Source organism: Rhizobiaceae bacterium, assembly GCA_023953835.1.
Classification (GTDB): Bacteria; Pseudomonadota; Alphaproteobacteria; order Rhizobiales; family Rhizobiaceae; genus Mesorhizobium_G.
Genome location: JAMLJB010000001.1, coordinates 2325027 through 2382697, shown reverse-complemented (window position 1 = coordinate 2382697; position 57671 = coordinate 2325027). Strand labels below are relative to the sequence as shown.

Annotated in this window: 56 protein-coding genes and 2 pseudogenes (2 of these 58 cut by a window edge); 33 read left to right on the top strand and 25 right to left on the bottom strand. The window is 60.4% G+C overall.

Annotated features, from left to right (window positions below):
* Nucleotides 1-125, bottom strand: a pseudogene (locus tag M9924_11300) (hypothetical protein) (it extends 292 nt beyond the left edge of the window).
* A gap of 426 nt (nt 126-551) precedes the next feature.
* Here M9924_11300 and M9924_11295 point away from each other — a divergent pair.
* The 9 genes and pseudogenes from M9924_11295 to M9924_11255 all read left to right on the top strand — a co-directional run bounded on the left by M9924_11295 (nt 552) and on the right by M9924_11255 (nt 8267).
* Nucleotides 552-1157 (top strand): annotated as a pseudogene (locus tag M9924_11295) (response regulator).
* Between the two features lie 210 nt (nt 1158-1367).
* Complete coding sequence (locus M9924_11290) at nt 1368-1760, top strand: response regulator (GenBank protein MCO5064983.1); 393 nt, start codon at nt 1368-1370, stop codon at nt 1758-1760.
* A gap of 137 nt (nt 1761-1897) precedes the next feature.
* Nucleotides 1898-2149 (top strand): hypothetical protein, encoded by a 252-nt coding sequence (locus M9924_11285; protein MCO5064982.1) that lies wholly within the window; start codon nt 1898-1900, stop codon nt 2147-2149.
* Between the two features lie 74 nt (nt 2150-2223).
* Nucleotides 2224-2718, top strand: a complete 495-nt coding sequence (locus M9924_11280) for a hypothetical protein (GenBank protein ID MCO5064981.1) — start codon at nt 2224-2226, stop codon at nt 2716-2718.
* Nucleotides 2719-2761: 43 nt separating this feature from the next.
* Nucleotides 2762-3997: an HlyD family secretion protein gene (locus tag M9924_11275; protein ID MCO5064980.1), complete on the top strand. Its 1236-nt coding sequence runs from the start codon at nt 2762-2764 to the stop codon at nt 3995-3997.
* 454 nt (nt 3998-4451) lie between these two features.
* On the top strand, nt 4452-5339 hold the full coding sequence (locus tag M9924_11270) for a sugar phosphate isomerase/epimerase (GenBank protein MCO5064979.1): 888 nt from the start codon (nt 4452-4454) through the stop codon (nt 5337-5339).
* Between the two features lie 63 nt (nt 5340-5402).
* On the top strand, nt 5403-6572 hold the full coding sequence (locus M9924_11265) for a mandelate racemase/muconate lactonizing enzyme family protein (protein MCO5064978.1): 1170 nt from the start codon (nt 5403-5405) through the stop codon (nt 6570-6572).
* A complete protein-coding gene (locus tag M9924_11260) occupies nt 6569-7288 on the top strand; it encodes a FadR family transcriptional regulator (GenBank protein MCO5064977.1) in 720 nt (239 codons plus the stop codon). The genes M9924_11265 and M9924_11260 overlap by 4 nt, the downstream gene beginning before the upstream one ends.
* Nucleotides 7289-7292: 4 nt before the next feature.
* Entirely contained in the window at nt 7293-8267 is a 975-nt protein-coding gene (locus M9924_11255) for a dehydrogenase (GenBank protein ID MCO5064976.1), read from the top strand.
* Here M9924_11255 and M9924_11250 read toward each other — a convergent pair whose 3' ends face one another.
* The 7 genes from M9924_11250 to M9924_11220 all read right to left on the bottom strand — a co-directional run bounded on the left by M9924_11250 (nt 8268) and on the right by M9924_11220 (nt 14847).
* Nucleotides 8268-9347 carry an ABC transporter ATP-binding protein gene (locus M9924_11250; GenBank protein MCO5064975.1) on the bottom strand — a complete coding sequence of 360 codons (1080 nt, stop codon included), beginning with the start codon at nt 9345-9347 and terminating at the stop codon, nt 8268-8270.
* Nucleotides 9348-9392: 45 nt separating this feature from the next.
* Nucleotides 9393-10502: an ABC transporter ATP-binding protein gene (locus M9924_11245; GenBank protein ID MCO5064974.1), complete on the bottom strand. Its 1110-nt coding sequence runs from the start codon at nt 10500-10502 to the stop codon at nt 9393-9395.
* Complete coding sequence (locus M9924_11240) at nt 10499-10723, bottom strand: hypothetical protein (GenBank protein MCO5064973.1); 225 nt, start codon at nt 10721-10723, stop codon at nt 10499-10501. The genes M9924_11245 and M9924_11240 overlap by 4 nt, the downstream gene beginning before the upstream one ends.
* A complete protein-coding gene (locus M9924_11235; protein ID MCO5064972.1) occupies nt 10720-11679 on the bottom strand; it encodes a carbohydrate ABC transporter permease in 960 nt (319 codons plus the stop codon). The genes M9924_11240 and M9924_11235 overlap by 4 nt, the downstream gene beginning before the upstream one ends.
* 4 nt (nt 11680-11683) lie before the next feature.
* A complete protein-coding gene (locus tag M9924_11230; GenBank protein MCO5064971.1) occupies nt 11684-12589 on the bottom strand; it encodes a sugar ABC transporter permease in 906 nt (301 codons plus the stop codon).
* Between the two features lie 70 nt (nt 12590-12659).
* Nucleotides 12660-13970 (bottom strand): ABC transporter substrate-binding protein, encoded by a 1311-nt coding sequence (locus M9924_11225; GenBank protein ID MCO5064970.1) that lies wholly within the window; start codon nt 13968-13970, stop codon nt 12660-12662.
* Nucleotides 13971-14211: 241 nt separating this feature from the next.
* Nucleotides 14212-14847: a TetR/AcrR family transcriptional regulator gene (locus M9924_11220; protein MCO5064969.1), complete on the bottom strand. Its 636-nt coding sequence runs from the start codon at nt 14845-14847 to the stop codon at nt 14212-14214.
* Between the two features lie 92 nt (nt 14848-14939).
* Here M9924_11220 and M9924_11215 point away from each other — a divergent pair, with 92 nt between their 5' ends.
* The 3 genes from M9924_11215 to M9924_11205 are packed head-to-tail and all read left to right on the top strand — an operon-like array spanning nt 14940 to nt 17406.
* The gene (locus tag M9924_11215) at nt 14940-16136 is read left to right on the top strand and encodes a Tm-1-like ATP-binding domain-containing protein (protein ID MCO5064968.1); all 1197 of its coding nucleotides are present in this window, start codon (nt 14940-14942) and stop codon (nt 16134-16136) included.
* A gap of 8 nt (nt 16137-16144) precedes the next feature.
* Nucleotides 16145-16975: a phosphoenolpyruvate hydrolase family protein gene (locus tag M9924_11210; GenBank protein MCO5064967.1), complete on the top strand. Its 831-nt coding sequence runs from the start codon at nt 16145-16147 to the stop codon at nt 16973-16975.
* 14 nt (nt 16976-16989) lie between these two features.
* Nucleotides 16990-17406 carry a cupin domain-containing protein gene (locus tag M9924_11205; GenBank protein MCO5064966.1) on the top strand — a complete coding sequence of 139 codons (417 nt, stop codon included), beginning with the start codon at nt 16990-16992 and terminating at the stop codon, nt 17404-17406.
* Between the two features lie 26 nt (nt 17407-17432).
* On the opposite strand, the gene M9924_11200 is transcribed toward M9924_11205, so the two are convergent.
* Complete coding sequence (locus M9924_11200) at nt 17433-18548, bottom strand: Xaa-Pro peptidase family protein (protein MCO5064965.1); 1116 nt, start codon at nt 18546-18548, stop codon at nt 17433-17435.
* Between the two features lie 125 nt (nt 18549-18673).
* Complete coding sequence (locus tag M9924_11195; protein ID MCO5064964.1) at nt 18674-18976, bottom strand: hypothetical protein; 303 nt, start codon at nt 18974-18976, stop codon at nt 18674-18676.
* Between the two features lie 181 nt (nt 18977-19157).
* Between M9924_11195 and M9924_11190 the strand changes: the two genes are divergently transcribed.
* The 4 genes from M9924_11190 (at nt 19158) to M9924_11175 (ending at nt 22511) form a co-directional block, all read left to right on the top strand.
* Nucleotides 19158-19385: an aa3-type cytochrome c oxidase subunit IV gene (locus M9924_11190; protein ID MCO5064963.1), complete on the top strand. Its 228-nt coding sequence runs from the start codon at nt 19158-19160 to the stop codon at nt 19383-19385.
* Between the two features lie 78 nt (nt 19386-19463).
* Nucleotides 19464-20690, top strand: a complete 1227-nt coding sequence (locus M9924_11185; GenBank protein MCO5064962.1) for a Re/Si-specific NAD(P)(+) transhydrogenase subunit alpha — start codon at nt 19464-19466, stop codon at nt 20688-20690.
* The gene (locus tag M9924_11180) at nt 20687-21112 is read left to right on the top strand and encodes a proton-translocating transhydrogenase family protein (protein MCO5064961.1); all 426 of its coding nucleotides are present in this window, start codon (nt 20687-20689) and stop codon (nt 21110-21112) included. The genes M9924_11185 and M9924_11180 overlap by 4 nt, the downstream gene beginning before the upstream one ends.
* A 1-nt stretch (nt 21113) precedes the next feature.
* Nucleotides 21114-22511 (top strand): NAD(P)(+) transhydrogenase (Re/Si-specific) subunit beta, encoded by a 1398-nt coding sequence (locus M9924_11175; protein ID MCO5064960.1) that lies wholly within the window; start codon nt 21114-21116, stop codon nt 22509-22511.
* 69 nt (nt 22512-22580) lie between these two features.
* Here M9924_11175 and M9924_11170 read toward each other — a convergent pair whose 3' ends face one another.
* The 5 genes from M9924_11170 to M9924_11150 all read right to left on the bottom strand — a co-directional run bounded on the left by M9924_11170 (nt 22581) and on the right by M9924_11150 (nt 27784).
* Nucleotides 22581-23072 carry a DUF992 domain-containing protein gene (locus M9924_11170; protein MCO5064959.1) on the bottom strand — a complete coding sequence of 164 codons (492 nt, stop codon included), beginning with the start codon at nt 23070-23072 and terminating at the stop codon, nt 22581-22583.
* Nucleotides 23073-23197: 125 nt separating this feature from the next.
* Nucleotides 23198-24049 carry a tetratricopeptide repeat protein gene (locus M9924_11165; GenBank protein MCO5064958.1) on the bottom strand — a complete coding sequence of 284 codons (852 nt, stop codon included), beginning with the start codon at nt 24047-24049 and terminating at the stop codon, nt 23198-23200.
* Nucleotides 24050-24187: 138 nt separating this feature from the next.
* Complete coding sequence (gene rpsU / locus M9924_11160) at nt 24188-24445, bottom strand: 30S ribosomal protein S21 (protein MCO5064957.1); 258 nt, start codon at nt 24443-24445, stop codon at nt 24188-24190.
* A gap of 150 nt (nt 24446-24595) precedes the next feature.
* The gene (locus M9924_11155; protein ID MCO5064956.1) at nt 24596-26092 is read right to left on the bottom strand and encodes an ATP-binding protein; all 1497 of its coding nucleotides are present in this window, start codon (nt 26090-26092) and stop codon (nt 24596-24598) included.
* A gap of 66 nt (nt 26093-26158) precedes the next feature.
* Entirely contained in the window at nt 26159-27784 is a 1626-nt protein-coding gene (locus M9924_11150; protein MCO5064955.1) for a phosphoethanolamine--lipid A transferase, read from the bottom strand.
* Between the two features lie 169 nt (nt 27785-27953).
* On the opposite strand from M9924_11150, the gene M9924_11145 reads away from it, so the two are divergent.
* From M9924_11145 to M9924_11120, 6 genes are all read left to right on the top strand, one after another.
* A complete protein-coding gene (locus M9924_11145) occupies nt 27954-29165 on the top strand; it encodes an MFS transporter (protein MCO5064954.1) in 1212 nt (403 codons plus the stop codon).
* A 79-nt stretch (nt 29166-29244) separates the two neighbouring features.
* Nucleotides 29245-30498: a sarcosine oxidase subunit beta gene (locus M9924_11140; GenBank protein MCO5064953.1), complete on the top strand. Its 1254-nt coding sequence runs from the start codon at nt 29245-29247 to the stop codon at nt 30496-30498.
* An 11-nt stretch (nt 30499-30509) separates the two neighbouring features.
* Nucleotides 30510-30806, top strand: a complete 297-nt coding sequence (locus tag M9924_11135; GenBank protein MCO5064952.1) for a sarcosine oxidase subunit delta — start codon at nt 30510-30512, stop codon at nt 30804-30806.
* Nucleotides 30807-30852: 46 nt separating this feature from the next.
* Complete coding sequence (locus M9924_11130; GenBank protein ID MCO5064951.1) at nt 30853-33834, top strand: sarcosine oxidase subunit alpha; 2982 nt, start codon at nt 30853-30855, stop codon at nt 33832-33834.
* Entirely contained in the window at nt 33827-34399 is a 573-nt protein-coding gene (locus M9924_11125) for a sarcosine oxidase subunit gamma (protein MCO5064950.1), read from the top strand. The genes M9924_11130 and M9924_11125 overlap by 8 nt, the downstream gene beginning before the upstream one ends.
* A 60-nt stretch (nt 34400-34459) precedes the next feature.
* Nucleotides 34460-34672, top strand: a complete 213-nt coding sequence (locus M9924_11120; GenBank protein MCO5064949.1) for a hypothetical protein — start codon at nt 34460-34462, stop codon at nt 34670-34672.
* 34 nt (nt 34673-34706) lie between these two features.
* Here the strand turns inward: M9924_11120 and M9924_11115 are convergent, their stop codons facing one another.
* The 6 genes from M9924_11115 to M9924_11090 form a co-directional block, all read right to left on the bottom strand.
* Nucleotides 34707-35072: an antibiotic biosynthesis monooxygenase gene (locus tag M9924_11115; protein MCO5064948.1), complete on the bottom strand. Its 366-nt coding sequence runs from the start codon at nt 35070-35072 to the stop codon at nt 34707-34709.
* A 50-nt stretch (nt 35073-35122) separates the two neighbouring features.
* The gene (locus tag M9924_11110; protein MCO5064947.1) at nt 35123-35902 is read right to left on the bottom strand and encodes an SDR family oxidoreductase; all 780 of its coding nucleotides are present in this window, start codon (nt 35900-35902) and stop codon (nt 35123-35125) included.
* 62 nt (nt 35903-35964) lie between these two features.
* The gene (locus tag M9924_11105) at nt 35965-36456 is read right to left on the bottom strand and encodes a MaoC family dehydratase (GenBank protein MCO5064946.1); all 492 of its coding nucleotides are present in this window, start codon (nt 36454-36456) and stop codon (nt 35965-35967) included.
* A 71-nt stretch (nt 36457-36527) separates the two neighbouring features.
* A complete protein-coding gene (locus tag M9924_11100) occupies nt 36528-39656 on the bottom strand; it encodes an efflux RND transporter permease subunit (protein MCO5064945.1) in 3129 nt (1042 codons plus the stop codon).
* 5 nt (nt 39657-39661) lie between these two features.
* Nucleotides 39662-40819, bottom strand: coding sequence for an efflux RND transporter periplasmic adaptor subunit (locus M9924_11095; GenBank protein ID MCO5064944.1), 1158 nt, complete (start codon nt 40817-40819; stop codon nt 39662-39664).
* Nucleotides 40820-40986: 167 nt separating this feature from the next.
* Complete coding sequence (locus M9924_11090; protein MCO5064943.1) at nt 40987-41814, bottom strand: MurR/RpiR family transcriptional regulator; 828 nt, start codon at nt 41812-41814, stop codon at nt 40987-40989.
* A 147-nt stretch (nt 41815-41961) separates the two neighbouring features.
* Here M9924_11090 and M9924_11085 point away from each other — a divergent pair, with 147 nt between their 5' ends.
* The 11 genes from M9924_11085 (at nt 41962) to M9924_11035 (ending at nt 54028) form a co-directional block, all read left to right on the top strand.
* A complete protein-coding gene (locus M9924_11085) occupies nt 41962-42786 on the top strand; it encodes an N-formylglutamate amidohydrolase (GenBank protein MCO5064942.1) in 825 nt (274 codons plus the stop codon).
* Nucleotides 42787-42796: 10 nt separating this feature from the next.
* Nucleotides 42797-43309, top strand: a complete 513-nt coding sequence (locus tag M9924_11080) for a TRAP transporter small permease subunit (GenBank protein ID MCO5064941.1) — start codon at nt 42797-42799, stop codon at nt 43307-43309.
* Complete coding sequence (locus M9924_11075; GenBank protein ID MCO5064940.1) at nt 43306-44631, top strand: TRAP transporter large permease subunit; 1326 nt, start codon at nt 43306-43308, stop codon at nt 44629-44631. Before M9924_11080 ends, M9924_11075 begins: the two co-directional genes overlap by 4 nt.
* Nucleotides 44632-44708: 77 nt before the next feature.
* Nucleotides 44709-45773 carry a TRAP transporter substrate-binding protein gene (locus M9924_11070; protein ID MCO5064939.1) on the top strand — a complete coding sequence of 355 codons (1065 nt, stop codon included), beginning with the start codon at nt 44709-44711 and terminating at the stop codon, nt 45771-45773.
* Between the two features lie 75 nt (nt 45774-45848).
* Nucleotides 45849-47219 (top strand): glutamine synthetase family protein, encoded by a 1371-nt coding sequence (locus M9924_11065; protein MCO5064938.1) that lies wholly within the window; start codon nt 45849-45851, stop codon nt 47217-47219.
* 38 nt (nt 47220-47257) lie between these two features.
* Nucleotides 47258-48646: an aldehyde dehydrogenase family protein gene (locus tag M9924_11060; GenBank protein ID MCO5064937.1), complete on the top strand. Its 1389-nt coding sequence runs from the start codon at nt 47258-47260 to the stop codon at nt 48644-48646.
* Between the two features lie 2 nt (nt 48647-48648).
* Nucleotides 48649-49818, top strand: a complete 1170-nt coding sequence (locus tag M9924_11055) for an iron-containing alcohol dehydrogenase (protein ID MCO5064936.1) — start codon at nt 48649-48651, stop codon at nt 49816-49818.
* Nucleotides 49819-50070: 252 nt separating this feature from the next.
* Nucleotides 50071-51174, top strand: a complete 1104-nt coding sequence (locus M9924_11050) for an ABC transporter substrate-binding protein (GenBank protein ID MCO5064935.1) — start codon at nt 50071-50073, stop codon at nt 51172-51174.
* Between the two features lie 64 nt (nt 51175-51238).
* A complete protein-coding gene (locus tag M9924_11045; GenBank protein MCO5064934.1) occupies nt 51239-52138 on the top strand; it encodes an ABC transporter permease subunit in 900 nt (299 codons plus the stop codon).
* Nucleotides 52135-52953: an ABC transporter permease gene (locus M9924_11040; protein MCO5064933.1), complete on the top strand. Its 819-nt coding sequence runs from the start codon at nt 52135-52137 to the stop codon at nt 52951-52953. The genes M9924_11045 and M9924_11040 overlap by 4 nt, the downstream gene beginning before the upstream one ends.
* A 10-nt stretch (nt 52954-52963) precedes the next feature.
* Entirely contained in the window at nt 52964-54028 is a 1065-nt protein-coding gene (locus M9924_11035) for an ABC transporter ATP-binding protein (GenBank protein MCO5064932.1), read from the top strand.
* 105 nt (nt 54029-54133) lie between these two features.
* Here M9924_11035 and M9924_11030 read toward each other — a convergent pair whose 3' ends face one another.
* From M9924_11030 to M9924_11015, 4 genes are all read right to left on the bottom strand, one after another.
* A complete protein-coding gene (locus tag M9924_11030; protein ID MCO5064931.1) occupies nt 54134-54967 on the bottom strand; it encodes an ABC transporter ATP-binding protein in 834 nt (277 codons plus the stop codon).
* Between the two features lie 63 nt (nt 54968-55030).
* Nucleotides 55031-56350 carry an ABC transporter substrate-binding protein gene (locus tag M9924_11025; protein MCO5064930.1) on the bottom strand — a complete coding sequence of 440 codons (1320 nt, stop codon included), beginning with the start codon at nt 56348-56350 and terminating at the stop codon, nt 55031-55033.
* Nucleotides 56351-56431: 81 nt separating this feature from the next.
* Nucleotides 56432-57508: a branched-chain amino acid ABC transporter permease gene (locus M9924_11020; GenBank protein MCO5064929.1), complete on the bottom strand. Its 1077-nt coding sequence runs from the start codon at nt 57506-57508 to the stop codon at nt 56432-56434.
* Between the two features lie 6 nt (nt 57509-57514).
* Nucleotides 57515-57671, bottom strand: partial view of a branched-chain amino acid ABC transporter permease gene (locus M9924_11015; GenBank protein ID MCO5064928.1) — the 3' end only. The gene runs 803 nt beyond the window's last position; the window shows 157 of its 960 coding nt (coding positions 804-960); the start codon falls outside the window, past its right edge — the gene reads right to left on this strand; the stop codon is at nt 57515-57517.

The following is a 57671-nucleotide window of genomic DNA, read 5'->3' as shown; positions in this document are numbered from 1 at the left end:
AAATGGGAAGAGTTCAAAACCCGATCCAGTTCGGCCCGAACTCGATCATGATGAGAGTCGGTCGGCCGGACGTCTCCGCCGGGACTCCCAACCGAAGCGACAAGGCTTATCTTAGAAGTGTCCATCATGCCGTCCCTCGGCAGCGTGATCGAACCCTGTTTGTCCGGATGGTGCCGTTGACAAATTCAGGAACTGGGTAAAGCATAACCTTATGAGGGCCTTGTTCAATTGACCAAAGGTGAGTTGTCCTTAGAGGCATTGTCCCGAGGAACACATATGCTTCCCGGCCGATTGGCGGAGCGAGGTACAGGGGTCCATCGGAAAAGCATTGCTGCCGATGGCTATTCATAACTACGGTGCCTTGGCTTGTCGGCGCTCCCGGCTACAAGACGGTTCCGAACGATCATATTCTTGCTTGGAGCGACGGTTCTCCATCGCGCCGGGCTGGTTCGACCAAGCGAGCTGATTCCTGGCCGCGCGCGATTAGATAAAGCTGAGTTCGGGCGATTTCTCCCGGCTCCGGAGTTCTGCCATGGCGGATGGTTGGGGACATGGGTGATCTGATTTACATTGTAGACGACGATGACGAGTTCCGCTCGGCGATCGCCAAATTGCTCGGACTTCACGGCTACGAGGTCGCCCAATACGGATCCGCGAACCTCTTCCTCAAAGGGTTGCAATCAGGAGCAGCGCCGGCCTGTATCCTTCTCGATTTCAAGCTTCCCGGTCTCAGCGGACCCGAACTTCAGCAACGCCTGCTGGAACTTGGCGCAACTTTTCCAGTCATTTTCCTCACCGGCTACGGCGATGTGCCGACAGTCGTAAAGACCATAAAGGCCGGGGCGGAGGACGTACTCACAAAGCCCGTCTCAGAACAAACCCTGGTTGAAGCGATAGATCGCGCCGTGGCGAATTCGCAAAAACTGCGCGCGAAGCACGAATGGCGGCAGGAGGCTCAAACACTCCTGAACAGTTTGACGCCGCGCGAGCGCGAGGTCTTTGAGCGCGTTGTTCGCGGCAAGGCAAACAAGCAGACCGCACGGGATCTCAGCATCAGCGAACGCACCGTCAAAGCCCACCGTCACCGTATATTCGAGAAGATGCAAGCCAGAACGCTCGCCGATCTGGTCTCTCTGGCCGAAAGGCTCGATATATTGTCGGAACAGGAGAACGAAACGCCGCCAACAGGCAACGTTCAGACCGCGCGGCACACAACTCGGGAAGCAATGCGCCGCGCCGACGCCGATGCCCGCAAGCGCGACTGTACGCCGGGACAGGGTCGACCTTCAAACAGGACCTGCTAGGTTGCCATGAGTGCGGGGCCACTGTCCGCGCGATGCGCTGCAAATCAAGAATGGCGGGAGCGTGTGCCGGGTGCAGTATACATAGTTGATGATGACCCTGATTTCCTGAGGGGCATTGAACGTCTGCTTCGAGCACATGGCCTGAACGTTATTGCCTTTTCATCGGTAGAGGATTTCCAGGAATACGCAAATCCGGACCGTGCCGCGTGCGTGATACTCGATGTTCACATGGGGCACGTCTCGGGGATCGATCTGATGGGAATGCTCTTCAGCTCCGGGTGCAAAGCTCCCGTCATTCTCGTCACCGCCAATGATAGCGAACATGTGCGGCATGCGGCCTTGAGCGGCGGCGCGAGCGCCTTCCTCCAAAAGCCGATCCCGGCAAAAGAGCTCTTGGGCGCACTCCGGAGTATCGCCGGCAGCGCATTGCGCGGCATCGATGACAAGCAGACATAGGCGCCGAGCCATCAATACTTTTGCCGTTTACAGTAACTTACTTGCCTCGAGTGCCATGGTGCGTTCATGACTTTGTGCTGATATCATCCATGGTCAAACAGAGCGTTGGATCAATGAGGACGCCGAAGGATCGGTCCATGCTGCTCACAACCGCAATGGCCCGGTTCGTCGATGTATCAGACCTGATAAAATCCCGCGCGCAGGTGGACGATTTTCTGCGGGATCTATGTGAGGACTACCAACTGGCGCGGCAGTTGCTGCTTCGCGAAAAGAAACAAAGACCGCGGCAGGCCAAGAAGATCGCCGAATACACTTCTCTTGTGGACGAGCTGGAAGACGAGATAATGCGATATCTGATTGGCGCGGAGCAAAAGCCTCCCCGAGAGTAAACAGTTTAAGCGGGACATGGGACGTCCTTGCCCACGTACCGCGCGAATAGATGAAGCATTTGGGAGCGTTGGCAATGACAGCCGCAATGAACCCGGCCGCGCCGCACTATCTGCCCGTGTTCATAACTTCTCCAAGCGAATCCGATCTGTTCCTTAACGGCGCAGCAATTTTCCTCGTGGCGATGGTTCTGGGCCTTGGCAGCGTTTACTTCCGCCTTCATGCCCTGCCTGAACATCTCGCGCACAAGAACGCCAACAAGGTACAATTCGAGATCGTCGCAGTCCTCGCTTTGCTCGGCCTATTCACGCACAACAATTTGTTCTGGGTTGCCGCGCTGATCCTCGCGCTTGTCCCCATACCCGATTTCCATGGGCCACTAGCCAATATGGCCGCTTCCCTTGCAAGGATGGCAGGATACAGCGGGCCCCCGCGCGAGATCGATTCATCGGCTGAAGCACCGGCCGCAGTTGCGACGCCTTCGCACCCGGTCGAAGCGATGGCGACCCCCTCGACCGCTGACACACCCGCAGTTCCAGAGCAAACGGATCGGATCAGTCCCAAGGAATAGGTTGGGCGCGCATCCTGTAGAGGCAAGCATAAGGGCTTGAACCATGATCGAACTGCTTCTTTGCTCGCTGGTCACGATCCTGCCGGACTACCTTTATCGGCGCTATGTCCAGGGGAAAAGACTCGGCCAGGAGATCACGCTCTACTCGGTTTGGTTCGAACTCCGTTATGGAATCACGGCATGCCTCGGCTTGACGATTTCGCTCATTACCCTCATTCTGTACTTCCACCCTTCAACGTCGAATGCCGTCTCGATTTTCCGTGCCGTACCGATTCTCCCTGAAGGATCGGGCCGCGTCGAAGAGGTTTATGTCGGCGTCAGGGATACGGTCAAAATGGACCAACCCATCTTCAGGCTCGACAGCGCTGAACAGGAAGCGGCATTGGAGACGGCCAATCGGCGCCTGTCGGAAATCGACGCCGCAATCGTATCGGCCACATCGGACCTGGCGGCAGCAGATGCGCGCATACAAGAAGCTGAGGCTGCTCATCAGCAAGCCTTGCAGGAGCTAGAAACAAAGACAGAGTTGCGCGAACGTCACGACGCTTCGGTGGCCCCCCGCGAGATCGAGAGGCTTCAGTTGCTTGTCGCCGGAAGGGAAGCTGCAGTCGCAACGGCGACGGCGAACAGAGGGACCGTAGAGGCACAGATTTCGTCGGTTCTGCCTGCTCAGAAAGCCAGTGCGCAGGCTCAGCTTGCTGAGGCCCAGGTCGAACTCGACAAGACTGTGGTCCGCGCTGGTGTAGACGGGACTCTGGAACAGTTCACCTTGAGAAAGGGCGACATAGTCAATCCGCTCATGCGACCTGCGGGCGTGCTGATCCCCGCGGATGCAGGTCGCTGGGGGCTTGTGGCGGCGTTCAACCAGCTTGAGGCACAGGTCATCAAGGTGGGGATGGTAGCCGAAGCCACCTGCATATCGAATCCCTTGACGATCATCCCCATGGTCGTGACGGATGTGCAGGGGCTCATCGCAGCCGGGCAATTGCGCGCGTCCGATCAACTCGTCGACATTCAGCAAGCTGCTGCACCCGGAACACTGACGGTTTATCTTGAACCGCTTTTCGAAGGCGGTTTCGATAAGGTTCCTCCAGGCAGCAAATGCCTCGCGAACGCTTATACGAACAATCACGATCGCCTCCAGGAAAAGGATCTGGGGACAATGACCAGCCTGTATTTGCACATGATCGACACGGTCGGGGTGGTTCATGCGATCGTGCTCAGAATTCAAGCCATCTTGCTGCCCTTCCAGACACTGGTGTTTTCCGGCGGGCATTGAGAACTGCAAGGACGGCTGCCGTTTCGAGCGTTTCTCCCGGCTCATTTTAGTGAGTTTCTGGATTATTCGGCCTATCCTGACAGCTGTTCCTCGGGCGGCAACGCCTGTGCGCACCCCGCTCTATGGCAAGTCCGCAAAGCACTCCCGAGCAGAACGCTCCAAATCTGCCCTTCTCGCACCTGTTCGCTTATTTGGTCTTACCAATACAGTCAATGATCCGCGCACAATCAGCGCCGCGCCGATATCCGCCATTTTGACAAACAAATAGTTGAAATTACAAATCTATCCACATTCTTTCTCGCCAATTGCCAACATGCTTGCAGGGCTTTCTCAATTCCGTTAGAAATCGGCTGAAGCCAAATTGGTCGAACCAGATGGAAGTCTGGCGGTCGTTTGGGAGGAGAATGGCGCTCCGCGCCGAAGCGAAAGCCGAAATCGAGGAAAGGGACGACCAATGCATCTTTCGACACACAACTGGATGCGCGCAGAGCCGCTCGACACGACGCTGCGACGCATAAAGAAGTTCGGGTACGAGAGTATCGAGATTTCGGGCGAGCCGGAGCAGTACAAGACCAGCGAAACACGCGCATCTCTCAAGGAGCACGGCATCCGCTGCTGGGGTGCGGTGACGCTGATGCTGGGCGAGCGCAATCTGGCAGCGAAGGACCAGGGCCAGCGCGAGCGCTCGGTTCAGTATGTGAAAGACGTGCTGACAATGGTGTCCGAACTGGACGGGGAAATCATCACCCTCGTGCCCTGCACCGTCGGAAAGGTCGTTCCGGACGGCAACGAGGAAGAGGAATGGAAATGGGTGGTGGACGCCACGCGCGAATGCTTCACCCATGCGAAGAAGGTCGGCGTGCGGATTGCGGTGGAACCACTCAATCGCTTCGAGACCTATATGTTCAACCGGGGGGAACAGGCGCTGGCGCTGGCGGATGCGGTCAGTCCCGAATGCGGCGTTTGCCTCGATGCCTACCACATTCACATGGAAGAATTCGACGTGGAGGAAGCAATCCGCAAAGCTGGCAAGCGGCTCTTCGATTTCCACGTCGCGGACAACAACCGCTTCGCGGCGGGTCTCGGCACCATCGACTGGAAGAAGATCGTCGGTATTCTCAAGGACGTCGGCTATGACGGCGCCCTCACCAACGAGTTCGTCGCCCCGGTCGATCGCACGCCAGCGAACCGCTATCCCGACATGGTCGAGCGCAATCCGGTCGACATATCGCCAGAACAGTTGAAATTCATTCAGGACCACGGCTCCAGCCTGCTCACGGAGAAGTTCTATACCGACCAGATGCGCATCACCGCCGATACAATCCTGCCGCTTATCAAGTAACGCACCGCAGCCCCAGCCGCCTCGCGGTTGGGGCAAGACGCCGGAAACCCAGAAGAGGTGGGGATGCGCATTGCCAAAGTCGAGGCGTGGTGGGTTCGCATACCCATCGAAGCAAGCCGGCAGCACCGGAGCGATTTCGGTCGCCTGACGACGTTCGACGCCGCAATCCTGCGCATCGAAACCGATAGCGGAATTGTCGGCTGGGGCGAGGGCAAGAACGCCGCCGGCAGCGCGGGAACCTACAGCGCGCTTGCCCATCTGCTCAATCACGAGGTAGGTCCGAGGCTGGTCGGGCGCGATGCACGCGACATATCCGGCATCTGGGAATCGCTCTACAATGGCGTGCGGCACGAAAAGGCCGCCGCCGCCGGCCACGCCATGCCCGAACTGGCGCGGCGAGGCCTGAGCGTCGCCGCGATCAGCGCGGTCGATATCGCGCTGTGGGACATTGCCGGCAAATCGCTTAACGCGCCGGTCTGGCAATTGCTCGGTGGCAAGAAAGCCGACCGCCTGCCTGCCTATGCCTCCGGGGGCTGGGCCAATGCCAAGGAAATCGGCGCTCAACTCCAGTCCTATATCGACAAGGGCGGCTTCAGGACGGTGAAGATGCGGGTCGGCGCGATGGATGGTGCGCCGCACATTTCGGCGGAGCGCGTGAAGGCCGCGCGAAAGGCGCTGGGTCCGGAAATCGAGATCGCCGTCGATGCGCATGGCACCTACACCGTGGCCGACGCGAAGCGCTTTCTTCACATGGTCAAGGACTGCGATCTTGCGTGGTTTGAGGAGCCCGTGATTGCAGACGACAAGCCGGGCATTGCGGAAGTGCGGGCCGCCGGATGCGTACCCGTTTCGACGGGGGAAAGCGAGGCGACACGCTTTGCGTTTCGTGACCTCGCCGTGCTGCGGGCCGCCGATATTCTCCAGCCGGACCCGGCCTTCTGCGGTGGCATCAGCGAAGCAATGAAGATCGCGGCAATCGCGAGCGCATTCAACCTGCGATTTGCTCCCCATCTCTGGGCGGGCGCACCGTGCTTTTTCGCGGGCTTGCATTTGTGCGCCGCCGCGCCCTCAAGTTTTGTTATTGAGTATTCGCTTGGCGCCAACCCGATGATACACGACCTTGTGACAGAATCGGTGGAGGCAAAGGACGGCATGATCGCCATTCCCGACGCTCCGGGACTTGGCTTTACCATCGACGAGGATTTTTTGACGGCGCATATACAAACCGGATGACACAAGAAAAAAACCTCTTGGCCGAACTGGCCGCGTACCTCTTCTCCAATTCGGACAAGCAGAGTGGACGTACGCCGTCGGAGCGCGAGTTAGCGGATCATTTTTCGGTCAGCCGGGGGCAGATACGCGAGGCGCTGGCCATTCTGGAGGCAATGCGCATTGTGGAGCGCCGCGCCAAATCCGGCATCTATCTCACCACCCGCGAAGCCAGCGTCGAGGCGCTTGCGCTGTTCGCGAAAGCGGGCGTGCCGCTCGACCCCATCCAGATCTACGAGACGGTGGAATTGCGAAAGATCCACGAGATCAAGGCCGCGGAACTGGCATGCGGCCGCGCCACGGAGGAGAACTTCGAACGGCTGCGCGAAATATTGCGGGAATCCGAGGAAAGCCTCGCGCGCGGTGAAGGCCTTGCACGGCATGATCGCGACTTCCACCTCGAGATCGTGCGCGCGACGCAGAACAGCGTCTTTCATCGCGTGTGCAGCGTCTACTACGTGCTCGGCGAGCAACGCCTGCCTATCTACTTCGACGACCCGGAGCGCGGACGGCGCTCCCATCAGGAGCATCTGCAAATCTTCGATGCGCTTCTGAGGCGCGACGGAAATCTCGCGCAGGCATTGATGAGCGCCCATCTCCAGGGCGCGGAAAGCTATTGGAAAGGCCTGATCGCAAGCGGCAGGCCGGAGTGGGCCGCGCCTCAACTCGAAAGAATCTGAGGGGATGGCCGCGACGATCTATTCGACCCACGCACTTCACCCCGTGGCGGAAGAAATGTTGGGCAAGGCAGGCAGGCTCGTCGTGGCCTCCTCACTCGATGAAGGGGTCCTGATCGAGGAGGGGAGTCAGGCCGAAATCATCATCGTGCGCGCGCCCCTGCCGCCTGCCTTGTTCGCCGATGCACCTCGCCTTCGCGCCGCGATCCGGCATGGCGCCGGCATCGACATGATCCCGTTCGAGCAGGCAACGAGTGCAGGCGTGTTGATCGCCAATGTGCCCGGAGCAAATGCGCGCACAGTGGCTGAACACGTGCTGATGTGCTCGATGATGCTTTTGCGGCGCTTCCGCATGGTTGACGGCGACCTGCGCAGCAAGGGTTGGTTCGCCGGCCGCGACCATGCAAATGCGGGGCACGACATCGGCGCACAAACACTCGGCATCGTTGGATTCGGCAATGTCGGGGCGACGCTCGCGCAAATGGCCGCAGACGGTCTCGGCCTGAAAGTGCTGGCACACAACCGCGGCCCTCGTCAGGCGCAGGGCGTGACGTTTCTCGACCTCGACACATTGCTCGCCGAGGCCGATATCGTCGTTCTGTGCTGCCCGCTGACGGAAGAAACGCGCGGGCTGATCGATGCGCGTCGCATCGCGCTGATGAAGCCCGGCGCGCTGATCGTCAACGTTTCCCGTGGCCCGGTGATCGTGGACGAGGCGCTGATCGCAGCGTTGAGAAGCGGGAAGATCGGCGGCGCGGCGCTTGACGTTTTCACCGAACAGCCCCTGCCCCCCGATCACGCCTATTTCAGCTTTCTGAATGTGATCATCACACCGCATATGGCAGGCATCACCGAGGAATCGATGATGCGCATGGGCGTCGGCGCGGCGCAGGAAGCCCTGCGCATTCTCGGCAATGAATTGCCGCGCAACCTGCGCAATCCCGAAGTCGTCCGGCATTACCGGCAGCGTTTTCCCGAATAGCTATCCAGCGTGACGCAGGCTGAGCCCGCTTGAGCGGTCGAACAGCGCGACCTTGCGCGGGTTCCAAGCAAAGCGGATTTCCTGTTCGATCTCGACATCGGTCGATGCGGGAACGGTGGCGCGCAGCATCGTCTCCCCGATGCGCAAAGTGACGATCTTTTCCACGCCGTGGTTCTCCACATCGTGCACCGTCGCGGCAATCGGCGCGCCCGACTCCAGCACCACGTCCTCGGGCCTGATGCCGAATGTGAGCGGGCGATCCGCGCTCGCCGACTGTGCCAACCCCTCATAGGGCAGCTCGAAGGTGCGCGGCGCGATAACGGCCTTGCCGCTGACCAGCGAACCCTCAATCAAGTTCATCGGAGGCGACCCTACGAAACTGGCCACGAAAGTGTCGCGCGGGTTGTCGTAGATTTCCTTCGGCGTGCCGGTCTGGACGAGGCGGCCATGGTTCAGAACACCCACGCGATCACCCATCGACATGGCTTCGATCTGATCGTGGGTGACGAAGAGGAAGGTTGCACCCAGCCTGCGCTGGAGATCTTTCAACTCGGTGCGCAGCGCCTCGCGAAGCTTCGCATCGAGCGCGGAAAGAGGTTCGTCCATCAGGAATACGCGCGGCTTGCGCACGATGGCGCGCCCGATGGAAACGCGCTGCATCTCGCCGCCGGAAAGCCGATCCGTCTTGCGGTCAAGAAGATGTTCGATTCGCAGCGTCTTTGCCGCGCGCGCCACGCGCTCCCTGATTTCGTCGTCAGGCACCCGGCGGATTTTGGACTTCAGCGGAAATTCGAGATTTTCCCGAACGGTATATCGCGGATACAGCGAATATTGCTGAAGCACGAGCGCAACGTCGCGCTCGGCCGCACCCCAATCGCCAACATCGACGCCATCGATGAAAACCTGGCCGGACGTCGGCTTTTCAAGCCCGGCGACAAGCCTGAGTGTAGTTGTCTTGCCTGCGCCGGTCTCCCCCAGCAGCACGAAGAACTGCCCGTCCTCGATCTCGAGGTTCAGGTTCTTCAGCGCCGTGTGGCGGCCAAAGGCCTTGGTGACGTTCTTGAGTTGAATATGGGCCATGTCAGCGTACTTGCCCCTGCATTCTGGAAGACCCCTGAAGCATCATCAAAGCCTCACACCAAGGCTGTTGCCACTGGACGTGTCGAAGAAATGCGCTTGCGCGGGATCGATCCGGGCATAAACCTTCTCGCCCGGTCGCTCGACATAACCGCTGCGGGTGCGCGCACGCAAAAGCTGCTGACCGACAACCAGATCCACAATGTCGTAGGAACCAAGCGGCTCGATGAGGTGTGTCTCGACAGGCAGATAGCCTTGCCTTTCCTCACGGGAGACAAGCACGCCCTCCGGGCGGATGCCGAGCGTGATCTCGCCATTGCGCCCCTGCGCAGCGTCGAGCTGGGCGGTGAGCGCTGCCGGAAAACCAAATCGGCTGTCTCCACCACCCAGCCCCACTTCGGTGCTGTTCCGGGACGACTTCACATCTGCCGCCGCTATATTCATCACGGGACTGCCGACGAACTGGGCGACAAAAAGGTTTGCGGGTCGTGCATAAACCTCGGTCGGGCTACCGACCTGCTGGAGCCTGCCTTCATGCATGATGACGATGCGATCCGCCAGGCTCATGGCTTCGATCTGGTCATGCGTCACATAGATCGTGGTCGAGCCCTGTTTCACATGCAGGCGCTTGATCTCGGCCCGCATTTCCTCCCGCAACTTGGCATCCAGCGCGCCGATGGGTTCGTCCATCAACATGGCCTTCGGTCGCCGGACCAGCGCACGACCGATCGCCACGCGCTGCATGTCGCCGCCGGAAAGTGCGGATGGCCGCTTGTCCAGCAGGTCGTTGATCCGCAGCACCTGCGCAATCTCACGGACGCGCTTGTCGACATCGGCCTTGCTCATGCGCGTGGCGCGCAGCGGAAATGCGATGTTCTCGAACACAGTCATATGCGGGTAGAGCGAGAAGGACTGGAACACCATTGCGATGTCCCTGTCCGAACATTTGAGATGCTGCACCGGCTGGCCGTCGATGAGTATATCGCCGGTGTCGATGGTTTCGAGCCCGGCGATGGCGCGCAAGGTCGTGGTCTTGCCACAGCCGGACTGGCCGAGAAGGACGATGAATTCGCCGTCCGCAATGCTGAGGTTCATGTCCTTGATGACCTGCAATGCGCCGAAATATTTCTGCACGTCGCGCAGTTCGATGCTGGTCATTGAACCGCCTCCCCGGAATGGCCCGAAGCTTCATCATCGTCGGGCACCACGGCTGCGGCCTCGCCGCCGAACCAGTTGGTCAGCATGAAGGTGACCAGTCCGATGATGATGATGGTCAGGCCGTAGCGGTGCAGGAAAAGGACCAAGGGCTGGCAGAGCGCGATGATGCCAAGCACCATCACGACCTCCGCAATTCTTTGCAGTTTGTCGGCCCGGATCATTTGCGGATCGCTCCGAAGGTGACGCCGCGCAGGAGGTGGTTGCGCAACAGGAATGTGAAGATGGCCACAGGCAGCAGGAACAGCAGCGTACCCGCCGCGATCACGGTCCAGTCCGGCAGGCCGGAGCCGACCTGGCTTGGGATGAACGGCGGGGCCGTCTGCGCGCGCCGGTTGGTCATGATGAGCGCGAAGGCATATTCGTTCCACGCCGTGATGAAGCAGAACACGGCGGTGGCGGCGATGCCAGTCGCGGCTTCAGGCAGCACAACCTTGAAGAAGGCCTGCATGCGTGTGTAGCCGTCCACGAGCGCGGCTTCCTCGTACTCCTTCGGAATCTCGTCCATGAAGCCCTTCATCAGCCAGACAGAGAAGGAAAGGTTGAACGCCGTGTAGAGAATGATCAGGCCGAGATGGGTGTCGTTGAGCCCGACGGCGCGATACATCAGGAACATCGGGATGGCGACCACCACTGGCGGCAGCATGCGCGTCGACAGGATGAAGAAGAGCAGGTCCCCCTCCCCCTTCACCTTGAAGCGCGAGAAACCGTAGGCTGTGAGCGTCCCCATCCCGACCGCAAGGATGGTCGAGATGGTCGCGACAATCAGCGAGTTCATGAACCGGCTGGGATAGCCCGACCACTGCACATTGCCCTTGCCGTCGCGCGTGACCTTCTCGCCGCCGTCAAACACCATGCGCTCCCACCATGGAGCGGCCGCGTATTCTTCCGGCGTGGGTGGCGTGCGCAGTTGCGAGCGCTTGGTGAACAGCTTCACGAAAGGCGACACTTCCGGCGTGAACACCACTGTCGGCGGAATGGTTGTCGACAGGTTGCGTGGCTTGAACGCCGTCGAGGCGATCCAGTAGATCGGCGCGAGGAAGATCAGCGTGACGATCAGCACGCCCGCAATTGCGAGCTTGTTGAGCGTGCGCTCCGTGGAAGTGGTGACGGCTGCCATTGTCTCAGCGCTCCTTCACCTTGTTCAGGTATTTGACGTAGATGTTGGTGATGGCCAGCACCATGAGCAGCACGATGTAGGCGAGCGCGCAGGAACGCCCCGTCTGCCATTCCTGAAACGCCATCTTGTAGAGCCGGATGGAAATGACCTCGGTGGTCGGCTGGGTCGACAGGACATAGGCAAGGTCGAACGTCTTGAATGCTTCCATCGTACGGAAGATGATGGCGATCATCAGGATCGGCGCAACCAGCGGCAGCGTGATGCGAAAGAACGTGTAGAAAGGTCCGGCACGGTCGATTGCGGCGGCTTCGTAGAGGTGCTTCGGCACGGCTGACAGCCCGGCCAGCGACAGCAGCATGACGAACGGCGCCCACATCCAGATGTCCGTGATCGCAACGGCATAGAGCGCCATGTCGGCATTGCCCAGCCATTCGAAATTACCGAGGCCAAGCGCATAGTTGATGATGCCGAAGGAAGGATCGTAAAGCAGCTTCCAGAACAATCCCACGACCGCCATCGAAAGCATCATCGGCAGCAGCAGCAGGGTCGTGAGCAGGCCCTTGAACGGAATGTCACGGTTCAGCAGCATGGCGGTTCCGAACCCGACGATCACCTGCCCGACCACCGAAACGATCACATATTTCGCGGTGACCGAGAAATTGTTCCAGATGTAGGGGTCGTTGAGCAGCTCGCGATAGTTCTGAAGGCCGACGAAGTTCGCGGGCGCATTTGTCGAGGCTCGAAAATCCGTGAACGAATATCCCAGCGAATAGATCAGCGGAAACACGTTGAAGATGATCAGGAACAGAATTGTCGGGATGATGAAGAGATTGCGGATCGACAAATCACTCATGCCGCGCGCCGCGGCACGTGATTGCGGATCCAAGGTGGTCAAAGCAACTGTGGCCACTTCTGGTTCCTTTTGATTCTTCACGCGCGGAGGCGGAAGGGCGGGTCAGACCGCCCTTCCCGAACTCAAGCTATTGGTGGCGACCGTATTTCTTGAAGGTCGCGTCCCAGTCGGCAGCGAGAGCGTCCAGCGTCTCCTTCGAGGTTCCCTGGCCGTTGACGACGTAGGGGTAGACGCGCTGGTTCAACGCGGTCAGCAACTCCGCATATTCCGGAACAGCCCAGAAATCCTTCACCTTGAACATGGTCTCGTAAAAGGCCTTGTTGTAGGGCGTTGCATTCTGGAACTCAGCGGATTCGAGCACGGATTTGTTGCAGGTATAACCGCCGAGCTCGGCCCATTTCTTCTGGACATCGTCGCGGATGAACCATTCGAGGAATTTCATCGCCTCTTCCTTGTTCTCGGAATAGGAGACGACGGAAATGCCCTGGCCACCGAGTGCCGCGAACTGGTCGCCGCCAGGCCCTGCCGGATTGGCGAAGAAGCCGGTGTTCTTGGCATTCGGGTTGGAAGCTTCGTTCACCAGTGCGGGGAAGAAGGCGAAGTAGTTCATGCTCATCGCAGCCAGGTTCTCGGTGATCGCCTGGTTGTTCTCAACGAAGAAGGCATTGGTCCAGCCGGGAGGCGTGAAGCCAAACAGCTTGCGATAGTCCTCCAGCGCCTTCACGTTCTGATCGGAGTTGATGATCCCGTCGACCTTGTAGGTGCTGTAGTCGCCGAGTTCGCCGCCATAGGAGAAGATCGCGTTCTCGACGCCCATCGCCAGACCGTCATACTGGTTCTGCGTGTAGATCGCGACGCCGTAACGCTTTTCATCGGGACGATTGAAAAACTCGGCAATCTCCAGCAGTTCCTTCCAGGTTTTCGGAGGCGCGAGATCGTAGCCATATTTGGCTTTGAAAGCCTCCATTTCCTTGGGGTCTTCGAACCAGTCCTTGCGGTATGACCAGCCGACGGCATCGCCTTCGGTCGGGATCGACCAGTACTTGCCGCTGTTGCCCGGATACTCTGCATAGAACTTCACGGTCGCCGGAGCCATTTTCTCCAGCACCTTGTTGTTGTTCACAAAATCGGTGAGGTCCACATAATGGCCGCCTTCGGAGGCGGCGCCGAGCCATTGGGAATCGCCGACGACCAGATCGTATGCCGAACCCTTCGCGTTGAACTCCGCAAAGGCCTTCGTCTGGAAATCGGCCCAAGGCGTGGTTTCCACCGTCACCTTCACGCCGGTTTCCTTCTCATATTCGTTGACGAGTTCCTGGAGATAGTTCGCCGGATCCCACTCGGCCCAGAAGATCGTCAGTTCCTGAGCAAAAACAGATGTGGTGCATGCCAGCGATAGTCCGATGCCAGCCAAAAGGCCGGTTAGTCTCTTGCGCATGATGGTTCCTCCCTTTCGCGCGCGCTGAGTTGCCGCTTACGGGCGTGTCTGTCCGTAGAGCGGCAGCAATGACTGGAACGCTTTTTTGGCTAGGGCCCTCCCTTGCCCCGGGCTCCGGCAGATTGCCTGCCTGAACCTCTCCTCATTCCAAACTGGTAGTACCAAATTTCCTAGGTCGTCAAGCACATTCCTGCATTTCACGCAGACTTGTCATTAACTGGTCTAACCAGATAGTCTGTTTTCAGGCTACGATTTCCTCCTCCGTTGCCCGAATGAGCACTGATGCAGCCCAGCGGCTGACCGAAAGGGCCTCATCTGCTTCGAGGCCCCAAATATCCTTCAGAATAATCAGCACCTCAACCCCGAACAGAAGCGACAGGGCCTGTGCCAACCTGTCGAAGCGCCGCTTGTGAAGGCGCTGGCCCAGCGGTGCGATTGCGCTCCGAAGGAGGTCCACGCGATGACCCCGCGTGAACTGGACTTCCTCGCCGAGCGTTCCCGCCTGACGCTTTGCCCATTGCTCCAATGACAGGCGCAGTGCCGCCTTGAACGTGGCCTCGAACTCGTCGATGCGCGGCATCGACCGATCCAGAAGGTCTGTCATGCGCCGCTCGGCGCTCGCGGACCGGGACTTCCAACTGAGAATGGGACCGAGCGCTTCATGGACCACGGCCTGCACGAGGGCGGCCTGGCTTGGGAAATAGCGGTACGCCGTTGCGCGCGAGACGCCGGCCGCCTCCGCAACCTCACTGACCGAAGGTGTCTGGCCTTGCTGCATCAGCCGCATTGCCGTTTGCAGCATCAGCTTGCCCGTGCGCGCCCTCGGCCCGCCCTTGCCTGCCTGTGGGTCACCGCTCGATTGACGTGAGACATCCATATCAATATGATACGCGCGTCTCATAAATTTGCAATGCCATCTGCGTGGGTCAGCCGAAGCCGCAGAGCGGAGGTCACAAGGAGGAAGCGCGCATGAAGCGCGTCTACGTCGTCGGCACCGCCGACACGAAGGGCGAGGAACTCGCGTGGCTCGCCGAGCGGATCGAGGACGCGGGCCTGCCTGTCACACGGGTCGACGTGGGCACGCGCAGCGCGAGCGTCAGCGTCGACGTTCCCGCCGAAATCGTCGCCGCGCATCATCCCGAAGGCGTCGCCGCCGCGCTCGGCACGGATGACAGGGGCGCAGCCGTGACCGCCATGGGCGTGGCATTCGCCGAATATCTCGCCACCTGCACGGATTTGGGGGGTGTGATCGGTATTGGCGGCGGGGGCGGTACCTCAATCATTACAAGAGGCATGCGCGCATTGCCGCTCGGTATGCCGAAGCTGATGATCTCGACGCTCGCTTCGGGCGATGTCTCACCCTATGTGGATATTTCAGACATTGTCATGATGCCGTCAGTCACCGACTTCGCCGGGCTGAACAGGCTGGGCCGAACCATTCTTCACAACGGCGCTCAAGCCATTGCAGGCATGGTGCGCAATCCGGCGGCCATGGAAGAAGGAAAGCCGGCCATCGGCATGACCATGTTCGGCGTCACCACGCCTTGCGTGATGGCGATGACCGAACGACTGCGCGACCGCTATGACTGCATGGTTTTCCATGCAACGGGCACCGGGGGGCGGTCGATGGAAAAGCTCGCCGACAGCGGCCTGCTGTCCGGGATCATCGACATCACCACCACCGAAGTCTGCGACCTCCTGCTGGGCGGCGTGCTGCCGGCAACGGAGGATCGCTTCGGTGCGGTGGAGCGCACCCGGCTCCCCTATGTCGGTTCGGTCGGCGCGCTGGACATGGTCAATTTCTGGGCGCCCGCAACCATACCGGACCGATACAAAGGCAGGCTCTTCTACGAACACAATCCGAACGTGACGCTGATGCGCACCACGGCGGACGAGTGCGCGCGGATCGGAAGCTGGATCGCCGAGCGGCTCAACCGCTGTGAGGGCGAAGTGCGTTTCCTGATACCGGAAAAGGGTGTTTCGGCCATCGACATGGAGGGCGGCCCGTTCTTTGACCCAAAGGCGGACGCGGCGCTCTTTGAATCCATCGAAGGCACCTTGCGCACGAGCGGCCATCGCAGGCTGGTCCGCCTGCCCTTCCACATCAACGACCCGCAATTCGCAGGGGCGGCTGTGGCTGCCTTCAACGAAATCGCCAACCGCTGAGGTTCCGCATGCCCGCCATCCCACGCAAGCAGATAGTTGAAAAATTCCAGGACATGGTGAAGCGCCGCGTCCCGATCGTGGGCGGCGGCGCCGGCACCGGCCTTTCCGCGAAGGGCGAGGAAGCAGGCGGCATAGACCTTATCATCATCTACAATTCGGGCCGCTATCGCATGGCCGGTCGCGGCTCCGCCGCTGGGCTTCTCGCCTATGGCAACGCCAACGAGATCGTCAAGGAAATGGCGGTGGAAGTGCTGCCAGTAGTCAAGCATACGCCAGTGCTCGCAGGCGTGAATGGCACCGATCCCTTCATCCTGATGCCGCGCTTTCTGGCAGAACTGAAGGAGATCGGCTTTTCAGGGGTCCAGAACTTTCCCACCATCGGCCTGTTCGACGGCGTCATGCGGCAGAGTTTTGAAGAGACCGGCATGGGGTTCGGGCTGGAGGTGGATATGATCGCGCAGGCCCATGCGCTGGACCTCCTGACCACACCCTATGTGTTCAACACCGATGAGGCTGCCGCAATGGCGAAGGCCGGCGCGGACATCATCGTCGCGCATATGGGCGTAACGACAGGTGGCACCATCGGCGCGACGAGCGCGAAGACGCTCCAATCCTGCGTGGGCGAAATTGACGATATTGCGGAAGCGGCGCGCAAGGTGCGCAATGACGTGATCGTGCTGTGCCATGGCGGGCCGATCGCAATGCCGGATGACGCCGACTTCATCCTCAAACACACGAAGAACTGCAACGGCTTCTACGGCGCGAGTTCGATGGAGCGGCTGCCCGTGGAGATCGCGCTCGCCGAGCAGACCAGAAAATTCAAATCCATCCAGTTTTGACGCGGGAGTAATCCATGCCATCGCCAGACAAGATGTTCATCTATCCCAGTGATGTCTCCGCTTTCGGCTTCGACTGGGGCAGGCTTTCGCTCACGGTCGGGCCGGAGGTCAACGGCGCGCGGCAGTTTTCGGCGGGTGTCGTCGACCTGCCTCAGGGCCAGGGCCATTCAAGGCACAACCACCCCGGCGCGGAAGAGATCATCTTCGTGATTTCCGGCAACGGACAGCAGATGGTCGAGGATGACGACGGCAATCCGGTCACGCGCGATGTCGGTCCCGGCTGCACGATCTTCGTACCCGAAAGCCGGTTCCACTCGACGCTGAACACCGGCGACGGCCCCATGCAACTGTTCGTGGTGTATTCTCCCGTCGGCCCGGAGGCCGCGCTGCGCGAGCTGCCCGATTTCAGGCTGCTTCCCCCAGGAAGCTGACGAGGTCAGCGCAAGCGCGGCACTGTCTATCCCGCCACGTTCCAGCCGCGTCCGCGATCGCCGTACATCTCATAGCCGCTTTCGGTGATCGCCACGGTATCTTCAAGCTTGATGAAGCCGCGCGAGGGATGAAGCATCGTCGTCTCCACTGAGATGACCATGCCTGCCTCTAGCGGGTGCGCAGCATCGACGCCCTCATAGGTCACCGGATGATTGGTCATCAGGAATGGCACCTCGTGGCTGATGACCCCCATGCCGTGTGCAAAGAAATCCGTATAAGCGGCAACCGGCGATGCCTTGAGCACCGCTTCCGCGCCTGCGATCATCTCGCTTCCCAATGTGCCGGGACGGCAGAGACCGAACGCCGCCTGCTGCACGGTTTCGACTTCCGCCAGCAGGTCCTGCAACTCTGAATCCGGTTCTCCGCGCACGCCCATTCGGCAAAGGTCCCCGATATATCCGCGATAGTTTCCGCCGGAGTCCAGCGAAAGCACCTCGCCCTTGCGCCATTCCTGCGCAGACACCGCGCGATTGTGGCTCGCGCCCATCGCAATCAGACAATATTCGAAATGCAGTCCGCGATTGGTCTCCTCGCGCCGGAGCGCATCAACGATCTCGCTCTTGGTTGCCGCCTCCGGCTGGCCGTGGAACACGGCGAGCATTGAATCCGTGATAAGTTCTGAAGCCTTGCGCAGCTTTTCCATTTCAGCAGGCGATTTGAGGGCGCGCAACCGCTCCAGCATGCCGGTCGCATCGACAAAGACAGCATCCGGCAGCCCGTCCGCAAGGACTTGATAGGCATCGAGGGGCAGGAAGGACGGCTCAATGCCGATGCGACCGCCCGCCTTTCCGATTTTCCTGAGATGCTCCACGGCAAGGCGCGCCGCGTCTGTCGCGCCCCAGGCGGCAGCCTGAACGCTCGGCGTCCAGAAGGGATTGACCGCATGTTCCGACCCTTCCATGCGGTTGCCCACATAGCCCGCATGGTCGGGTTTACCGCGCTCATAGATGAGGAACGGCAGATATCGGCTGTGACCGATCGCATCCATCGCCGCAAAGAAGATGAAGCGATAACCGCCCAGCAGATATTGCACATTGTGCTTTGAGGTCGCGAGCAGGACATCGATCTCAGCTTCCGCCATCAGGCGATCGGCACGTGCGCTGTCAAAGGGAACCGTCACAGCCAATACTCCTCCCGGGCAATAACTGGTAGGACCAGACTATCCAGAACTGCGGCGATAGCAAGTCGCCTTGGCTGGAACCGGCGCTAGATGCCCGAGCCGTCGAGTTCCTGCTCGTCCTCGCCCTCCCAGGGCCCGGGCCGTGCGGCAGCAAGATTGGCGGTCGGCAGCGGCATCCAGCATTTCAACTCCGGCTCCGCATAGCCGATGACGCAGCCGGGCGATGAATCCACGGCTCGCCAGCCTTCCGCCCCGAACTGGTCGGCAGCCGACCAGTATGCCACGTCCACGTCGGCCCCACCCTGCTCCACGGGGCGCACGGTCACGAGAATGCGACTGCCGTCCCTGGGCGCGCTTTTCATGTGCCGCCAGTTGCCGAATCCTTCCATGAACTCCTCCAATCGCGTCGACTTGCACCAGCCTCAAAATGGCATTGTGACCCGTTGCGTCAAAATGCGTGATTCCACACCTGCAAATAAATGCTCTCAAATGCCAAAACGGCAATCGCGGCATTGCCCTTCGCTGTCCTTTTCGCTATCTCGGCTTAGCTTTTTCCTGGAGGGGCATTCTATGGCTGACCATGCACCTGGCGGACCCGTCGAAGTCGGCGCATCGATGGACTATGCGGAACACGACAAAACCTACCATATGTTCCTCGCCTTAGCGAAATACGGCTCCCTGTTCTGCGCCGCCCTGCTCATCGCCATGGCCTTCGGCTTTTTCACGAGTGCGGGTTTTATCTCCAGCATCATTCTTTTCGTGCTGGTGTGCCTGGTCGGCGGCTTCCTGCTGCGCTGATCCAATCCTGAAACTCCACCGGATGGCGGCCGCGCGTCAGAACGGCCGGACGGTGGCTCCTGCGAGGAGGTAGATGCAGTGGGACAGACAATCTTCATCCCGCGCGAGGTCGATCCGAACGAGCAGCGCGTGGCGGCCTCGGCGGACTCGATCAAGCGCCTCGTGGGCAACGGCTTCGACGTGATCGTGGAATCGGGCGCAGGCACCGCTTCGCGCATCCTCGACGAGGATTTTGCCAAGGCAGGCGCAAAGATCGGCAAAACTTCCGATGCCGCGAAGGCCGATGTCGTGCTGAAGGTCCGCAGGCCGACTGAAGCAGAGCTGAAATCCTACAAATCCGGCGCGGCGGTGCTGGCGATCATGGACCCTTATGGCAACGATGCTGCACTTGCGGCGATGGCCAAAGCAGGCGTGACCGGCTTCGCGATGGAACTGATGCCGCGCATCACGCGCGCGCAGGTCATGGACGTGCTTTCCTCGCAGGCAAACCTGGCGGGTTATCAATCGGTGATCGACGCCGCATATGAATATGACCGGGCGCTCCCGATGATGATGACCGCGGCGGGCACGGTGCCGGCCGCCAAGGTGTTCATCATGGGCGTCGGCGTAGCGGGGCTGCAGGCCATCGCGACGGCGCGACGTCTCGGCGCGGTCGTGACCGCAACGGATGTGCGTCCCGCCGTGAAGGAGCAGGTCGCCTCGCTTGGAGCGAAATTCATCGCGGTCGAGGACGAGGAGTTCAAACAGGCCGAGACCGCGGGCGGCTACGCCAAGGAAATGTCGAAGGAATATCAGACCAAGCAGGCGGCACTGACGGCGGAGCACATCGCGAAGCAGGATATCGTCATCACAACGGCGCTGATCCCGGGACGCCCTGCCCCCAAGCTGGTATCGGCGGCCATGGTCGCATCGATGCGCGCCGGTTCCGTCATCATCGATCTTGCGGTCGAGCGCGGCGGCAATGTCGACGGCGCGGTACCGGGCAAGGTGGTCACCACGGCGAACGGGGTGAAGATCGTCGGCCACCTCAACGTTCCGGGTCGGGTTGCCGCTTCGGCGTCGCTTCTCTACGCCAAGAACCTTCTCGCCTTCCTTGAAACAATGATCGACAAAGAAACGAAATCACTGAAGGTCAATCGCGAGGACGAACTGGTCAAGGCGACCATGCTTACGGATGGCGGGTCGGTCGTTCATCCATCCTTCGCGAAAGCAGATGCAGCGCCCGCGCAGGAAGGCCCTGCCCGTCCGGCAGCTAAAAAGCCCGCTCCTAGGAAGGCGCCCGCCAGGAAGAAGGGGGATGTGTGATGAATGATTTCGACAAGGCCCTGGACCAACTCGACAACGCCATATCCGCCCTGCGGGAGGCCGCCCACAATGCAGTGACCTCTCCGGATCTGGCCGATGCCGCGGGTCAGGCCGCACATGCGGCTTCGGGCGGCGCGATCGATCCCTTCGTGTTCCGCTTCGCGATCTTCGTTCTGGCGATTTTCGTCGGCTATTACGTCGTATGGTCGGTCACGCCGGCTTTGCACACTCCGCTGATGGCCGTGACCAACGCGATCTCCTCGGTGATCGTCGTCGGCGCACTTCTCGCGGTGGGCATCTCGGCTTCGGGACTTGCCACCGGCTTCGGGTTCGTCGCGCTGGTACTGGCATCGGTCAACATTTTCGGTGGCTTCCTTGTGACACAGCGGATGCTCGCCATGTACAAGAAGAAGGACAAGTGACGTGTCCGCAAACCTTGCTTCCTTCCTCTACCTGATTTCAGGCATCCTCTTCATATTGGCGCTGCGCGGGCTTTCGCATCCGACGACCAGCCGCCAGGGAAACCTGTACGGCATGATCGGCATGGCGATCGCGATCGTCACCACGCTCCTGCTCGCCACACCTTCCTTCGAAGGGCTTGTTCTGATCGTCATCGGCCTTGCCATCGGCGGATCGGTTGGCGCGGTGGTCGCACGGCGCATCGCCATGACCTCCATGCCGCAGCTTGTCGCCGCCTTCCACTCCCTCGTCGGCCTTGCCGCGGTGATGATCGCAGCGGCGGCGATCTATTCGCCCGCCAGCTTCGGCATATTGGAGAACGGCCACATCCATGCGCAGGCGCTCGTGGAGATGTCGCTTGGCGTGGCAATCGGCGCGATCACCTTCACCGGATCGGTCATCGCCTTCCTGAAACTCGATGGTCGCATGTCGGGCAAGCCGATCCTGCTGCCCATGCGGCACCTGCTCAATCTTGCGCTTGGCGCCGCACTGGTGGTTCTCATTATCCTGCTGGTGTCGACTGAAAGCACGTTCTTCTTCTGGCTGATCGTGCTGGCCTCGCTGCTGCTCGGCATATTGCTCATCGTTCCGATCGGCGGCGCCGACATGCCGGTGGTCGTGTCCATGCTCAACTCCTATTCGGGATGGGCTGCGGCAGCGCTCGGATTCACGCTGGGCAATCTCGCCCTCATCATCACGGGCGCGCTTGTCGGCTCGTCGGGCGCGATCCTGTCCTACATCATGTGCAAGGGCATGAACCGTTCCTTCATCTCCGTCATTCTCGGAGGCTTCGGCGGCGAAACGGCTGCCGCTGTGGACGATGGCATCGAACGTACCGTCAAGCAGGGTTCGGCGGACGATGCCGCCTATCTGATGATGAACGCGCAGAAGGTCATTATTGTGCCCGGTTACGGCATGGCCGTTGCGCAGGCACAGCACGCGCTGCGCGAGATGGCCGACAAGCTCAAGGCACATGGCGTCGAGGTCAAATACGCCATCCATCCGGTGGCCGGGCGCATGCCGGGCCACATGAACGTGCTGCTTGCCGAAGCAAACGTGCCTTATGACGAGGTGTTCGAGCTTGAAGACATCAACTCGGAATTTGCGCAGGCCGATGTGGCCTATGTCATCGGTGCAAACGACGTGACCAACCCGGCGGCGCGCGACGACAAGTCATCGCCCATCTATGGAATGCCCATCCTGGATGTCGACAAGGCGCGCACCTGCCTGTTCGTCAAGCGCTCCCTCGGCTCGGGCTATGCCGGCATCGACAATACGCTGTTCTACAAGGACGGCACCATGATGCTCCTCGGCGACGCCAAGAAAATGACAGAGGATATCGTCAAGGCGATGGACCACTGATTCAGTTTCATCGCGTTTGGCCATCAAATCAAAGGTCCGGCAACATCTGCCGGACCTTTTTGTAAGCGATCAATATCCGCCAGAACTCAGAGTGAAGCGCGTTACGCCTGCAGCGACATTCAAACCCGCCTGCTGCTGAACGCTGATGGGCTGAAGTAAGAAGCTCTGGTCCGATCCCCCTCCGAGCACATTCGCGCCAACTCCGCCGGCGGCGGTTGCCTCGGCACTCACACCGAAATAGCTGCCCGACAAGGATCCGGGCGCGTACGCGTTGTCACCGACTGCCATGACTTTCCATTGCATCACCTTGTGGCCCGTCGCGCCAATGTTAAGGCCGAATTTCTCGATCCTGCCGACATACGGCTCCGGCCTGCTAAGTCCGCCGAGTGGTGTATAGGTGCAATGCACGTCGCGATCCGACCGAAACACCTCGATCTGGCCGGGTTTGCTCACCACACAGTCGAGCCAACCAATCTCGACACCGCGCGCCTGCGCGGTCATCGGCATGAGAGAGGCTGAAAGTCCTGCGGCTGCGACGAGCGTTGCCATTTTGATGCGCATTTGAATTCTCCTTTCAGACGACCCGTTGGGGTGTCCCTGCCGGAAAAATGCGCGATAGGCGGGCTTGTTCCGATCCGCCTTTCAACAATTCTGACAGATTGTTGCGGCTCGCTCAGGCGCCTGTATCAAGCTCCGGCACCCGCAGTGCGCGCCAGCCCGTCGATGGCCGGCTTATAGTTGGGATCGAGGCGCTTTGCTTCCTTGTAGGACCGCGCGGCCTTGGCATTCTGGCCCTGCTTCTCATAAACCAGCGCCTGGTTGGCCCAGCTTTCCGCAATCTTCGGATTGAGCTTGATCGATGTATTGAAATCCGCGAACGCGTTGTCGAGCTGGCCGTTCGCAAGATAGGAAAGGCCGCGACCGTTATAGGGCTCCGGCGCGTCCGAAGCGAGCGAGATTGCAGTCGAGAAATCCTCGATCGCAAGCGCATGCTGCCCCCGGCTCTGATAGAGCAGACCGCGATTGTGATATGCACGCGGGTCGGTCGTGTCGAGTTGTATGGCCTTCTGGAAATCGCTGAACGCCGCCTGCGTATTGCCGGATAGGCGGTAGAGGTTGCCGCGACCGATATAGGCGGCATCATAGTTCGGGTTGATCTGTATGGCCCGATTGTAGTCGTTGAGCGCGGCCTGCTGGTTGCCCATGTACCGCTGAATGAGCGCTCGATTCGCATAGGCCTGGTAGAATTGTGGATTGAGCTGGATCGCCCGGTCGAAATCGGCGAGCGCCTCGCGGTAGCGACCGCCCTTGCCATAGGCCGAACCGCGCACATTATAAGCTTCCGGGTCCTGCGAATTGCGGTTTACCACGGCGGAAAGCGAGGAAATATTCTCGCTGGATGCCTGCGCCCGGTCGACCGTATTGAGATCGGTCACAGCTGAGGTCGATGTGCAGGCTGAAATCGATGCACAGCCAAGCAGCAACAGCGCGGCAAAGCCGATGTCGCGCCCGACAGACCTTGCATGCTTTGCATTCATCGCAACGATTCCTTGTTCCATCACCTGGAAGCGGTCCCGGAGAGGTTCATGACCGCGCCCGAAACACGTGAAAAGGCGGCGGCGTTCGCACGCCCCCGCCTTGCAGCTATCTCGTGAAAGAGACGAAAACTTGACGTATCAACGGGCCGGGCGTGCCGCCGCTCCGGCAGCAGCCGGACGTGCGCCGCCGGGCACCAGACCCTCGCGCTGTGCGCGCTTGCGAGCCAGCTTGCGGGCGCGGCGAACGGCCTCGGCCTTCTCGCGGGCGCGCCGCTCAGACGGCTTCTCGTAGTGACCGCGCATCTTCATTTCGCGGAAAATGCCTTCGCGCTGCATCTTCTTCTTGAGCGCGCGAAGCGCCTGATCAACATTATTATCGCGGACGAGTACCTGCACTGGCGATCCTGTGTTTCCGGTGTGAAAGTGAAAAAGCCAAGTTAGCAAATCCTGGCTCCGCGATGTCATTCCACCGCGAATTGCGGCGGGCATTAGCAGAATCAGCGACTGATGTCGAGGCCGAATGCGCTGATTTCTCGATGATTTGAGTCATTCCGCGGCAGCCGGACTGCTTTCGCCCCCGTCGGCGGAAGGATCGGCGGGCGCGGTCTCACTGCCGAGATCGGGAAAAGCGACGATCCGCCTGCCATGAAAGTCCGTTCTGACAACGACAAGCCCCTTTTCTTCGAAATAGGCGATGAGCCTTTGCGCCCGACGTTCCGAATGGGTTCCGTATGCGCGCGCCAGAACCATGTTCGACGGTGTCGGCGATCCAGTGATCGCAGCGCGCGCGAGCAACAGAAACACGCCCTGGAGATCATCCGGCAGGCCTTCTGAAAGCGAAAGCGCAGTGTTCCACGACCCGTCCACGCTTTCCGGCACCACGCCGGCGCGTGCCACCGCGAGTTTGCGCCGGAAAGCGGACAATGTCAGCGGCTCGCCCGGCACACGGCGAATACGGCAGCGAACGAGGAAATCCTGATAGAGCACCGCATCCGACCGATAGCCCGCGTCGGGATCCTCGATGATTTCAGCCAGCACCGCCTCGATCCCGGCATCGCGCTCCGCCTCGTCGATCACCGCGAAAACCGGCTGCTCGGGTATTGGAGCGTCAAATTTCGGCCTGGCCAGCTGCGCCAGTATGGCGGTGGTGGGAACAGGCGGGGGCTCACGCCGCAACGCCCTGACCGGCGCGTCGTCACCCGGTGCAAACACCAGATCATGCGCGTCTGCGGGCGCATCGGGCAACGGCGTCAGTTTCGGACTTGACGAACGTGCCGAGGTTTCGACTGGCCCTATGATCACCGGCAGCGGTCGTCGCGAAAGTGCCGGTCCGAGCGCAACGAAATGGCCCCGGGCCAAATCGCGAAACATCTCGGCCTGCCGACGGTCCATGCCGAGCAGATCGGCCGCACGCGCCATGTCGATGTCGAGAAAGGTGCGCCCCATCAGGAAGTTTGACGCTTCGGCGGCGACGTTCTTTGCGAGCTTCGCAAGCCGCTGCGTGGCGATGACGCCCGCCAGCCCGCGTTTGCGGCCACGGCACATCAGATTTGTCATCGCGCCGAGCGAAAGCTTGCGCGCCTCGTCGGAAACCTCTCCCGCCGCGGCAGGCGCGAAAAGCTGCGCTTCGTCGACAACGACGAGCACCGGATACCAGTGGTCGCGGTCCGCATCGAACATGCCGCCGAGAAAGGCAGCGGCGGCGCGCATCTGCTGCTCGACGTCCAGCCCTTCCAGATTGAGCACAACCGAAACACGATGCTGGCGGATGCGACCCGCGATCCGCGTCAGTTCATTTTCGGTTCGCTGTGCATCGACGACGACATGGCCGAAGCGGTCGGCAAGCGTGACGAAATCGCCTTCCGGATCGATGACGCAGTGCTGGACCCACGGGGCGCTTTGTTCGAGAAGGCGGCGCAACAGGTGCGACTTGCCCGACCCGGAATTGCCCTGGACGAGCAGGCGGGTGGCAAGCAATTCCTCGAGATCGAGCGACGCGTTTTTCGCGGCGCCCGTCGTTCCCATATCGATTTCGACCTTCATCGCGGGTGGTCTTAACATTCACCCATTCAGGATGCGACCGTTCCGATGCGCTACCCACAAGTCCGGCTACGACACCGATCCCGGGTGCCGGCAAGACGCAAACGCATCCAGCGATGGATCGTAGACGGAGGTCTCGACATTCATCAGGCCAAGCACGGTGGCAAAGAGGTTGTCATGCGAAAAAGCTTTTGCAGCTTCGCCTCGCACGCAGTCCGTGTCGAGGTGCATATTTTCCTGATAGGCCTTTGAAAACCACGCAATCATCGGGATCGAGGTCTGCTCGCGCGGCGCAATGAAATAAGGCGCCCCGTGCAGGTACATGCCGTTTTCGCCGAGTGATTCTCCATGATCTGACATGTAGATCATCGACGATGCAAACTCCCCATGCTCTTGCAGCACGCCGATCACGCGGGCAAGGACGTGGTCCGTGAACAGGATGCTGTTGTCATAGGCGTTGATGATCTCCTCGTTCCCGCAATCCGCGAGTTGCGCCGTATGGCAGGCGGGCTTGAAGCGCTCGAATGATTCGGGATACCGCAGATAGTAGGCCGGGCCGTGGCTCCCGCCCGTATGGATGACAAGCACAGTATGGTCCGCGAACGAGCCGATGTGATCGCGCAGGTAGTCGACCAATATGTCGTCACGGCATTCTCCGTGAGAACAATAGCGGGGATCGGTCTTGTGATAGAAATCGACCTGCCGGATGCGATCGGCCACATTCTTCGACCCGGTGTTGTTTTCCCACCATTGCGTTTGCAATCCGGCGTGAGCGAGGACGTCCATCAGGTTCTCGGAACCACGCCCGCGAATGTTCGTGTATCTGGCTCTCCCGAAATGGGAGAACATGCACGGCAATGAAACCGCCGTTGCGGTGCCGCAGCTCGTCGCGTTGGAAAAATTCAGGACATCAAGCGCCTTGAGTTCCGGATTGGTCTCGCGCTTGTAGCCGTTCAGTTCGAAATTCGCCGCCCGCGCGGTCTCGCCGACGACGATCACTGTCAACACCTTCTTCCGCGACGCCGCTATCAACCTGCCGAGATGCGCGTCGATGCCGTAGGGTTCGGCCTTGATGCCGATTTCGCGGAATTGCCGAACCCCCAGGCTGATCGCGCCGACAATCGGAGTGGCAGGCACCAGGGACGACATCATGCCTTCGCGCTGCTCGCGCCACATCGATGCGAATGTCGAGAACTGGGAGGCGAAAATAGCAACGGCGACAGACAGTGAAATCAGTATGAGAAGGGTATTTCGGCGGAACTTCAGCCACAGCGGGGAATGGCGGATATCCATAAAAATCAGCAGGAGCGAGGGCAACACGCCAAAGACCGCCACGTGCCACAACAGCGCGGGCGTGATCAGGTGGCCTGCTTCGGTTCCCGTCGTGGTGAATGCATTCACCAACATGTCGCGATCGATAATCACGCCATAGGCGCCGACAAAGTAGGACGAAATCGCCCCGACGAGGATAAAGAAAATGAAGGCGGGCTTGGTAAGCCGCTCCGACGACAGCGCCAGCAGCACTACAAAATGCAGAAGGAGCAGAATCAGGGCGAGTTCAAGCAGATGGGGCAATTCTCCCGAAAAATAGGCGGCCGCCTTTCTCCAGAAGGACAGGTTGAGCAGAAACAGCAGATAGCCGGCAACAAGCAAGCTGAGAAACGTACTGGAAAGCGCGGGTCGCCTGACGATCATCTGTACTGGCCTCAAATGATGGATAGCCACATGACCCGGATTGTGGTGGACTTATGACGAGCCGCAGAAACTGGCCTGCCGGAATCTCTGCTCTGCATCATCAGAAGCGCTTGGAACGCGGTGCCACAAGGCGTATCAGCGAACCAGAATTTTTTCGGCGGGTTTGGGCGTGAACGACACGGCGGTACAGAGATCGGCGGTTTCCGTGCATGGGACCGCCTTCATTATTATCCTGGCCGTCAGCTTCGGGCACATGATCAACGACATCATGCAGTCCCTGCTGGCCGCGCTCTATCCACTCCTCAAAGAGAACTATCAGCTCGATTTCTGGCAGATCGGATTGCTGACCTTCGCTTTCCAGGTGACTGCATCCCTGTTGCAGCCGGTGATCGGCTTTGTCACTGACAAGAAGCCAATGCCGCATTCGCTGCCCTATGGCATGTGCGCCTCGCTGTTCGGGCTGTTGTTGCTCGCCTATGCCGGCCACTACTGGCTGCTGCTGGCAGGCTCGATGCTGATCGGCATAGGGTCGGCGGTATTCCACCCCGAATCATCCCGCGTCGCTCGCCTCGCCTCGGGGGGAAGGTTCGGGCTCGCCCAATCGCTGTTTCAGGTCGGCGGCAATTTCGGACAATCCATGGGTCCCTTGCTGGCGGCCTTCATCGTGGTCCCCTTCGGCCAGCATTCGATCGCATGGTTCGCGGCCGGAGCGCTCATCGGCATCACGGTGCTGTGGCAGGTCGGAAACTGGTATGCCCGCTACCGGGCCGACACCACGCGCAAGCCGATTGGAGGCGTGTCGATCGCGCTCCCCCGCAGGCGGGTCGCGATTGCGCTAACGGTTCTGGCGCTGCTTGTGTTCACGAAGAACATCTATATCGCTTCCATTTCCAGCTTCTACACATTCTACGTAATCCACAAATTCGGCGTGGACGTGCAGCATTCGCAGATAATGCTGTTTGCCTTCCTCGGCGCCTCGGCGGCGGGCACGCTGCTCGGCGGCATGTTCGGCGACCGATTCGGCCCCAAGGCAGTCATCTGGTTCTCCATCCTCGGCGTTTTGCCGTTTACGCTGGCAATGCCCTACGCCAGCTATGAGTGGACGATTGTCCTGTCGATCCTCATCGGTCTCATTCTCTCTTCCGCATTCTCGGCCATCGTCGTCTTCGCCCAGGAACTTGTGCCGGGCCGCGTCGGGCTGATTGCGGGAATATTCTTTGGCTTTGCCTTCGGCATGGGCGGGATCGCGGCTGCGGTGCTTGGTGTGGTCGCGGACCACCGTGGAATCGACTACGTGTTCCGCATCTGCTCATATCTGCCGCTGCTTGGGCTGCTGACGATCCTGCTGCCAAATATCGGAGTGCTTCGCCGCAAGGCCTGAGCGTGTCGCAATCAGCGCAAACTTGGCTGGTATCAGCTTGTAATGCTAATGAACGCTGCCCACGCGAGACACCCGACCTATGCGCAAATACTCCGCTTTCGCCATCGCCCGTGAAGCCCTGCGCGGCCACAAGGGCTGGGAAGCCCAATGGCGTTCGCCGGAGCCGAAAAGCGCCTATGACGTCGTGATCGTCGGCGCGGGCGGTCATGGTCTTGCGACGGCCTACTACCTCGCCAAGGAACATGGCGTGACGAATGTGGCCGTTCTCGACAAGGGCTGGCTGGGCGGGGGCAATACGGGCCGCAACACCACGATCATCCGTTCCAACTATCTCTATGACGAAAGCGCTGGAATCTACGATCACGCGGTCAAGCTGTGGGACGGATTGAGCCAGGATCTCAACTACAACGTCATGTACTCCGCGCGCGGCGTGATGATGCTGGCGCACAATGTCCACGATGTGCAGGTGCTGAAGCGTCATGTGCACGCCAACCGTCTGAACGGCATCGACAATGAATGGCTTACCCCGGAGGAAGCCAAGGAATTCTGCCCCCCGCTGAACATCTCGCGCAACGCACGCTATCCGGTCGTGGGCGCGACGCTGCAACGGCGCGGCGGCACGGCCCGGCACGATGCCGTGGCTTGGGGCTATGCGCGCGGCGCGGATGCGCGCGGCGTGGACATCATCCAGAACTGCGAGGTGACCGGCATCCGCCGCGCACCGGAGGGACATGTACTGGGTGTCGAGACGACACGCGGCTTCATCGGTGCAAAGAAGGTCGGCGTTGTCGCGGCGGGCCACACCTCCGTCATCATGGAGATGGCGGGTGTACGCATGCCGCTGGAAAGCTATCCGCTGCAGGCGCTGGTCTCGGAGCCGGTCAAGCCGGTCTTCCCCTGCGTCGTCATGTCCAACACGGTGCATGCCTATGTTTCGCAGTCCGACAAAGGCGAACTCGTGATCGGCGCGGGCACCGACCAGTACATTTCCTATTCCCAGACCGGCGGCCTGCACATCATCAACCACACGCTCGACGCCATTTGCGAGATGTTCCCCATCTTCACGCGCATGAAGATGCTGCGCTCATGGGGTGGCATCGTGGATGTCACGCCCGACCGATCGCCCATACTGGCCAAGACGCCCATCAAGGGACTCTACGTAAATTGCGGCTGGGGTACCGGCGGGTTCAAGGCCACCCCCGGTTCCGGCAATGTTTTCGCACACACCATCGCCCGTGACGAGCCGCATCCGATCAATGCGCCATTCACGCTTGAGCGGTTCCGCACCGGGCGTCTGATCGACGAGGCGGCCGCCGCCGCCGTCGCACACTGAGGTCTTTGCCGATGCTCCTTATACGCTGTCCCTATTGCGAGGAAGAAAGGCCGGAACTCGAATTCCGCAACGCGGGCGAGGCGCATGTGGAGCGCTCCTCACATCTCGCGGACGTTTCGGACGAAGAATTCGAAGCCTTTTTCTTCATCCGCACCAATCCGAAGGGCATCATCTACGAACGCTGGCGGCACGTACATGGCTGCGCGCGTTTCTTCAATGCCGTGCGCGATACGGTGAGCGACAGGTTTCTGATGACATACAAGGCTGGCGAGCCGAAGCCCTCGCTGGACGGAGGCAAGGCAAAATGATCCGCGCTTCCAAACTCGCAGGCAAATTCGACGGGAGCATCAGATAATGGCCGGCGCGTACCGTGTTCCCGGGGCGGGCCGATTGACCCCTGCCCGCACCGCTCGCTTCACCTTCGACGGCAGGCACTTTACCGGCCTTGAAGGCGACACGCTCGCCTCGGCCCTGCTTGCCAACGGCGTGCATCTGGTTGGGCGCTCGTTCAAATACCACCGCCCGCGCGGCATCCTGTCCGCAGGAGCCGAGGAGCCGAACGCGCTGATGTCCGTCGAACGCGACGCAGCAAGGCGCACACCGAATATACGCGCGACGGTTCAGGAGCTTTATGACGGGCTGACGGCCAATTCGCAAAATCGCTGGCCATCGCTCGCCTTCGATGTCGGGGCGGTGAACGACCTCGCCTCTCCCTTCTTCTCGGCGGGCTTTTACTACAAGACCTTCATGTGGCCGAAGGCGGCATGGAAAAGTATTTATGAGCCGAACATCCGCTCTGCTGCCGGACTCGGCATTGCACCGGACCAGCCCGATCCGGATCACTATTCTTCACGCTACGCGCATTGCGACGTGCTGGTGGTCGGCGGCGGCGCGGCCGGACTGGCCGCCGCGCTCGCGGCGGCACAAGCGGGTGTGCGCGTCGTTCTCTGCGACGAAAGGGCTGCATTCGGCGGCGCTCTCCATTTCGAGAAAGGCGCCGAAATCGAAGGACAGGACGGCTGGTCCTGGGCGCAGGCGACAATTGCCGCGCTCGCGGCGATGCCCAACGTTCGCCTGCTCACCCGCACCACCGCGTTCGGCTACTATGCGCAGAATTTCGTCGCCCTCGCAGAGCGCGTCACCGAACACCTCGCCAACCCCGACCATGCCACACCCTGCGAGCGGCTTTGGCAGGTGCGCGCCAGGCGGGTCGTGCTGGCGACGGGCGCAATCGAGCGGCATATGGTGTTCGCCGACAATGATCGGCCGGGCATCATGCTGGCCTCGGCGGCACGGACCTACCTCAATCACTACGGTGTCGCGGTCGGGCGCAATGTCGCCGTCTACACCTCCAACGATTCCGCTTACCGGGCGGCAATCGACCTCAAGAAGGCAGGCGTGGGCATCGCGGCAATCGTCGATCTGCGCGACTCGCCGGGCGGCGAGACGGTGGAGGAAGCGCGCGCCCTTGGCATCGACGTGCTGCCCGGTCGGGCAGTGGTGAAGGCAAACGGAAAGCTGCGCGTTTCGTCCATCGTGGTCGAGTCCAAATCCGGCGGCAATCGCCGCACCATCGAATGCGACGCGCTGCTGGTTTCGGCAGGGTGGACCCCATCCGTGCACCTTTTTTCGCAATCGCGCGGCAAGGTCGCGTTCGACAAGGAAACGCAACGGTTCCTGCCGGGCACATATGCGCAGGATTGCGTTTCCGTTGGCGCGTGCGCAGGCACGGACGGATTGGCCGCCACTATCGAGGAAGCGCAGCGCGCCGGAGCCGATGCCGCCGGAAAAACCGGCAAGCTCCCTCGGCTCGCTGCAAAGGGCGAAGACGGCTGGACCGGCGGCATGTTGGGCGCGGCTCCCGGCGCGGGTGCAGGCACAACGGTCAAGGCGTTCATCGATTTCCAGAACGATGTCACAGCAAAAGACATCCGGCAGGCCGTGCACGAGGGCATGCGCTCCATCGAACATGTTAAGCGCTTCACGACCAATGGCATGGCGACCGATCAGGGCAAGACCTCCAACATGCACGGCCTCGCCATCGCCGCCGAAACGCTCGACAAGCCGATCCCGGAAGTCGGGCTGACCACATTCCGCGCGCCCTATACGCCGGTCACGTTCGGCACCATCGTCAACCATTCGCGCGCCGGTCTGTTCGACCCGACGCGCAAAACGCCGATCCATTCATGGGCAGAGGCACATGGTGCGGTGTTCGAGGATGTCGGGCACTGGAAACGCGCCTGGTATTTCCCGCAAGCGGGCGAAGACATGCACAAGGCCGTGAACCGCGAATGCGTCACTGTGCGCAAGACCGCTGGCCTGTTCGACGCCTCTACCCTCGGCAAGATCGAGGTCGTCGGCCCGGACGCCGCGAAGTTCATGGAACTACTCTACACCAACCCGTGGGAGAAGCTGGAGCCGGGCCGTTGCCGGTATGGCATCATGCTCCGCGAGGACGGCTTTATCTATGATGACGGCGTGGTGGGCCGCCTTGCGCCCGACCGTTTCCACGTGACCACCACGACCGGCGGCGCGCCGCGCGTCATGAATCACATGGAAGACTATCTCCAGACAGAGTTTCCGCATCTCAATGTCTGGCTGACCTCGACGACCGAGCAATGGGCGGTGATCGCCGTCCAGGGTCCGAAATCGCGCGACATCATTGCGCCGCTGGTCGAAGGCATCGATCTCTCGGATGAAGCGATGCCGCACATGTCGGTGCGCGAGGGCAAGATCTGCGGCGTGCCGACCCGCCTGTTCCGTATGTCCTTCACAGGCGACCGTGGCTTTGAGGTGAACGTTCCGTCCGACTTCGGCCAATCTGTGTGGGAGGCGCTATGGGCGGAGGCCCGGAAACATGATGCCTGCGCCTATGGCACGGAGGCGATGCACATTCTGCGCGCCGAAAAAGGCTACATCATTGTGGGGCAGGACACGGACGGCACCGTGACCTGCAATGACGCCGGGCTGGATTGGGCCGTGGGAAAGAAGAAGGCCGATTTCGTCGGCATTCGCGGCATGAAGCGACCGGATCTTGTCGCGCCGGGCCGCAGGCAGCTTGTCGGGCTCAAGACCAGTGACCCGATAGCGGTGCTGGAGGAAGGCGCACAGGTCGTGGAGGACCCCAACCAACCGATCCCGATGAAGATGATCGGGCATGTTACGTCGAGCTACTGGTCCGAAAACTGCGGGCGTTCGATTGCGCTCGGACTTGTCGAGGACGGCCGCAACCGCATAGGCCAGACGCTCTACGTACCCATGCCCGATGGCACGATCGAAGTCGAGGTAAGCGGTACCATATTCTTCGATGAGAAGGGAGAACGGCTCAATGGCTAAGGCAAGCACCAGATCGCGCGCCACCATCGCGGACCGCCGCCCGGCGCAAGCCGGACGTGAGATCGTCGCACCCGCCGCTCGCGTCGCAACGTTGCCTCCGGCACAACGCGTATCGCTTCGCGCGCCCGCAAGTTCCCTTTCGGCGCTCTCGAAAGCCATCGGCCTTGCCCTGCCGACGAAGCCGAAAACATCCACGGTCAAGGGTGAGCGCACGGCGCTTTGGCTTGGCCCCGACGAATGGCTCCTCATCGACGAAGCCGGCAAATCTCCACTTGACGATTGCGCCAAGGTGAAAGCGCTTCATTCGGCGGTCGACATTTCCCACAGGAATGTCGCGTTTTCGGTCACAGGACCCGGCGCGGCGGCGACGCTCAATGCCGGCTGTCCGCAGGACCTGTCGCTGGAAGCGTTTCCGCTGGGCGCGGCATCCCGCACCGTTCTCGGCAAGGTGGAAATCGTGCTGCTGCGCAACGGCGAGGAGTCCTTCCGCGTCGAGTGCTGGCGGTCCTTTTCAGACTATGTGCTCGAGTTCCTCGGATTGGCCGCGCAAGACGCCGCCGCTTGAGCCTTGGCGCAACTGGCGGTAGGATCGGCTCAGCATCGAAATCCGGGCAAGCCAGACGCGATGAGCAAACCTCCGAAGAAAAAGTCACCCGCCGTGCGCTCGCTGGAACGCGAACAGCGCGCGACTCATGAGGCAGCCGACGCCAAGGAAGAGGCGGACGAGGAACTGGAGGAAGCGCTGGAAGATACCTTCCCCGCAAGCGACCCCATTTCCGCCATTTCCACATCCATTCCGGGAAAACCGAAGCGCAAGGCTTCAAAGCCCAAGAAATAGCCCGTCTCGCAGATGGGTGGCCGCCCGCGAGCGTTCAGTCATCATTGGCGGCGTTCAATTCGGATGGAGGAATGCCCTGCTCCGGCTCATGCTCCGCGAGCGAACGCGCGATTGTCTTCCTCCGCGATTTCAGCAGGGGATCGATGATGAGACGCAGCGCGGACATGCGCGGATTCAGGCTGTGCGCCTCAACGGCCGCCTGATCAACGTACAACTCGTCCACGATCACGCAGTTCGGTATCGGCGCGCCGTCATCATCGATGGGCTTGAACACATCGAAGCGGAGGCAGCCTTCCTCATCGTCCAGCGTGCGCTGCGCGTGATCGCGCATGATGCGGACAAACTCCGGCTCCGCTCCCTCCAATGTCTCGAACTCCACAATGATGGCGACTTCTGGCAAGGTGGCGGCTCCTGTTCAATCTGCGCAGTCTGGCGCAAAAATGGCCGAAATCAAACCGCTGAAACGCCGCCGTCGACCGGAATCGACGCACCGGTCATGAAGGAGTTCTTCGGATCGGCGGCGAACATGATTGCCTCGACCACCTCGTCCACTTCCGCAAGCCGTTTCATCGGAACGCCGCGCGTCAGTTCCGCATAGGCCGCTTCCTCCGACGCCTTGGTGATCCTGAGGAAGGATTGCGCCATCGGCGTGCGCGCATAGGAAGGGCAGACCGCGTTCACCCGCACGCCCTTGCCCGCATATTCGATCGCCGCGGTCTTGGTCATGCCGATGACCCCATGCTTCGCGGCGGCATAGAGCGCCATTTTCGGTGCGGCGCTCAAACCGGCTGACGAAGCAATGTTGACAATGGCGCCGGGCCGCTTCGTTTCGCGGAACTGCCGGGTTATCGCCGGAAGCTGGTATTTCATGGCATAAAACACACCGAGCAGATTGACGTCGATGACGCGCCTGGCTTCCTCGGTGGGCAGATTGGCAAGGCTCACGAAGCTGTGGACGATGCCGGCATTGTTGATCGCGACGTCAAGCTGGCCGAACTGCGCAAGAGCCAGCTTGACGAGTGATTCGGAAAGCCTCTCGTCGCTGACGTCGCCCGCCGCGACAGCCGTTTCGCAATCGAGCGTCTCCACAAGCGCTTCCAGCGGAGCCATTTCGATGTCCGAAAGGACGAGCCGGGCGCCTTCCTGTGCGAATCGCGCGGCCGCACGCCGACCAAAACCGCCGGTCGCGCCGGTCAGCAGCACGGTCATGCCCTCAAAACGTCCCACCATGGATTGAAAAATGCCCGCGAGAGTTGTTTCTGCCGCGTTATTGGGCAATCCCTCGCGCCGCGTCAAGAAGCATCAGCAGGATCGGCCGGTGGCTCCACGAAAGCCAGCGTGAGCCAGGTGGCGGTCAGGGCCGGTTTGGGCGATCCTTCCAGTTCGACCGTCACCTCATGCACCGTTTCGATCCAGCCGGAAGGCCGGGCAAAAAGCCTTGTGAGCACAAACCGGGCGCGGATGCGGGCTCCCGACTTGACCGGGGCAACGAAACGAACGCGGTCGAAACCCTGATTGACACCCATGCTCGATCCGGCAAGCGGGCGCACAGTCTCGAATGTCATTGCCGAAAGCAGGGAAAGCGTCAGGAAACCATGCGCGATGGTGCCGCCGAACTGTGTTTCGCGGGCCGCGCGCTCCGGGTCGCAGTGGATGTACTGATGGTCGTCGGTCGCATCCGCGAACTGATCGATCATGGTTTGCGTGACGGTGCGCCATGGCGACACACCGACCTCCCGACCGATCATCGTCTCTGCATCTTCGAATGAGATGGGTTCGAGCATGCACCCCTGCCTCTGTCATTGCTTCGGGGCTGGACAGATAGTGCGAGCTTGACCCCTTGTCACCCGCGCTTTTATTCGGCGGGCTCCATTCCGGTATAGGCAGCCTCTTCAAGTTCCCGCTTGAGCCGAGCTTCCTCTTCGATCTTGGGCGTCACGAACCGACCGAGCAGGAGATAGGCGACAGGTGTCAGGAAAAGCGTCGAAATCGTCGCCATGCCGAGGCCGCCGACAATGACCCAGCCGAGCGCGATGCGCGCTTCAGCGCCTGCCCCGGAAGCCAGCACCAGGGGCAGCCCGCCGAGCACGGTGCAGACCATCGTCATCATGACCGGACGCAGCCGGATCGTGGCGGCCTGCTCGATGGCTTGTTTCAAGCCCACGCCACGGTCACGAAGCTGATTCGCGAACTCGACGATCAGGATGCCGTTCTTCGCCATCACGCCGACCAGCAAGACCAGCCCGATCTGGCTGTAGGCGTTCAGGCTCGTATTTGTGAGGAGCAACGCATAGACGGCGCAGGCAAGGCCCAGAGGCACAGTCGCCATGATGATGATGGCGCTGACGAAGCTCTCGAATTGCGCCGCTAGCACCAGCAGGATGATGACAAGCGCAAATCCGAAAACCGCCAGCATGCCGCTCGAGGTTTCACCAAGTGTCGCGGCTTCTGCGAGCGGGATGATGTAGCTTCCCGTAGGCAGCAACGGCCCTGAAATGCGCAGCACTTCATTATACGCGTCGCCGAGCGCGAAATCCCCGGCGAGGTTGGATGTAATCGCCACCGAGCGCAACTGCTGCTCGCGCGTGAGCGTCGGCGGCACCGCGACCTCCTCCAGCGAGGCGATGGTCGACAGCGGCACAAAGCGCCCGTCCGTCGTCTTCAGATAGACATTCTCCAGATCGGTCGGATCGTTGATCGGGTTGGTGGTCGATAGCAGCTTCACCGGATAGCTGCGATCCTCGATGAACACATCGGCGATCTCGCGCCCGTCGAGAATGGCCTGTACGGCCTCCGCCAACCCGGTTATGTCGATGCCCAGATCGGCGGCGCGCTCGCGGTCGAGGCGCACCCGCAATTGCGGCTGGGTCGCATCATCGGAAAGCCGTGGCTGCTGGAACCGGCTATCTTTTTCCATCTCGGCAAGGATTTTTGCGGCTGCCTCGTTGGCCCTTGCATAGCTGTTTGCGACGATTGCGAATTGCAGCCCGCTTCCCGCACCGCGAATCCCGAGGCTGTTGGGCTGGAACGGCGTGGCGCGCACCCCCGGCACCTGTTTGACGAGTTCGTTGATCTGGGCGGCGATTTCCTGCTGGCTGCGCGTGCGTTCGCTCCACGGCGCAAGCGTCATCACCATGAAGCCGCTGTTCACGGAACCGCCCTGCCCGGCATTGGCGAATGTGGTTACAATCTCGCCGGCATCGCGCAGCGGCTGGATCAGGCGCTCGATCTCCCGCATCTGCGAGGTCGTGTAGTCGAGGCTCACGCCTTGTGGAGCCTGTATGCGCAGCAGGACCACCGAGCGGTCCTCGGAAGGCGTCAGTTCCTGGCGCACCAGTCCAAAAGCGACATAGGCGCTCGCGGCGAAAAGCACTGAAACGAGAACCACGATGAGCGGCGCATTGAGGCAGGCAACCAGACAGCGCCGGTAGAGGCCGGCAAGCGCTCCGCCAGCCCGCGCGCCGATGCCGGAATGATTCTCCTCGCCGCTATGGGCCTTCAGCATGCGCGACGCCAGCATGGGGCAGAGCGAAAGCGCGACGACGCAAGACAGCGCCACCGACATGGCGAGCACAAAGCCGAACTCTCGAAAAAGGCCGCCGGTTTGCCCTGGCAGGAAAGAAAGAGGCACAAAGACGGCTGCCAGCGTCGCCGTGGTCGCGACCACGGCGAAAAACACCTCGCGCGCTCCAAGCACCGCAGCCGCGCGCGGACCCATGCCTTCATTGCGCCGGCGCACGATGTTTTCCAGCACCACGATCGCATCGTCCACCACAAGTCCCGTGGCCAGCACGAGGGCAAGCAGCGTCAGGATGTTTATGGAGAAGCCCGCGACATAGATCGCCGCGATGACCCCGATCAGAGCCACCGGCATTGCGAGGCCCGGAATGAGCGTCGCGCGCCAGTCCAGCAGGAAAAGGTAGATGACGACAAGAACGATGGAGACGGACAGGCCAAGCGCGATCTCCACCTCGTGAAGCGCGCCCTGTACGAAAGTCGCATCGTCGCTGGTGACGCGGATGTTCATGCCTTCGGGAAGATTCTTCTGAATTTCCGACACTACATTGCGCACGCCCTCCGAAATGTCGAGCGTGTTGGACTCCGCCTGCCGGATGATGCCGAGGCCGATGCCCGTCTTGCCGTCGGAGCGCAGCGAACTTGCCGCGTTCGGGTCCGCCCCGAGCGTGACGGTGGCGACATCACGCAACCTGACATTCTTGCCGATCAGCAGGTCCTCGAACGCTTCCGGCGTGTTCACATCGGCGGTGGTGCGCACCACGAGGTCCTGGTTCGACGTGGTGATCGAACCAGCAGGCGTTGCGAGCGCGATCGACGCCAGCGCATTGCGGATGTCGCCGACGGTCAGCGCCAGGCTCGCCACCTTCGACTGGTTGATATCGATGCGGAAGATCTTCTCGCGATCTCCATAGACCTGAACGTCCGCAACGCCCGAGACCGCCGCCAGTTCATCGACGACCTGATCTTCGACAATGACCGTCATGTCCTCGACCGACATGTCGGAAGAGGTTACGGCAAGGCGCATGACCGGGCTGGAATTGGCGTCCGCCTTCACGATGCGCGGCGCATCCGCCGTGTCCGGAAGGTTGTTGGTCACGCGGCTGACCGCATCGCGCATGTCGGATGCCGCGGCGTTCAGGTCGACGCCATCGTTGAATTCCACCGTGACACGGCTGCGCCCATAGGAAGAACTGGACGAGATCGATTTCACGCCCGACACGCGCGACACCGCGCCTTCGATGACATCCGTCAGCTCGCGGTCGACGGTTTCGGCTGCCGCGCCGTCATAGTCTGTGGTGACTGTGATCACCGGCCTGTCGACATCCGGCAGTTCGCGGATTTCCACGCCGTAGAACGCAGCAAGTCCGGCGACGATGATGAGCATGTTGAGGACGAAGGCCAGGACCGGGCGGCGGACGAAAAGCGCCGTGATGCCGGTCTCGTTTGTATCGACGCCCGAACTCATCGCGTTCAACCGCCCGTCGCCACCGGAATGGCGCCGACCGCGCTGGCATCGCGACCGGCAACTCTCAACGCGCCGCCGGGCCTGACCAGATGCACGCCCTGAGTCACGACGACCTCGCCCTCCGTCAGATCGCCCTGCACCAGCACCGATTCAGTATTGCGCTGCACGATGCGCACGGCGACCCGCTCGCCCTTTCCGTCGCGCACCACCCAGACAAACGCGCCGTCAGATCCCCACTGGATCGCCAGCGGGTCCACGGCAGGATAGGTATCGCCCGGAAATTTCATGGTGACCTGAAAGGACATGCCGGCCCGCAGCGTATCGCTGTCGTTGGGAACGCTTGCCTGCACCTGCATGGTGCGGCTCGCCTGGTCGAGCCTGTTATCGACGGCGGTGATCGTGCCCTGGAGCATGTCGCCCGGCTTCGCGACCGACGATGCACTGACCGGCTGGCCGACCTTGATCTGGCTTGCGAAACGCTCCGGCACCCAGAAATCGATCTTGATCTGCGTGCGGTCGTCCACGGTGGCGATGGGCGTCTGGTTGGTTACATAGTCGCCTATCTCGATCGGCAATATGCCGACGATCCCGGCAATCGGCGAACGGATCGAGCGACGTTCGAGCGCCAGTTCGGCATCGCGTTGTTCCAGCTTCGCGTTGCTAAGCACGACCTCGGCGTCCGCGTACTGCACGGCAGTCGCGGTGTTGGAAGTACGCAGCGCGCGCACGCGTTCCAATTTGGTGGTGGCATCCTCGACCGCAAGGTTTGCGCGATCGAGCACGATCTTCTCCGAGTCGGCATCGAGGTTGGCGAGCACAGTGCCGACATCTACCTTGTTGCCCGGCTGCACGCCGATTTCCACGATGCGACCCGAGACGAAAGGATTGACCACGACCGAAGCCTTGGCCTGCCCGGTTCCGATTGCCGACAGGCGATCATTGATCGTGGCGCGCGTTACGGGGCCGACCACGACTTCGCTGACACGCTGGCCGGCTGCCGCTCCGCCTGAAGGATTGCCTTTCGCCTCGCTGTTTTCGACCGGTGCTGACCCGATCCCGAGATTGGCAAGTGTCGTGCGAGCACCAGGCACAAATGTCAGCCAGAGAAAGCCGGCGGCAACCAAAATCACCAGCGCCAAAACCAATTGCTTCCAGGCCGCCATGTACACTCCAGCAAAGAAACGATCGGCACTGCGTGGCTGCCGGCTCGCCTATGTGATCATAGCCCGACAGACGACGCGCGCCAGAGGATTGCGAACACATTTATGGCAAGCCTATTCAAGCGGCACCTTAAAATTCTGTAACATACGCGATTGTTACAAATTTAAGTTCACCGTAACGCCTCGATGTCCTCCATCCGACGGGCGCCGTCTTCCGCCCGTTCGCGCGTAACGGCATCGATCAGCACCTCTGCCAGCACAAACAATGCGGCGGAGGAGTCCCACGCCGACGGGGATGAGGTGCGGGCGGAGATGACGTGCCGAGCAACGCGCGCGATGGGAGACACCCATTGGTCGGTGAGCAGCACTATCGTCGCACCACGCCGCGCGGCCTTTTCCGCAAAGGTGAAGAGACCCGTCTGGTAACGGCGAATGTCAAAAATCACGAGGCAGTCGCGCTTGCCCATGTCGGCCAGCTTGTCGTGCCACGTGCTTTCCTGCCCGGACAGATGGGTGATTCCCGGCCTCACGAGCGAAAGGTGCGCGGCCAGATAGCGAGCCATTGAATCGCTGAAACGACCACCCGCGAAATACAGCCTGCTGCGCGGATCGGAAAGCTGCGCGACAACCGCCGAAAATTGCTTGCCGGAAATGTGCTGGAAGGTCTCCGTTATATTTTCGATTGCCGCTCCCACAATCGTACCGGTCTCGCCCGGAGCTATCGCCGTCGGCATGGTGGTGCGCGAAAGAGGCGATTGTATCTGGGCGGCGAGTTCGGCCTGCAGCGCCGCCTGAAAATCGGGGTAGTTCTGGAAACCAAGTCGCGCAACGAAGCGCAATATTGTCGGCGAGGAAACCTCGGCATGCTGCGCGAATTCCGCAACGGTTTTCAGTCCGATCAGCGGGTAGTTCGCCATGAGAGTCTGTGCCGAACGACGCTCCCCGGCCGGCATCTGGTCGATGCGATCCGCGATGCGCTCTGCAATGCTCGCATCCATGCCAAACCTCCCCTTGCACCCGCCACCTTCTGCAATCACAGAATGAAATTCTCGTTTGACAATGCCAAGCGTTTTGTATGAAATCATCCAAAATAATAACTTTGTGAAAATTCCGTACTATTCAGTACAGGGCTGAAGGGGAGCCTTATGGAGTCAGTGGACGCTGAAATTGCGTTCGAGCCGGTTCAGGTCACGAACCGGCATGGGCTCGGCTCTTTCGTGCTGCTTTGCGACCACGCATCCAACTTCGTACCCGAACGTTTCGGCACGCTTGGTCTCCCTGAGAATGAGCTGAACCGGCACATAGCATGGGACCCCGGAGCCGCCGCCGTCGCTCGGCTGATGTCCCAGATGCTCGATTCAACCCTCGTTGAATCCTGTGTTTCTCGCCTCATCATCGATTGCAACCGCCCTCTCGATGCGCCTGACCTGATCTGGACGGTCAGTGAAAGCACCGCCATCCCCGGCAACCATAATCTCGGCGAGGCAGAACGTGCCGAGCGCATTGCGCTGGCTTACGAACCATATCACTCCGCCATAGACGAGATTGTCGAAACGCGCTTGTCGCAAGGCCGCGAGACGCAGCTTGTCGCAATACACTCGTTCACCCCGGTCTATAACGGATTCGCTAGGCCATGGCATATCGGCGTCCTGCACGACGAGGACATGCGGCTTGCGACGCCTTTGCTGGTCGAGTTGCAGCAGGACAAGGAATTGATGGTTGGGGACAACGAGCCTTATTCGCCTGCGGACCGCGTCTATTTCACACTTGAGCGACACGGGCGCGCTCACGGTCTGGCATGCGTCATGATCGAACTGCGCAACGATGAATTAACGGACCCCGCGAACCAGGAAAAATGGGCGCGCCGGCTCTCAGAAATCCTGGCCGGCAAGGCCGTCACAGTCGATGCGCCTGAGACCGTTCGAGCAGAATCCGGTGCTCATTCAGCAAGGTTGCAGACTACGCAATAGGAAACACGACGTGCCAGCAGCAGCAGTGGCATTCGTCCGCTACGTGGACAGTATAAACAGGTGGGTCGGTCGCTTTGCGATGCACCTCGTCTTCGTGATGGGGGCAATTCTGCTGGCATCGACCGCATCTCGCATCATCCTCGGCGCACCCTTCAACTGGGCGCTTGAGATGTCGCAGTTCATCCTCTCCGCCTACTACCTGTTGGGTGGAGCCTATACGCTGCAACTCGACCAGCACGTTCGGATGGATCTCTTTTACGGCAGGCTCAATGCGAGAAAGCGCGCCACGCTCGATGCGTTTACGATCCTCTTCGTGATCTTCTATCTGGTGATTCTGTTCGGTGGCGGACTGTCCAGCACCGAATACGCCATTGTTTATGGGCAAAAGAACTACACGGCGTGGGGTCCGCCGCTGTGGCCGATCAAGATCATCATGACGACCGGTGTATTCCTCATGTTGCTCCAGGCGATCTCATCGCTCGTCAAGGACATAGCCATCATGCGCGGAAAGCCGATCGCATGAGTTCAGAATTCATCACACTGTTCATGTTCGGCACAATGATGGTGCTGCTATTCACAGGACAGCGCGTGTTCGGTGTCATCGGCTTCGTAGGGGCTGCCGCAGCACTTTGGCTGTGGGGCGAAGGCTCTTTCGAAATGCCCTTCAACGCATCCTTTCAGGTGCTGAACTGGTATCCCCTCATTACAGTCCCGTTCTTCGTCTTCATGGGCTACATGCTTTCGGAATCGGGGATAGCGAACAACCTCTACCGCATGTTCCATGTCTGGTTCGGACCGGTTCGCGGCGGGCTGGCGCTGGGCACGATCGGCCTGATGGTTCTTATCGCGGCGCTGAACGGCCTTTCGGTTGCGGGCATGGCGATTGGGGCGACCATTGCGCTGCCGCAACTGTTGCGACACGGCTATGACAAGGTGATGGTCACGGGCGTCATCCAGGCGGGTTCGTCACTCGGCATCCTCATACCGCCAAGCGTGGTCCTGGTGCTCTATGCGATGATCGCGCGCCAACCGGTGATCGATCTGTGGCTGGCGGGCGTTGGGCCGGGCTTGCTGATGGCTGTTGTCTTCGCCATCTACGTCTATGTCCGCTGCCTGTTGCAGCCAGATGCCGGACCGGCACTTCCTGCAGAAGAAAGAGCTGCCATCACATTTCAGGAAAGATTCGCGTTGCTGCGCTCGGGCCTGCTGCCGCTCGCCATTTTTGCGATCATGATGGGCCTCTTCCTCACGGGCACCACAAGCCTTGTCGAAAGCTCTGCGGTCGGTGCGGCGCTTGCAACGCTGGCCGCATGGTGGGGCGGAAATCTCAACTGGCAGGTGTTCGAGGATTCCACACGCAACACGCTGGCCATCAGTTGCATGTTCCTCTGGATCATCCTCGGCGCGCTGTGTTTCAGCTCTGTTTATGACGGCCTTGGCGCGGTGAAGGCGGTCAAGTCCTTGCTCCTGGACACATGGGAGTTCAGCCCATGGACCATACTGATCCTGATGCTGTTCTCGTTTATCATCATGGGCATGTTCCTTGACGATACGGCAATGCTCGTGATCGTCGCCCCGCTCTATATCCCACTTGTCATCAGTCTCGGCTTCAATCCCATCTGGTTCGGCATACTCTACACGATCACCTGCCAGATCGCATACATAACGCCGCCGTTCGGATATAACCTGTTTCTGATGCGGGCCATGGCGCCACCCGAGATCACCCTGATCGACATCTATCGCTCCATCGCACCGTTTTTCCTGCTGATGGTGCTGTCGCTCGCGCTGATAATGATCTTCCCGCAGATCTCGCTCTGGCTGCCCTCACTTTATTCGGGAAGATAGACACAAGAGAAAAGGGCGGAAACCGACCAACCAGCCAAGGCAGACAAAGCAATTCTTATCAATGGGAGACTGCAGAGATGGAAAAGCCAAAACCCGTAAACAAGCGTGAATTCCTGAGACGATCCATTCTGACAAGCGCAGGCGCAGTTGGCGCGACCACGCTGGCGACGCCCTATGTCAAGGCGCAGGCGCCGATCAAGTGGCGTCTGCAGACCTATGCCGGTCCCGCCCTGGCGGAGCATGTCATCAAGAATTCGATCGACTGGTTCAACAAGGCCGCCAATGGCGAAATGGAGATCGAGCTCTACACGGCAGATCAGCTCGTGCCGCAAGGCGAGCTTTTCCGCGCCGTGCAATCGGGCACGATCGATGCAGCACAGAGCGACGACGACTCTGCCGCCGCCCCGGTCGACGTCAAGGTTTTCGGCGCGTACTTCCCGCTTGCCGCGCGCTACTCGCTCGATGTTCCGGCGCTGTGGCACTGGCACGGGCTGAAGGAAATATGGGAAGAGGCCTACGCTGAAATTCCGGACGTGACATGGCTGTCGACGGGCTCATGGGACCCCTGCAATTTCGGCACGACCAAGCCGATCAAGTCGCTTGCCGATTTGCAGGGCCTGCGTGTCTACACCTTCCCGACCGGCGGCCAGTTCCTTTCCAAGTTCGGCGTCGTGCCGGTTTCGCTGCCATATGAAGACGTGCAGCCTGCGATTCAGACCGGCGAACTCGATGGCGTCTGCTGGTGCGGCATAACCGAGATGCATACGGTGGGCTGGGCAGATGTGCTGAAATATTTCCTCACCAACCCGCTTTCAGGTGCGTGGGCAGGCTCCTACTTTGTGAATACGGAAAAGTGGAAGGCCGTGCCGGAGCATCTGCAACAGCTATTCCGCATGTGCATCGACAGTTCGCATTATTACCGCCTGCATTGGTACTGGGCGGGCGAAGCAAACTATCGCACGACCGGAAAGCTCGAACTGACCTCTATTCCGGATGCAGAATGGAAGCAGGTGGAAGACGAGGCGGTCAAGTTCTGGGATGAGATCGCAAGTCAGACGCCGCGCAGCGGCAAAGTCGTTGAAATCCTGAAGAACTACAACGCAACGATGGTAAAGGCGGGACCGCCCTACCGCTACGGCTGAGGCCGGCGGAAAGCGCGCCCGCCCCGTCGGCGGGCGCGTGTCCGCAATCGCGCAAATGGAATGTTGGAGCTATGAATGCCCGCTAATCTGCCCTTCGATGAACTGAAAAAGGCCATTGTCTCCGGCGAGATCGACACGGTGCTTGCATGCGGCGTCGACATGCAGGGCCGCCTTTTTGGCAAGCGGTTCCTCGCTTCCTTTTTTGCGGAATCCGCATCTGACGAAACCCATGGCTGCAACTATTTGCTCGCGCTCGACATCGATATGGAGCCGGTGCCCGGCTACAAGGCGGCGAGCTGGAGTCAGGGTTACGGAGATTTCGCGCTCAAGCCCGACCTGAACACGCTGAGGCGCGTTCCGTGGCTGGAAAAGACGGCGCTGGTTATCTGCGATATTCAGGACCACCACACCCATCGGGACCTGCCGCATTCGCCGCGCGCAATCCTTCGCCGGCAAATCGAGCGCCTGAAAGAGCGAGGCTATATCGGCTATTTCGCCTCCGAACTGGAATTCTACCTGCTGAGCGAAACTTATGATTCCGCGCGCGCCAAGCATTGGCAGAACCTCGGCACCGCCTCTCCCTATATCGGCGACTATCAGATCGGCATCACCACCAAGGAAGAAAGCTACATGCGCCGGCTGCGCAACGAGATGCACGCCGCCGGAATTCCGATCGAAAACTCGAAGGGCGAATGGGGACCCGGTCAGGAAGAGATAAACGTGCGCTATGCCGAAGCGCTCGAAATGGCCGACCGCCACGTCTTCCTGAAGAACGGGGCCAAGGAGATCGCGGACCAGGAAGGCAAGGCCGTGACCTTCATGGCGAAGTACAATTATGGCCTTGCCGGCAATTCCAGCCATATCCACAATTCGCTCTGGAGCGCGGACGGCAAGACACCTCTTTTCTTCGACAACAGCGAGCCATGGACGCTGTCCACGCTCGGTCGGCAATGGTGTGCCGGACAGCTCAAATACGCGAAGGAATTCACCTGGTTTCTTGCGCCCTACATCAACTCATACAAGCGCTTCCAGTCAGGGACTTTCGCACCCACAAAGATCATGTGGAGCGAGGACAATCGCACCGCCGGTTTCCGTCTTTGCGGGGAAGGCACCAAGGCGATACGCATGGAATGCCGCATCGGCGGCGCGGACCTGAACCCCTACCTTGCCTTTGCCGCGCTCATTGCAGCGGGGCTGGCCGGGGTCGATGAAAAACTCGAACTGCAACAACCTTTCGTCGGCGACGCCTATATGGCGGCCCGCCTGCCCGAAATTCCCAAGACGCTCCGCGAAGCGACGGAAACCATGTCGAAATCGAAGATGCTCAAGGCCGCCTTTGGCGAAGACGTCATCGAGCATTACGTCCATACTGCGCGTTGGGAGCAGCTCGAATATGACCGGCGCATTACCGATTGGGAACTGCACCGCGGATTCGAACGCTACTGAACAGCGGCAGAAAAACACCCCAGGAAAAAGAGGAAAAATTGTCCGAAACGGTCAAGCTCATTTCACCCGTCGACGGCTCAATCTATGTCGAGCGTCCGATCGCCAGCGACGCGCAACTCAGCAAGGCGGTTGAGGGCGCGCGCGCCGCACAGCCCGGCTGGGCGGCGCTGCCAATTGCCGAGCGCTGCAAATTTGCTCTCAAGATGCTCGAGGCGCTTGTTGCCATGAGCGATGAAATCGTGCCGGAACTCGCATGGCAGATGGGTCGTCCGGTGCGCTATGGCGGCGAATTCGGCGGCGTCAGGGAACGCACGACCTACATGGTCGAAATCGCCGAACAGGCTTTGAAGCCGGTCATGGCGTCCAATCCCAAAGACGGCTTCACGCGCTATGTGAAGAAGGAGCCGCTCGGCGTGGTGATGGTCATCGCGCCGTGGAACTATCCCTATCTCACGGCTGTCAACACCATCGTGCCCGCCCTGATCGCCGGCTCGACCGTCATTCTCAAGCATGCCGCGCAGACGCTTTTGGTGGGCGAGAGGTTCGCCAAGGCATTCGAGGTGGCGGGGCTGCCGAAGGGCGTGTTCCAGAACGTCGTTCTCAACCACGCGCAGACCGAGAAGCTGCTCGGCTCCGGCAAGATCGACCATGTCAACTTCACCGGCTCCGTGGCGGGCGGGCGCGCTATTGAAAGGGCGGCGGCCGGAACATTCATGACGCTCGGCCTCGAACTCGGCGGCAAGGACCCCGCCTACGTCCTGCCCGATGCCAAGATGGACCACGCGGTCGCAAACCTCGTCGAGGGCGCATTCTACAATTCCGGGCAATGCTGCTGCGGCATCGAACGCATCTACGTCCATGAGAAAGTCTATGATGAGTTTGTGGAAGGCTTCGTTGCAGAAACGAAATCCTACCGGCTCGGAAATCCGCTGGAAGAAGCAACGACGATGGGGCCGATGGCGCAGGCCCGCTTCGCCGACCTGATCCGCGAGCAGAAGGCCGAAGCATTTCGCAAGGGCGCCACCGCGCACATGAACACCAAGGACGCACGTGACCGGGAAGGCTCGCCCTATCTGCCCGCGGAAGTCCTGACCGACGTTAATCACCAGATGAGCGTCATGCGCGAGGAAAGCTTCGGACCCATCGTCGGCATTATGAAAGTGCGCAACGATGACGAAGCAGTCGCACTGATGAACGACAGCCCCTACGGCCTGACGGCCTCGGTCTGGACCGCTGACATCGATCACGCGATCCGCATCGGCGACCAGGTGGAGACCGGCACGATCTTCATGAACCGCTGTGACTATCTCGACCCGGCGCTTGTCTGGACAGGCGTCAAGGACACCGGAAAGGGCGCGGCACTTTCAGCAATCGGCTACGACAACCTTACCCGGCCCAAGAGCTACCACCTGCGGGAAAAAATCTGACCATGACCAAGCTCATCGCAAAATGGAACTATCCGACCACAGTGAGGTTCGGTGCAGGACGTATCTCGGAGCTTGCGGACGCGCTCTCTGCAACGGGTATCAGGAAGCCGCTCTTTGTCACCGATCCCGGCCTTGCAAAGCTCCCGGTCGTGCCAAAGACGCTGAAGCTGCTGGATGACGCGAAAATTTCCTACGGCGTGTTCTCCGAGGTCCGGCCCAATCCGGTCGAAACCAATCTGGAGGCCGGCGTCGCCGCTTTCCGAAAGGGCAAGCATGACGGCGTGATCGCCTTTGGCGGCGGCTCCGCGCTCGACCTTGGCAAGCTGATCGCCTTCCAGGCGGGACAGACACGCCCCGTCTGGGACTTCGAGGACATAGGCGACTGGTGGACCCGCGCGGACGGGGACAAGATTGCGCCGATCATTGCGGTGCCGATCACGGCCGGCACCGGCTCCGAGGTGGGGCGCGCAGGGGTACTGACCCACGAGGCGACGCACACGAAAAAGGTGATCTTTCACCCCAGAATGATGCCCGCCATCGTCATTGCCGACCCTGAGCTTTCGGTCGGTATGCCGCCCTTCATCACCGCCGGCACAGGCATGGACGCATTCGCGCATTGCCTTGAGGCCTATTGCGCGCCCGGCTACCACCCGATGGCGGACGGCATTGCGGTGGAGGGCATCCGGCTGGTTTTCGAGAACCTTCCGAAGGCATTCGCCAACGGCAAGGACATCACCGCACGCGCCAATATGATGAGCGCCGCAGCGATGGGCGCCACCGCTTTCCAGAAAGGCCTCGGCGCGATCCATTCGCTCTCCCATCCGATCGGCGCGCTCTACGACACGCACCACGGAATGACCAACGCGGTATTCATGCCCTATGTGCTGGCGTTCAACCGCGATGCAATCGAGGAACGGATAGGGCGGCTTGCTGCCTATTGCGGCATCAAGGGAGGCTTCGACGGTTTCAACAAGGCCGTGCTCAAGCTGCGCAAGGAACTCAAGGTGCCAAACACGCTGCAGGGTCTCATCAAGGACCTGCACATGGACAACAAGCGCAAGACGTTGATAGCCGACATGGCGGTTGTCGATCCGACTGCTGGCGGGAACCCCGTCAAGCTGACCAAGAAGGGCGCACTTTCGCTTTTGAACGCAGCACTGGACGAAGGCTGACAAACTCGGGTGGGGGGAAGGCGGGCGCCATCCCCCAAAACCATTATTGACTCGCCAATCAATAATACCAAAATGGCAACAGGCAATTTGGGAGTAGATAGCCGAACAACAATCCGAACGTATTGCAACCTCGCCGGCTAGGCGCTTCACTGTCAGTGAACGCGACCCGGACGGTTCATTGAACTGTCATCTGACAAGCCTAACAACGATAACAGGCGTCCACAGATGCCCAAGGTCCAACGGAGAACACTCATGCTGAAACTTGCAGGAAAGATCCTGTCCCTTTCCGCCGCGACGCTTATGGTCACCAGCACGCTCGCAAATGCACAATCTGCCGAGCTGATCGAAGCCGCGAAGAAGGAAGGCCAGTTGACCACCATCGCGTTGCCCCATGACTGGTGCGGCTATGGGGAAGTCATCGACGCCTTCAAGAAGAAGTACCCTGAAATCACAGTGAACGAACTGAATCCGGACGCGGGTTCGGGCGACGAGATCGAAGCCATCAAGGCCAACAAGGACAACAAGGGCCCGCAAGCACCGGACGTGATCGACGTCGGCCTTTCCTTCGGACCGTCCGCAAAGGCCGATGGCCTCATCCAGCCCTACAAGGTTTCCACCTGGGACTCGATCCCCGAGAATGCCAAGGACCCGGAAGGATACTGGTACGGCGACTATTACGGCGTTCTGGCCTTCATGGTGAACAAGGACCTCGTGCAGAACTCGCCGCAGGATTGGGCCGACCTTATGAAGGACGACTACAAGAATTCCGTCGCGCTGGCGGGTGACCCCCGCGCTTCGAACCAGGCGATCCTAGGTGTTTACGCGGCGGGGCTGGCCGGAGGTGCGGCAGCAGGCGCAGAAGGCGGCACCAAGGGACTGGACTTCTTCAAGGAATTGAACGCCAAGGGGAATTTCGTTCCGGTCATCGGCAAGTCCGCGACTCTCGCGCAGGGTCAGACCCCGATCCTCGTAACGTGGGACTACAACGCGCTTGGCGGTCGGGACACGCTGGACAACAACCCTCCGGTGGACGTCATCGTTCCGAAGACCGGCGTTGTCGCGGGCGTTTATGTGCAGGCGATCAGCGCCTACGCGCCGCATCCGAATGCAGCCAAACTGTGGATGGAGCATCTTTACTCGGACGAAGGACAGCTTGGCTGGCTGAAAGGCTATTGCCATCCGATCCGCTTCAACGATCTGGCAAAGAACGGCAAGATCCCGCAGGAGCTGCTCGACAAGATGCCTCCGGCAGCGGCCTATGAAGCCGCGGTCTTCCCGACGCTCGATGAGCAGGCGGCGATGAAGGACGCGATCACGAAGAACTGGGACAGCGTCGTCGGCGCAAACGTCCAGTAAGCGATGTCATTTCCGGGCGGCCATGTGCCGCCCGGTTCACTTTCTCGCATATTCGCGTGAGCGCATGACCGAGCAAGCAACAGCCACGACAGTCCCCGCCCCGTCCACCAGCGCCATCCGCCTGCCGACGCAGTGGCTGGGGGTAGCACCCTTTCTCATCTTCGCTCTGCTGTTCCTGATCCTGCCGACAATGTATCTCATCATTGGCGCGTTTCAGAACAATGAGGGGCAGCTCACGCTGGAAAACATCTGGAAGCTGTTTCTGGATGAATCGATCCGCTCGTCCTACTGGGTGTCGCTGAAGATCAGCTTCTGGTCGGCTATGCTGGGCGCATTGGTCGGCCTCGCGATCGCGCTCGCCATTGTGCGCGGCGGCCTGCCCGATTGGGTGCGATCCGCAACCATGACGTTTTCAGGCGTTGCTTCAAATTTTGCCGGCGTACCACTGGCATTTGCGTTCATTGCCACGCTTGGCAGGCTCGGCCTTGTGACCGTGATCCTGCGCGATGTGTTCGGCATGAACCTCTATTCGACCGGCTTCAACCTGCTCAGCAGCTACGGCCTGATCCTCGTCTACCTCTACTTCCAGATTCCGTTGATGGTGGTGATCATCACGCCCGCGCTGGATGGACTGCGGAAGGAGTGGGGCGAAGCTGCGGCGACGCTCGGCGCGACGCCGTGGCAGTTCTGGCGCATGGTTCTCATTCCTGTTCTGTGGCCGAGCTTTCTCGGCACGGTCATCCTGCTCTTCGCAAATGCCTTCGGCGCCATCGCGACCGCCTATGCCTTCACAGGCTCGTCGCTCAACATCGTACCCATCCTGCTCTACGCGCAGATACGCGGGGATGTGCTGAACGATCCTCACCTCGGCTACGCGCTCGCCTTCGGCATGATCTTCATAACGGGCCTCGCCAACATCTTTTACATCTGGTTCCGCACACGCAGCGAAAGGTGGCTCAAATGAAGAAGGGCGGCACCTGGTGGGCATGGCTCACCTTCGCAATCGGCGCGACCTATTTCATCGTTCCGCTGATCGCCACGCTGGAATTCTCCATGCGCCAGCGCAACAGTCCCACCTTCTCGCTGTTCGGGCAGGGATACTCCTTCGGCGTGTTCGACAAGGTGTTCGGTGACGAGCGCTTTCAGGCGACCTTTGCCTATTCGACGATTGCCGCCGCCTTCACCATCGTGCTCGGCATTTTGATCGTCGTGCCCACGGCCTATTGGATCCGCCTGCGCATGCCGCACCTGCGTCCGCTGGTCGAGTTCATCACGCTTCTGCCGCTGGTGATACCCGCCATCGTCATCGTATTCGGCTATATCCGCATGTACGGCTCCAATTCCTACCTGCCGTTCCTCGGTACGACCGGCGGCACCAACGTGCTGCTGGTGATCGGCTATGCGGTGCTGTCGCTTCCCTACATGTATCGCGCGGTGGATACCGGCTTGAGAACGATCGACGTTCCGACGCTTACCGAAGCGGCGCAGATTCTCGGCGCTGGATGGGCAACGATCATCTCCCGCGTCATCCTGCCCAATGTGCTGATCGCCGTCCTGTCCGGAGCCTTCCTGACATTCGCCATCGTGATCGGCGAATTCACCATGGCGTCCCTGCTCAACCGGCCCGCATTCGGACCCTATATGCAGAACCTCGGGGCCAATCGCGCCTACGAACCAGCCGCGCTTGCCATCATCGCTTTCGCCCTGACCTGGGGCTGTATGGCGATGATACAATTCCTGTCTCGATTTGCTCCGCGATCCGCGAACCGCCCGAACTGAGGACAATTCCATGGCCGAGCCATTCCTCTCGATCCAGCACGTCAAGAAGTCCTTCGGCGACAACACGGTCGTTCAGGACTTTAATCTCGACGTCGAACCCGGCGAATTTGTTTCCTTCCTCGGCCCGTCGGGCTGCGGCAAGACAACGGTGCTGCGCATGGTGGCCGGTTTCGAAGAGCCTACCGCCGGCAAGATTTTCATCGCGGGCAAGGATGTTACCAACCTGAAACCGAACCAGCGCAACATCGGCATGGTGTTCCAGGCCTATGCGCTGTTTCCCAACCTGACCGTCGCGCAGAACATCGCATTCGGACTTAAGGTCGCCGGAGCGAGCAAGGCAGACCAAGACAAGCGCGTTCAGGAAATGCTGAACATCATCAAACTGCCGCAGCTTGGCGACCGCTATCCGTATCAGCTTTCCGGAGGCCAGCAGCAGCGCGTGGCGCTTGCGCGCGCATTGGCGCCCTCCCCTAAGCTGCTGCTGCTTGACGAGCCGCTGTCCGCGCTCGATGCCAAGGTGCGCGTCTCACTACGCGACGAAATCCGGAGCATCCAGAAGCGCCTCGGCATCACGACGATTTTTGTGACGCACGATCAGGAAGAGGCGCTGTCGATCTCCGACCGGATCGTCGTCATGTATGGCGGCGTCGCGGAACAGGTCGCCACGCCTTTCGAAATCTACAACCGCCCCGCCACGAAATTCGTCGCCAATTTTGTTGGAACGCTGAATGTCATGGAGGGTCAGGTGGTGGACGCAGCACTTGGCAAGGTGCGCGTCAACAATGATGAAATTGCCGTCAAGGGATCGCTCAACGGCTCGAAAAACGGCGACACCGTTTCGCTCGCCCTGCGTCCGGAAGCGATGGCTCTTGGCGAATATAAGGGCAATGACGCCGAGTTGCACGGCAAGATCACCGACGTGCATTTCCTCGGTTCGGTCATTCGCGTTCGGGTCAATCTCGGCAAGGAAACGATTGCGCTCGACACGTTCAACAACTCACGCACGCCGCCACCGACGATCGGAGACAGCACGAAAATAACCTTCGCGTCCAATGACGTTCTGGTGCTGCATTAGAACGAAAAGCGACTCGCCATCAATCACTTACCCGGCAAAGTTGAATCGCTTTGCGATGCGGTTGAATCCTCGCGCGAAGTGCTTGAATCAAAACATCAGCGATGGTCAGGACAGCCAGCGCTTACGGCGCTTGTAGTGCTTCACGTCGCGGAAGGACTTTCGCCCTTCCCCACCAACTCCTAGGTAGAATTCCTTGACGTCCTCATTGGTGCGCAGCGCTTCGGCTTCGCCGTCAAGCACCACGCGCCCCGATTCGAGAATGTATCCGTACTTCGCGTAGCGCAGCGCGACATTGGTGTTCTGCTCCGCCAGCAGGAAAGATACACCCTGCTCCTCATTGAGCTTCTTGACGATCTCGAAGATTTCTTCAACGAGCTGCGGCGCGAGCCCCATCGACGGCTCGTCCAGCAGGATCATTTTCGGACGCGACATCAGGGCGCGACCGATGGCCGTCATCTGCTGCTCGCCGCCTGACGTATAGCCTGCCTGGCTGGCGCGCCGCACCTTCAGGCGGGGGAAATACGCATAGACCATTTCCAGGTCGCTGTTGATTTCCGCCTTGCCGTCGCGCCGGGTGAACGCGCCGGTCATCAGATTGTCCTCGATCGAAAGATGTCCGAAGCAATGCCGCCCTTCCATCACCTGAATGCACCCGCGGCGCACCAGTTCGTTGGGCGAGAGCGACTGCACCTGTTCACCTTCAAAAACAATCGTGCCTTTCGTCACCTCGCCGCGCTCTGCATGCAGGAGGTTTGAAATCGCCTTGAGCGTCGTTGTCTTGCCGGCCCCGTTCGCGCCCAGCAGCGCGGTGATGCCGCCTGCGGGCACGGACAGCGAAACCCCCTTCAGGACGAGGATCACGTGGTCATAAATGACCTCTATATTGTTCACCGAAAGAATGGGCTTCGCGAGTTCTGCCTTTGCCGCCGCTTCGCTCATGGTCACCATCGCCAGTTCAGATCAGGACGGAGCGCTCCCCCTGCGGGAAGCGCTCCATCGCGTTTACATCTTGCATTCGTCGTTGGTCGGCCAAGGCTGATTGGCGTCGGCATATTCCTTCGCCTTTTCCGCGACCAGCGGATCAATCTCGGCGCGGTCGGCCTGAAGAACGTCCGAAGCCTTCACGAATTTCGTACCGTCCCACTCAAGCATCCAGGCGCCGGAATGGCCGGTATGGTTGCCGCAGGTCGTCTTGAACGGCGGGATCATCCCTTCCAGCCCAAGCTCCTTGATCTTTGCTTCGCTGAAATCGAGGTTCTCAAGCCCCCAGCGAAGCTGCTCCCGGTCCACAACCTTCGTGTTGAAGTGCTTCTGCGCTTCCTTCACGCCTTCGGCCAGCATGGCGGAAATCAGCACGCCGCGCTGATAGAACACCCAGTCGAACTCGCCCGTGCTGGTGTTCAGCATGGATTTTCCCGGATCGACAACAAGCTGCTTGATGTCCTTCATCACCTTGGATTCATTGTTCGGATAGCTCCACGACAGCGTGCGATAGCCCTTGCCCGCATCGCCGACCAGCTTGAGGTCTGCATCCAGCCCCGACCACCAGATGCCGACGAACTGGTTCATCGGATATTTGGTTTTCACGGCTTCCGTGATGGCGCCCGCATTCATCGCGCCCCATCCCCACATCACCACGAAATCCGGACGCTCGCGGCGGATCTGCAACCATTGCGCCGACTGGTTCTGCATTTCCTTCAGGCCGACCGGAATCGGCAGGAGGGTGAAGCCGTGCTTCTTTGCCAGCGCTTCGAGCAGGGGAATGGGCTCCTTGCCGAAGGGGTGGTCGAGATGCAGCAGCGCGATCTTCTTGCCCTTGAGATTGTCGAGATTTCCGTCGGAAATGTTTTGAAGGATCATCGACGCGCCGTCCCAATAGGACGCGGGCGGATTAAACGCCCATTTGAATATCTTGCCGTCCTGCATCGCGGAAAAGCCGTAGCCGGGCGCAAGGATAGGCATCGAATCCACGTTGGATTTCGGCAGCACCTGCAAGGTGATGCCGGTAGACCAGGGCTGGGTGACGATAGCGCCTTCCGCCTTGGTCTTTTCATAGCATTCGACACCCTTCTCGGTGTTGTAGCCCGTCTCGCACTCCTGATAGTTCAGGATAACGCCATTGGCCCCGCCATCTCGCTCGTTGAGCATGGTCATATAATCGCGCTGGCCGTTCATGAGTGGCGTGCCGGTCGCCGCGAAGGGGCCGGTTCGATATGACAGGTTCGGCAACAGCACTGAATCCTCGGCCTTGGCCGATCCGACAAATGCCGTGCCTGCCGCGATGGCGCTCGCCAGCAGGGCAGTCTTCATCAAGCGTTTCATTCTATCTCCTCCAACTGTCCGTTTCTCCTTGATGGATGGGGCGAACCTACCCCGTTCGTCCACGCCCGCCGCCGGGCGAAGTCAGTGCGGGAATGGCCACATGATGAGCTTTTCCCGGATGATCTGCCAGAAGCGCGCCAACCCGTGCGGCTCCACAATCAGGAACAGGATGATCGTCGCACCGACGATCATGACATTGAGATGCTCGGCGGTCGCCGATTGAAGCGGAATGCCGAGCATGCCCGGCAGCGTGCTCAGGACGACCGGAAGGGCGACAATCAGGATAGCGCCAAGATAGTTTCCCAGTATCGATCCGAGCCCGCCGATGATCGCGATGAAGAGCACGCGGAACGACAGCGGAATGTCGAACAGGTTCGGCTCCGCGGCGCCGCGCCATAGAAAGACGAACAAGGCACCCGCCACGCCTACGATGTAGGACGAGATTGCGAAAGCCGACAGCTTGGCCTTCATCAGGTTGATCCCGACGAGTTCGGCGGCGATGTCCATATCGCGTACGGATTTCCAGATACGCCCGATGCGTCCGCGCGTGATGTTGATGGCGAACCATGTCACGAGCGTCACAACGCCCAGGACAAAGTAATATTGTGTCATCGGGGCGGCGTTCGGTCCTGCGACCGTGATCCCGAACATCTGGATGTTCGGGACCTGAATCGCGCCGGAGGAAGAATAATTGTAGAGCCAGCCCCATTTCTCGAACAGCCACACCAGGAAGAACTGTGCCGCCAGCGTGGTGATCGCGAGATAGAACCCCTTGATACGAAGCGACGGAAGGCCGAACGCCACGCCCACGGCCGCCGAAAAAAGACCGGACAGCGCAATCGCGATCACGATATTGAGTTCGGGAAAGGCGGTGACGATCTTGAAGCAGGCATAAGCGCCAACGCCCATGAACGCACCGGTTCCAAGCGACAATTGCCCGGCATAGCCGGTGAGAATGTTCAGCCCGAGCGCAGCAAGCGCGTAGATCAGGACTGGAATGAGCAAGGCATTGAAAGCGAATTCGCTCGCCGTCATGGGAATGACGGCATAGGCGAAAAGCAGGATGATCCCCAGCAACCACGCATCCTGCTTCACCGGAAACAGGGCGTGGTCGGCGTGGTAGCTTGTCTTGTACTGGCCGGCGGTACGGTAGAGCATCGCGTGTCACACCCGCTCGATGATACGTTCGCCGAACAGGCCCTGCGGCCTGAAAAGCAGCACGATGAGTGCAAACACGAAGGCGAACCAGGTTTCGGTGTTGCCGCCCAGAAGCGGCTGGCCCCAATAGATCTCGAACAGCTTCTCAAGAATGCCGATGGCC

Excerpts from the sequence above, each read along its gene's own strand:
- M9924_11225 (MCO5064970.1), bottom strand. The coding sequence starts at position 13,970 with ATGCGCAAGAGACTAACCGGCCTTTTGGCTGGCATCGGACTATCGCTG.
- M9924_11120 (MCO5064949.1), top strand. The coding sequence starts at position 34,460 with ATGAGCAAACCTCCGAAGAAAAAGTCACCCGCCGTGCGCTCGCTGGAA.
- M9924_11220 (MCO5064969.1), bottom strand. The coding sequence starts at position 14,847 with ATGGATGTCTCACGTCAATCGAGCGGTGACCCACAGGCAGGCAAGGGC.
- M9924_11085 (MCO5064942.1), top strand. The coding sequence starts at position 41,962 with ATGGAGTCAGTGGACGCTGAAATTGCGTTCGAGCCGGTTCAGGTCACG.
- M9924_11190 (MCO5064963.1), top strand. The coding sequence starts at position 19,158 with ATGGCTGACCATGCACCTGGCGGACCCGTCGAAGTCGGCGCATCGATG.
- M9924_11130 (MCO5064951.1), top strand. The coding sequence starts at position 30,853 with ATGGCCGGCGCGTACCGTGTTCCCGGGGCGGGCCGATTGACCCCTGCC.
- M9924_11110 (MCO5064947.1), bottom strand. The coding sequence starts at position 35,902 with ATGGTGGGACGTTTTGAGGGCATGACCGTGCTGCTGACCGGCGCGACC.
- M9924_11135 (MCO5064952.1), top strand. The coding sequence starts at position 30,510 with ATGCTCCTTATACGCTGTCCCTATTGCGAGGAAGAAAGGCCGGAACTC.
- M9924_11200 (MCO5064965.1), bottom strand. The coding sequence starts at position 18,548 with ATGGCGGAAGCTGAGATCGATGTCCTGCTCGCGACCTCAAAGCACAAT.
- M9924_11040 (MCO5064933.1), top strand. The coding sequence starts at position 52,135 with ATGAAGAAGGGCGGCACCTGGTGGGCATGGCTCACCTTCGCAATCGGC.
- M9924_11165 (MCO5064958.1), bottom strand. The coding sequence starts at position 24,049 with ATGAATGCAAAGCATGCAAGGTCTGTCGGGCGCGACATCGGCTTTGCC.
- M9924_11140 (MCO5064953.1), top strand. The coding sequence starts at position 29,245 with ATGCGCAAATACTCCGCTTTCGCCATCGCCCGTGAAGCCCTGCGCGGC.
- M9924_11095 (MCO5064944.1), bottom strand. The coding sequence starts at position 40,819 with ATGGCGGCCTGGAAGCAATTGGTTTTGGCGCTGGTGATTTTGGTTGCC.
- M9924_11150 (MCO5064955.1), bottom strand. The coding sequence starts at position 27,784 with ATGATCGTCAGGCGACCCGCGCTTTCCAGTACGTTTCTCAGCTTGCTT.
- M9924_11025 (MCO5064930.1), bottom strand. The coding sequence starts at position 56,350 with ATGAAACGCTTGATGAAGACTGCCCTGCTGGCGAGCGCCATCGCGGCA.
- M9924_11170 (MCO5064959.1), bottom strand. The coding sequence starts at position 23,072 with ATGCGCATCAAAATGGCAACGCTCGTCGCAGCCGCAGGACTTTCAGCC.
- M9924_11065 (MCO5064938.1), top strand. The coding sequence starts at position 45,849 with ATGCCCGCTAATCTGCCCTTCGATGAACTGAAAAAGGCCATTGTCTCC.
- M9924_11100 (MCO5064945.1), bottom strand. The coding sequence starts at position 39,656 with ATGAGTTCGGGCGTCGATACAAACGAGACCGGCATCACGGCGCTTTTC.
- M9924_11260 (MCO5064977.1), top strand. The coding sequence starts at position 6,569 with ATGACACAAGAAAAAAACCTCTTGGCCGAACTGGCCGCGTACCTCTTC.
- M9924_11215 (MCO5064968.1), top strand. The coding sequence starts at position 14,940 with ATGAAGCGCGTCTACGTCGTCGGCACCGCCGACACGAAGGGCGAGGAA.
- M9924_11245 (MCO5064974.1), bottom strand. The coding sequence starts at position 10,502 with ATGACCAGCATCGAACTGCGCGACGTGCAGAAATATTTCGGCGCATTG.
- M9924_11075 (MCO5064940.1), top strand. The coding sequence starts at position 43,306 with ATGAGTTCAGAATTCATCACACTGTTCATGTTCGGCACAATGATGGTG.
- M9924_11030 (MCO5064931.1), bottom strand. The coding sequence starts at position 54,967 with ATGAGCGAAGCGGCGGCAAAGGCAGAACTCGCGAAGCCCATTCTTTCG.
- M9924_11270 (MCO5064979.1), top strand. The coding sequence starts at position 4,452 with ATGCATCTTTCGACACACAACTGGATGCGCGCAGAGCCGCTCGACACG.
- M9924_11285 (MCO5064982.1), top strand. The coding sequence starts at position 1,898 with ATGCTGCTCACAACCGCAATGGCCCGGTTCGTCGATGTATCAGACCTG.
- M9924_11090 (MCO5064943.1), bottom strand. The coding sequence starts at position 41,814 with ATGGATGCGAGCATTGCAGAGCGCATCGCGGATCGCATCGACCAGATG.
- M9924_11035 (MCO5064932.1), top strand. The coding sequence starts at position 52,964 with ATGGCCGAGCCATTCCTCTCGATCCAGCACGTCAAGAAGTCCTTCGGC.
- M9924_11255 (MCO5064976.1), top strand. The coding sequence starts at position 7,293 with ATGGCCGCGACGATCTATTCGACCCACGCACTTCACCCCGTGGCGGAA.
- M9924_11275 (MCO5064980.1), top strand. The coding sequence starts at position 2,762 with ATGATCGAACTGCTTCTTTGCTCGCTGGTCACGATCCTGCCGGACTAC.
- M9924_11070 (MCO5064939.1), top strand. The coding sequence starts at position 44,709 with ATGGAAAAGCCAAAACCCGTAAACAAGCGTGAATTCCTGAGACGATCC.
- M9924_11240 (MCO5064973.1), bottom strand. The coding sequence starts at position 10,723 with ATGATCCGGGCCGACAAACTGCAAAGAATTGCGGAGGTCGTGATGGTG.
- M9924_11020 (MCO5064929.1), bottom strand. The coding sequence starts at position 57,508 with ATGCTCTACCGTACCGCCGGCCAGTACAAGACAAGCTACCACGCCGAC.
- M9924_11205 (MCO5064966.1), top strand. The coding sequence starts at position 16,990 with ATGCCATCGCCAGACAAGATGTTCATCTATCCCAGTGATGTCTCCGCT.
- M9924_11280 (MCO5064981.1), top strand. The coding sequence starts at position 2,224 with ATGACAGCCGCAATGAACCCGGCCGCGCCGCACTATCTGCCCGTGTTC.
- M9924_11045 (MCO5064934.1), top strand. The coding sequence starts at position 51,239 with ATGACCGAGCAAGCAACAGCCACGACAGTCCCCGCCCCGTCCACCAGC.
- M9924_11210 (MCO5064967.1), top strand. The coding sequence starts at position 16,145 with ATGCCCGCCATCCCACGCAAGCAGATAGTTGAAAAATTCCAGGACATG.
- M9924_11235 (MCO5064972.1), bottom strand. The coding sequence starts at position 11,679 with ATGGCAGCCGTCACCACTTCCACGGAGCGCACGCTCAACAAGCTCGCA.
- M9924_11265 (MCO5064978.1), top strand. The coding sequence starts at position 5,403 with ATGCGCATTGCCAAAGTCGAGGCGTGGTGGGTTCGCATACCCATCGAA.
- M9924_11105 (MCO5064946.1), bottom strand. The coding sequence starts at position 36,456 with ATGCTCGAACCCATCTCATTCGAAGATGCAGAGACGATGATCGGTCGG.
- M9924_11250 (MCO5064975.1), bottom strand. The coding sequence starts at position 9,347 with ATGGCCCATATTCAACTCAAGAACGTCACCAAGGCCTTTGGCCGCCAC.
- M9924_11050 (MCO5064935.1), top strand. The coding sequence starts at position 50,071 with ATGCTGAAACTTGCAGGAAAGATCCTGTCCCTTTCCGCCGCGACGCTT.
- M9924_11195 (MCO5064964.1), bottom strand. The coding sequence starts at position 18,976 with ATGGAAGGATTCGGCAACTGGCGGCACATGAAAAGCGCGCCCAGGGAC.
- M9924_11055 (MCO5064936.1), top strand. The coding sequence starts at position 48,649 with ATGACCAAGCTCATCGCAAAATGGAACTATCCGACCACAGTGAGGTTC.
- M9924_11155 (MCO5064956.1), bottom strand. The coding sequence starts at position 26,092 with ATGAAGGTCGAAATCGATATGGGAACGACGGGCGCCGCGAAAAACGCG.
- M9924_11125 (MCO5064950.1), top strand. The coding sequence starts at position 33,827 with ATGGCTAAGGCAAGCACCAGATCGCGCGCCACCATCGCGGACCGCCGC.